At 74.5% G+C, this 57,422-nt stretch carries 52 protein-coding genes and 1 riboswitch (1 of these 53 running past the window's edge); of the genes, 32 read left to right on the top strand and 20 right to left on the bottom strand.

The annotated features are described in order from the left end of the window. The 3 genes in view from ACI79Y_RS13425 to ACI79Y_RS13415 are tightly spaced (at most 9 nt apart) and all read right to left on the bottom strand, a layout consistent with a single transcriptional unit that may run on beyond the window. Positions 1 to 506, bottom strand: the 5' portion of a protein-coding gene (locus tag ACI79Y_RS13425) for a DUF488 domain-containing protein (protein ID WP_457158955.1). Its footprint begins 25 nt before the window's first position; only the first 506 of its 531 coding nucleotides appear in the window; it begins with the start codon at positions 504 to 506; its stop codon lies off the left edge, out of view. A gap of 5 nt (positions 507 to 511) precedes the next feature. After that, complete coding sequence (locus ACI79Y_RS13420) at positions 512 to 970, bottom strand: cupin domain-containing protein (RefSeq protein WP_457158954.1); 459 nt, start codon at positions 968 to 970, stop codon at positions 512 to 514. Positions 971 to 979: 9 nt separating this feature from the next. Continuing rightward, positions 980 to 1,570, bottom strand: a complete 591-nt coding sequence (locus tag ACI79Y_RS13415) for a class I SAM-dependent methyltransferase (RefSeq protein ID WP_457158953.1) — start codon at positions 1,568 to 1,570, stop codon at positions 980 to 982. A gap of 107 nt (positions 1,571 to 1,677) precedes the next feature. On the opposite strand from ACI79Y_RS13415, the gene ACI79Y_RS13410 reads away from it, so the two are divergent. Beyond that, positions 1,678 to 3,009 (top strand): DNA polymerase IV, encoded by a 1,332-nt coding sequence (locus ACI79Y_RS13410; protein ID WP_457158952.1) that lies wholly within the window; start codon positions 1,678 to 1,680, stop codon positions 3,007 to 3,009. Between the two features lie 141 nt (positions 3,010 to 3,150). Continuing rightward, a complete protein-coding gene (locus tag ACI79Y_RS13405) occupies positions 3,151 to 4,092 on the top strand; it encodes a tetratricopeptide repeat protein (protein WP_457158951.1) in 942 nt (313 codons plus the stop codon). Between the two features lie 21 nt (positions 4,093 to 4,113). Here the strand turns inward: ACI79Y_RS13405 and thiD are convergent, their stop codons facing one another. The 3 genes from thiD to thiM all read right to left on the bottom strand — a co-directional run bounded on the left by thiD (position 4,114) and on the right by thiM (position 6,403). Then, the gene (gene thiD / locus ACI79Y_RS13400) at positions 4,114 to 4,947 is read right to left on the bottom strand and encodes a bifunctional hydroxymethylpyrimidine kinase/phosphomethylpyrimidine kinase (RefSeq protein WP_457158950.1); all 834 of its coding nucleotides are present in this window, start codon (positions 4,945 to 4,947) and stop codon (positions 4,114 to 4,116) included. Next, positions 4,944 to 5,609, bottom strand: a complete 666-nt coding sequence (gene thiE, locus ACI79Y_RS13395; RefSeq protein WP_457158949.1) for a thiamine phosphate synthase — start codon at positions 5,607 to 5,609, stop codon at positions 4,944 to 4,946. Before thiE ends, thiD begins: the two co-directional genes overlap by 4 nt. Further along, positions 5,609 to 6,403: a hydroxyethylthiazole kinase gene (thiM, locus tag ACI79Y_RS13390; protein ID WP_457158948.1), complete on the bottom strand. Its 795-nt coding sequence runs from the start codon at positions 6,401 to 6,403 to the stop codon at positions 5,609 to 5,611. The genes thiE and thiM overlap by 1 nt, the downstream gene beginning before the upstream one ends. After that, positions 6,396 to 6,489: riboswitch (TPP riboswitch) on the bottom strand. (Overlaps the previous gene by 8 nt.) Positions 6,490 to 6,634: 145 nt before the next feature. Between thiM and ACI79Y_RS13385 the strand changes: the two genes are divergently transcribed. Genes ACI79Y_RS13385 through ACI79Y_RS13375 form a run of 3 tightly spaced genes read left to right on the top strand, consistent with a single transcriptional unit; the run spans position 6,635 to position 9,124 of the window. Further along, a complete protein-coding gene (locus ACI79Y_RS13385) occupies positions 6,635 to 7,243 on the top strand; it encodes a hypothetical protein (RefSeq protein WP_457158947.1) in 609 nt (202 codons plus the stop codon). Next, positions 7,240 to 8,625, top strand: coding sequence for a LamG-like jellyroll fold domain-containing protein (locus tag ACI79Y_RS13380; protein WP_457158946.1), 1,386 nt, complete (start codon positions 7,240 to 7,242; stop codon positions 8,623 to 8,625). The genes ACI79Y_RS13385 and ACI79Y_RS13380 overlap by 4 nt, the downstream gene beginning before the upstream one ends. Before the next feature lie 46 nt (positions 8,626 to 8,671). Continuing rightward, complete coding sequence (locus ACI79Y_RS13375) at positions 8,672 to 9,124, top strand: GNAT family N-acetyltransferase (protein WP_457158945.1); 453 nt, start codon at positions 8,672 to 8,674, stop codon at positions 9,122 to 9,124. 1 nt (position 9,125) lies between these two features. Here the strand turns inward: ACI79Y_RS13375 and ACI79Y_RS13370 are convergent, their stop codons facing one another. After that, a complete protein-coding gene (locus ACI79Y_RS13370) occupies positions 9,126 to 10,943 on the bottom strand; it encodes a DEAD/DEAH box helicase family protein (RefSeq protein WP_457158944.1) in 1,818 nt (605 codons plus the stop codon). A 120-nt stretch (positions 10,944 to 11,063) separates the two neighbouring features. Between ACI79Y_RS13370 and ACI79Y_RS13365 the strand changes: the two genes are divergently transcribed. Together ACI79Y_RS13365 and bluB are read left to right on the top strand one after the other, a co-directional pair. Beyond that, on the top strand, positions 11,064 to 11,897 hold the full coding sequence (locus tag ACI79Y_RS13365) for an alpha/beta fold hydrolase (protein WP_457158943.1): 834 nt from the start codon (positions 11,064 to 11,066) through the stop codon (positions 11,895 to 11,897). Beyond that, positions 11,894 to 13,630 (top strand): 5,6-dimethylbenzimidazole synthase, encoded by a 1,737-nt coding sequence (bluB, locus tag ACI79Y_RS13360; RefSeq protein WP_457158942.1) that lies wholly within the window; start codon positions 11,894 to 11,896, stop codon positions 13,628 to 13,630. The genes ACI79Y_RS13365 and bluB overlap by 4 nt, the downstream gene beginning before the upstream one ends. Positions 13,631 to 13,652: 22 nt before the next feature. Here bluB and ACI79Y_RS13355 read toward each other — a convergent pair whose 3' ends face one another. Continuing rightward, complete coding sequence (locus tag ACI79Y_RS13355) at positions 13,653 to 15,005, bottom strand: endonuclease/exonuclease/phosphatase family protein (protein WP_457158941.1); 1,353 nt, start codon at positions 15,003 to 15,005, stop codon at positions 13,653 to 13,655. Positions 15,006 to 15,235: 230 nt separating this feature from the next. Between ACI79Y_RS13355 and ACI79Y_RS13350 the strand changes: the two genes are divergently transcribed. Further along, the gene (locus ACI79Y_RS13350; RefSeq protein ID WP_457158940.1) at positions 15,236 to 16,081 is read left to right on the top strand and encodes a helix-turn-helix domain-containing protein; all 846 of its coding nucleotides are present in this window, start codon (positions 15,236 to 15,238) and stop codon (positions 16,079 to 16,081) included. A 4-nt stretch (positions 16,082 to 16,085) separates the two neighbouring features. Continuing rightward, on the top strand, positions 16,086 to 16,496 hold the full coding sequence (locus tag ACI79Y_RS13345; RefSeq protein WP_457158939.1) for a VOC family protein: 411 nt from the start codon (positions 16,086 to 16,088) through the stop codon (positions 16,494 to 16,496). A gap of 89 nt (positions 16,497 to 16,585) precedes the next feature. Here the strand turns inward: ACI79Y_RS13345 and ACI79Y_RS13340 are convergent, their stop codons facing one another. Beyond that, entirely contained in the window at positions 16,586 to 19,873 is a 3,288-nt protein-coding gene (locus ACI79Y_RS13340; protein ID WP_457158938.1) for a DEAD/DEAH box helicase, read from the bottom strand. Between the two features lie 76 nt (positions 19,874 to 19,949). On the opposite strand from ACI79Y_RS13340, the gene pgm reads away from it, so the two are divergent. After that, on the top strand, positions 19,950 to 21,584 hold the full coding sequence (gene pgm, locus ACI79Y_RS13335; protein ID WP_457158937.1) for a phosphoglucomutase (alpha-D-glucose-1,6-bisphosphate-dependent): 1,635 nt from the start codon (positions 19,950 to 19,952) through the stop codon (positions 21,582 to 21,584). A gap of 2 nt (positions 21,585 to 21,586) precedes the next feature. Here the strand turns inward: pgm and ACI79Y_RS13330 are convergent, their stop codons facing one another. Continuing rightward, positions 21,587 to 22,579 (bottom strand): methyl-accepting chemotaxis protein, encoded by a 993-nt coding sequence (locus ACI79Y_RS13330; protein ID WP_457158936.1) that lies wholly within the window; start codon positions 22,577 to 22,579, stop codon positions 21,587 to 21,589. A 138-nt stretch (positions 22,580 to 22,717) separates the two neighbouring features. Between ACI79Y_RS13330 and ACI79Y_RS13325 the strand changes: the two genes are divergently transcribed. After that, positions 22,718 to 22,900 carry a hypothetical protein gene (locus ACI79Y_RS13325; protein WP_457158935.1) on the top strand — a complete coding sequence of 61 codons (183 nt, stop codon included), beginning with the start codon at positions 22,718 to 22,720 and terminating at the stop codon, positions 22,898 to 22,900. 11 nt (positions 22,901 to 22,911) lie between these two features. On the opposite strand, the gene ACI79Y_RS13320 is transcribed toward ACI79Y_RS13325, so the two are convergent. From ACI79Y_RS13320 to ACI79Y_RS13295, 6 genes are all read right to left on the bottom strand, one after another. Continuing rightward, positions 22,912 to 23,481: a hypothetical protein gene (locus ACI79Y_RS13320; RefSeq protein ID WP_457158934.1), complete on the bottom strand. Its 570-nt coding sequence runs from the start codon at positions 23,479 to 23,481 to the stop codon at positions 22,912 to 22,914. A 10-nt stretch (positions 23,482 to 23,491) separates the two neighbouring features. Further along, positions 23,492 to 23,836: a PadR family transcriptional regulator gene (locus ACI79Y_RS13315; RefSeq protein WP_457158933.1), complete on the bottom strand. Its 345-nt coding sequence runs from the start codon at positions 23,834 to 23,836 to the stop codon at positions 23,492 to 23,494. Positions 23,837 to 23,944: 108 nt separating this feature from the next. Further along, a complete protein-coding gene (glpK, locus tag ACI79Y_RS13310; protein ID WP_457158932.1) occupies positions 23,945 to 25,462 on the bottom strand; it encodes a glycerol kinase GlpK in 1,518 nt (505 codons plus the stop codon). Between the two features lie 49 nt (positions 25,463 to 25,511). After that, positions 25,512 to 26,249 (bottom strand): MIP/aquaporin family protein, encoded by a 738-nt coding sequence (locus ACI79Y_RS13305; RefSeq protein ID WP_457158931.1) that lies wholly within the window; start codon positions 26,247 to 26,249, stop codon positions 25,512 to 25,514. 160 nt (positions 26,250 to 26,409) lie between these two features. After that, positions 26,410 to 27,912 carry a glycerol kinase GlpK gene (glpK, locus tag ACI79Y_RS13300; RefSeq protein WP_457158930.1) on the bottom strand — a complete coding sequence of 501 codons (1,503 nt, stop codon included), beginning with the start codon at positions 27,910 to 27,912 and terminating at the stop codon, positions 26,410 to 26,412. Next, a complete protein-coding gene (locus ACI79Y_RS13295) occupies positions 27,905 to 28,633 on the bottom strand; it encodes an IclR family transcriptional regulator (protein ID WP_457158929.1) in 729 nt (242 codons plus the stop codon). The genes glpK (ACI79Y_RS13300) and ACI79Y_RS13295 overlap by 8 nt, the downstream gene beginning before the upstream one ends. 158 nt (positions 28,634 to 28,791) lie before the next feature. Between ACI79Y_RS13295 and ACI79Y_RS13290 the strand changes: the two genes are divergently transcribed. From ACI79Y_RS13290 to ACI79Y_RS13255, 8 genes are all read left to right on the top strand, one after another. Further along, complete coding sequence (locus ACI79Y_RS13290) at positions 28,792 to 30,522, top strand: glycerol-3-phosphate dehydrogenase/oxidase (RefSeq protein ID WP_457158928.1); 1,731 nt, start codon at positions 28,792 to 28,794, stop codon at positions 30,520 to 30,522. Positions 30,523 to 30,680: 158 nt separating this feature from the next. Further along, complete coding sequence (locus ACI79Y_RS13285; RefSeq protein WP_457158963.1) at positions 30,681 to 31,256, top strand: RNA polymerase sigma factor; 576 nt, start codon at positions 30,681 to 30,683, stop codon at positions 31,254 to 31,256. Then, positions 31,246 to 32,394 (top strand): hypothetical protein, encoded by a 1,149-nt coding sequence (locus ACI79Y_RS13280; RefSeq protein WP_457158927.1) that lies wholly within the window; start codon positions 31,246 to 31,248, stop codon positions 32,392 to 32,394. Before ACI79Y_RS13285 ends, ACI79Y_RS13280 begins: the two co-directional genes overlap by 11 nt. A gap of 108 nt (positions 32,395 to 32,502) precedes the next feature. Beyond that, a complete protein-coding gene (locus ACI79Y_RS13275) occupies positions 32,503 to 33,129 on the top strand; it encodes a TetR/AcrR family transcriptional regulator (RefSeq protein WP_457158926.1) in 627 nt (208 codons plus the stop codon). A gap of 35 nt (positions 33,130 to 33,164) precedes the next feature. Then, the gene (locus ACI79Y_RS13270) at positions 33,165 to 35,405 is read left to right on the top strand and encodes an MMPL family transporter (protein ID WP_457158925.1); all 2,241 of its coding nucleotides are present in this window, start codon (positions 33,165 to 33,167) and stop codon (positions 35,403 to 35,405) included. Positions 35,406 to 35,426: 21 nt separating this feature from the next. Beyond that, a complete protein-coding gene (locus ACI79Y_RS13265; protein WP_457158924.1) occupies positions 35,427 to 35,657 on the top strand; it encodes a hypothetical protein in 231 nt (76 codons plus the stop codon). Between the two features lie 39 nt (positions 35,658 to 35,696). After that, a complete protein-coding gene (locus tag ACI79Y_RS13260; protein ID WP_457158923.1) occupies positions 35,697 to 36,647 on the top strand; it encodes a hydroxymethylglutaryl-CoA lyase in 951 nt (316 codons plus the stop codon). Between the two features lie 34 nt (positions 36,648 to 36,681). Beyond that, positions 36,682 to 37,200, top strand: coding sequence for a flavin reductase family protein (locus tag ACI79Y_RS13255; RefSeq protein ID WP_457158922.1), 519 nt, complete (start codon positions 36,682 to 36,684; stop codon positions 37,198 to 37,200). 6 nt (positions 37,201 to 37,206) lie between these two features. Here the strand turns inward: ACI79Y_RS13255 and ACI79Y_RS13250 are convergent, their stop codons facing one another. The 4 genes from ACI79Y_RS13250 to ACI79Y_RS13235 all read right to left on the bottom strand — a co-directional run bounded on the left by ACI79Y_RS13250 (position 37,207) and on the right by ACI79Y_RS13235 (position 41,438). Beyond that, positions 37,207 to 39,510 carry a SpoIIE family protein phosphatase gene (locus tag ACI79Y_RS13250; protein WP_457158921.1) on the bottom strand — a complete coding sequence of 768 codons (2,304 nt, stop codon included), beginning with the start codon at positions 39,508 to 39,510 and terminating at the stop codon, positions 37,207 to 37,209. Between the two features lie 76 nt (positions 39,511 to 39,586). Continuing rightward, complete coding sequence (locus tag ACI79Y_RS13245; protein ID WP_457158920.1) at positions 39,587 to 40,033, bottom strand: hypothetical protein; 447 nt, start codon at positions 40,031 to 40,033, stop codon at positions 39,587 to 39,589. Beyond that, the gene (locus ACI79Y_RS13240; RefSeq protein WP_457158919.1) at positions 40,026 to 40,391 is read right to left on the bottom strand and encodes a hypothetical protein; all 366 of its coding nucleotides are present in this window, start codon (positions 40,389 to 40,391) and stop codon (positions 40,026 to 40,028) included. Before ACI79Y_RS13240 ends, ACI79Y_RS13245 begins: the two co-directional genes overlap by 8 nt. A gap of 54 nt (positions 40,392 to 40,445) precedes the next feature. Continuing rightward, positions 40,446 to 41,438, bottom strand: coding sequence for an aldo/keto reductase (locus tag ACI79Y_RS13235; protein ID WP_457158918.1), 993 nt, complete (start codon positions 41,436 to 41,438; stop codon positions 40,446 to 40,448). A gap of 191 nt (positions 41,439 to 41,629) precedes the next feature. Between ACI79Y_RS13235 and ACI79Y_RS13230 the strand changes: the two genes are divergently transcribed. From ACI79Y_RS13230 to ACI79Y_RS13170, 13 genes are all read left to right on the top strand, one after another. Next, the gene (locus ACI79Y_RS13230; protein WP_457158917.1) at positions 41,630 to 42,643 is read left to right on the top strand and encodes a siderophore ABC transporter substrate-binding protein; all 1,014 of its coding nucleotides are present in this window, start codon (positions 41,630 to 41,632) and stop codon (positions 42,641 to 42,643) included. 106 nt (positions 42,644 to 42,749) lie between these two features. Next, complete coding sequence (locus tag ACI79Y_RS13225) at positions 42,750 to 43,700, top strand: ABC transporter permease (protein WP_457158916.1); 951 nt, start codon at positions 42,750 to 42,752, stop codon at positions 43,698 to 43,700. Next, a complete protein-coding gene (locus ACI79Y_RS13220) occupies positions 43,690 to 44,715 on the top strand; it encodes an iron chelate uptake ABC transporter family permease subunit (protein WP_457158915.1) in 1,026 nt (341 codons plus the stop codon). The genes ACI79Y_RS13225 and ACI79Y_RS13220 overlap by 11 nt, the downstream gene beginning before the upstream one ends. Then, complete coding sequence (locus ACI79Y_RS13215) at positions 44,712 to 45,470, top strand: iron ABC transporter ATP-binding protein (protein ID WP_457158914.1); 759 nt, start codon at positions 44,712 to 44,714, stop codon at positions 45,468 to 45,470. The genes ACI79Y_RS13220 and ACI79Y_RS13215 overlap by 4 nt, the downstream gene beginning before the upstream one ends. Positions 45,471 to 45,566: 96 nt before the next feature. Continuing rightward, positions 45,567 to 47,339 (top strand): N-acetylglutaminylglutamine synthetase, encoded by a 1,773-nt coding sequence (gene ngg, locus ACI79Y_RS13210; protein ID WP_457158913.1) that lies wholly within the window; start codon positions 45,567 to 45,569, stop codon positions 47,337 to 47,339. Next, positions 47,336 to 47,713: a fluoride efflux transporter FluC gene (locus ACI79Y_RS13205; RefSeq protein WP_457158912.1), complete on the top strand. Its 378-nt coding sequence runs from the start codon at positions 47,336 to 47,338 to the stop codon at positions 47,711 to 47,713. Before ngg ends, ACI79Y_RS13205 begins: the two co-directional genes overlap by 4 nt. Further along, positions 47,710 to 48,063 carry a fluoride efflux transporter FluC gene (locus ACI79Y_RS13200; protein ID WP_457158911.1) on the top strand — a complete coding sequence of 118 codons (354 nt, stop codon included), beginning with the start codon at positions 47,710 to 47,712 and terminating at the stop codon, positions 48,061 to 48,063. Before ACI79Y_RS13205 ends, ACI79Y_RS13200 begins: the two co-directional genes overlap by 4 nt. 77 nt (positions 48,064 to 48,140) lie before the next feature. Further along, positions 48,141 to 49,532, top strand: a complete 1,392-nt coding sequence (locus ACI79Y_RS13195; protein ID WP_457158910.1) for an alpha,alpha-trehalose-phosphate synthase (UDP-forming) — start codon at positions 48,141 to 48,143, stop codon at positions 49,530 to 49,532. Then, positions 49,529 to 50,275, top strand: a complete 747-nt coding sequence (gene otsB / locus ACI79Y_RS13190; protein WP_457158909.1) for a trehalose-phosphatase — start codon at positions 49,529 to 49,531, stop codon at positions 50,273 to 50,275. Before ACI79Y_RS13195 ends, otsB begins: the two co-directional genes overlap by 4 nt. A gap of 252 nt (positions 50,276 to 50,527) precedes the next feature. Beyond that, entirely contained in the window at positions 50,528 to 53,086 is a 2,559-nt protein-coding gene (locus tag ACI79Y_RS13185; protein WP_457158908.1) for a chemotaxis protein CheA, read from the top strand. A gap of 1 nt (position 53,087) precedes the next feature. Next, positions 53,088 to 53,534, top strand: a complete 447-nt coding sequence (locus tag ACI79Y_RS13180) for a chemotaxis protein CheW (RefSeq protein ID WP_457074691.1) — start codon at positions 53,088 to 53,090, stop codon at positions 53,532 to 53,534. 653 nt (positions 53,535 to 54,187) lie between these two features. After that, complete coding sequence (locus tag ACI79Y_RS13175) at positions 54,188 to 55,798, top strand: methyl-accepting chemotaxis protein (protein WP_457158907.1); 1,611 nt, start codon at positions 54,188 to 54,190, stop codon at positions 55,796 to 55,798. A gap of 336 nt (positions 55,799 to 56,134) precedes the next feature. Further along, the coding region (locus tag ACI79Y_RS13170) for a methyl-accepting chemotaxis protein (RefSeq protein ID WP_457158906.1) at positions 56,135 to 57,422 on the top strand (1,288 nt) is incomplete at its 3' end.

Below are 57,422 nucleotides of genomic sequence, written 5' to 3'. Positions count from 1 at the left end.
GCGCCGTCGTCCCCGAGCACCGCGCCCTCGGCCGGCCGGTGCGGTGCCAGCCGGCCGTCGGGCATCAGGTGGTGCACCGGTGCCCCGTGCGCCAGGACGGCGACGTCGGCGACGAGTCGCCGGTGGCAGCGCCACCACACGCTCTCGCTGCACATCACCGCGACGACCCGGTCCCCGGCGGCGGTGAGCACCTCGTCCAGCGCCGTCGCGAACTCCGCCGTCCGGGTGTGCGCGGCATAGGCGGCGAACTGCGCCACGGTCCACCAGTCGTCGACGACCGGCCCGTCCGGGGGCAGCCGCCGTCGGCCGCCCAGCCGCGGCTCCCAGCGGTAGGCCACGTCCAGCTCCGGCAGCCAGGCCTCCAGCGCTTCCCGCCGGACGTCGGGGTTCACCCGGCTGCCGGGGAAGCGGCGCACGTCGACCAGCTCGGCGATCCCGGCGGTCCGCAGCCGGTCGCCCAGGCGTGCGCGGTCGTCGGGCCCGTGGCCCACGGTGAGCAGCGGCACGCCGGTCAGTCGCGCAGGTTGAGCTGGTCGTGCCGGAGGGCGAAGGCGTCGATCTCCGCCGTCGTCGGCGTGCGGCCGCCGGCGTGCAGCTCCAGCAGCCCGGTGAAGTAGTCCTCCCGCGGGATGCCCGGGGTGAACAGGATGAGGAACCGGGCGCCGACGTCCGGCCCGACCGACCGGAAGGCGTGCACCCCCGACCGCGGCACGTAGAGCAGGTCCCCGGCGTGCGCGGTCGTCCACTGCCCGTTCGCCAGCACAGCCAGCGAGCCCTCCAGCACGTGGAACGCCTCGCTGAACGTGCGGTGCAGGTGCGGCCCCGGCCCGCTGCCGCCCGGCGGCATGGTCACCTCGAACAGCCCGAAGTCCCCGCGCGTCTGCGCTCCGGTGGCGACGAACCGGGTGCGCCCCGCGGTGGGCTGGTCGTCCCGGCGGGAGAGCGTGGCGGGGTCGGGCAGGTGGGTCATGCCGCCGTCCTACCCCGTCCGCAGCACCGCGACCAGGAAGTCCGACTCCGGCGTGAACGGCCGCAGGTCCCAGGTGGACAGCAGCAGGTCCGGCACGAGCCCGGCGGCCCGGACGTCGTCGAGGAAGTCGTCGAAGGCGTACCCCCGGCCGGCGCCGAAACCGATCGCCGCGCGGCCGCCCTCGGCCAGGTGGGCGGCGAACCGCGCGAGCACCGTGCCGCGGGTGCTGGGGGCCAGGAAGGCCATCACGTTGCCCGCACAGACGATGCCGTCGAAGCGGTCGGGCAGCTCCAGCTCCGCCAGGTCGCCGACCAGCCACCGCGGGCCCGGGTGGTCGGCCTCGGCGGCCGCGATCAGCACCGGGTCGACGTCCACCCCGACCACCTCGTGCCCGGCACCGGCCAGGAACGCCCCCACCCGGCCCGGGCCGCAGCCGGCGTCGAGCACCCGCGCGCCGCGCGGCAGGAACGCGTCGACCAGCCGCGCCTCGCCGGCCAGGTCGGCGCCCTGGGCGGCCATCACCCGGAACCGCTCGGCGTACCGCTCCGAGTGCTCCGGGTCGGCCTGCGTGATCTGCACCCACTGGCTCTGCTCGGTCATGCCCTCGTCGCTCCTCGTGCTCGGTCGGTCGGGGAGATGATGGATCCCCGGGGGAGCAGCCCCGCGGCGGGCCGGCGTGTTCCCGGGCGGAGGGAGGTGGGGACGGCGTGCGGCGCGAAGCGAGCATCCTGCACCTGGACCTCGACGCCTTCTTCGCCGCCGTCGAGCAGCGCGACAAGCCCTCGTTGCGCGGGCGGCCGGTGGTCGTCGGCGGCACCGGCGGCCGCGGCGTCGTCGCCACCGCCTCCTACGAGGCCCGGGCGTTCGGCGCCCGCAGCGCCATGTCCACCGCCGAGGCCCGCCGGCTCTGCCCACCCGGCACCGCTTTCCTCGGCGGCCGGTTCGCCGCCTACCGGCGCACGTCGGAGGTGGTCATGGGCCTGCTCCGCGAGCTCTCCCCGCTGGTGGAGCCGGTCTCCATCGACGAGGCCTACGTCGACCTGGCCGCCGGCGGGCACGACCTGTCCGTCGCCGGCGTCACCACGCTGGCCCGCGACCTGAAGGCCCGCATCGCCGCGGCCACCGGCGGGGTCACCGGCTCGGTCGGCGTGGCCACCTCCAAGTCGCTGGCGAAGATCGGCTCCGAGCTGGACAAGCCCGACGGGCTCACCGTCGTCCCGCCCGGCTCCGAGCTCGAGGTGCTGCACCCGCTGCCGGTGCGCAGCCTGGGCGGGGTGGGCCCGGCCACCGCCGAGCGGCTGGCCAGCATCAAGGTGACCACCGTCGGCGAGCTGCACCGGCTGTCGCTGGTCGACCTGACCAGCCTGGTCGGCCAGGCGCACGGCACCGGCCTCCACCGGCTGGCCCGCGCCGACGACGACCGCCCGGTGGTGGCCGACCGGGAGGCGAAGTCGGTCAGCGCGGAGGAGACCTTCGCCCGCGACCTCACCGACCCCGCGCGGCTGGCGGCGGAGATCGAGGCGCTCGCGGTGCGGGTGGGCACCCGGCTGCAGCGCTCGGGCACCTCCGGGCGCACGGTCACCCTCAAGGTGCGCCGGTTCGACTACTCGACGCTGACCCGTTCCCAGACGCTGGCGCATGCGCTGGACGAGCCGCGGCAGATCGCCGAGGTCGCCCACCGGCTGCTGGCGGGGGTGGACCGCAGTGGTGGGGTGCGGCTGCTCGGCGTCGGTGTCTCGGGGCTGTCGCCCTACGCCCAGGGCGACCTGTTCGCCGAGCGTGACCCGGAACCGGCGGCGCCGGTCGTCGAGCAGGCGCCCGAGCCCGAACCGGTCGAGCACCGGCCCGCGGCCGTGACCTGGTACCCCGGTCAGGACGTCGTCCACGCCGGGCTCGGTGCCGGCTGGGTCTGGGGCAGCGGGCTGAACCGGGTGACCGTCCGCTTCGAGGGACCGCGGACGGCGCCCGGGCCGGTCCGCACCCTGGCCGCCGACGACCCGGACCTCGCCCCCGGCGACCCGCCGGACTGGACCGGCTGAGGCCCGGCTGCAGCACGTGCAGCAGGCGCACAGTGCCGAGGAAGGCCCGGCGGACGGGTGGAACTGGCGGATCCCCCGGACTGGTCAGTCCGGGTGCGCAGGCGGTCGACGGACGGCCGGGAGCCACCCCAGACTGCCCGCATGACCCGGGACGGCGCGGCGGAGGCCGAGATCGACGACCTCATCAACCGTGGCTGCGACCTGGCCGAGGCCGGGGACCACGCAGCCGCGGTGGTCGCGTTCGGCCGGGCCGCCGTGCGCGGCTCGGCGCTGGCCTGGTTCAACCTGGGCAACAGCCTGGCCGAGCTGCGGCGCTGGGACGAGGCGGTGCACGCCTACCAGCGGGCCGCGGCCGACGGTGAGGACGACGCCTGGCTCAACCTGGCGATCGCGTTGTTGCACGTGGAACGGTGGGCCGACGCCGAGGAGGCCGCCCGGGAGGCGCTGGCCGCCGGCGACCGCGCCGCCTGGGCCACCCTCGGCACCGCCCAGCTGGAGCAGGGGCAGTGTGAGGCGGCCCGGGCCGCGTTCCGTCGCGGCGCGGAGCTCGGTGACCCCGACGCCGCCGCCCAGCTGGCCTGGTCGCTGCGCGAGGACGGCGACCTGGCCGACGCGCAGGCCTGGCTGCAGCGGGCCGTCGACGCCGGCGACGCCCACGCGCGGGCCGTGCTGGCCTGCTGGCGGTGGGACGAGACGCGCGACCCGGCGCTGGAGGGCGAGCTGCGGGCCGGCGCCGACCGGCACCCCTCCACCCGGGTCGACCTGGCCGACCTGCTGCGCACCGCCGGCCGGCTGGAGGAGGCGCGCAGCGTGCTCGAGGCCGGGGCGCTGCGCAGCGAGGAGGAGAGCTGGCGACCGCTGGGCAGCCTCCTGGCCGAGGAGTTCGACCACCCGGTCGCGGCCGCGGCCGCCTACCGGGCGGGCATCGACGCCGGCGACCTGCACTGCCACCACGACCTGGGCGTGCTGCTGCTGGACCAGGGCGACGTCGACGGCGCCATCGAGCAGCTGCTGCGCGGGGCCGAGGGCGGCGACCAGCTGGCCGCCCGGGTGCTGCGCCAGGTGCTCGACGCGGAGAGCTGAGCGCTCACCACCAGCCGGCCCTCACCACCAGCCGGCGAAGTGGTGCACCGGGCCGTGCCCGGAGCCGACGCCCAGTGTCTCTCCGGCGGCCAGGGCGGCCTGCAGGTAGTCCCGCGCCCGCTCGACCAGCGACGCCCAGTCCACCGGCCGCCCCGCCTGCTGCTCGCGGGCGGCCAGCGCGGCCAGCGCGGAGGAGAGCGTGCAGCCGGTGCCGTGCGTCGACGTCGTCGCCACCCGCGGGCGCCGGGTCTCGACCACCGCGTCGGCGGTGACCAGCACGTCCGTGCTGAACTCGCGGCCCTCGTCCCCCCCGCCCAGGTGCCCGCCCTTGAGCAGCACCGCGGCCGGCCCCAGCGCCAGCAGCGCCTGGGCCTGGCCGGGCAGCTCGTCGACCGTCGTGGCCGGGGCGACGTCCAGCAGGGCGGCGGCCTCGGGCACGTTCGGGGTGATCAGGTCACTGACCGGCAGCAGGTCGGCGCGCACGGCCGCGACCGCCTCCTCGGAGATCAGCCGGTCACCGCTGGTCGCCACCATCACCGGGTCGCACACCACCGGGCCGCCCGGCCGGTCGGCCAGCGCGGCGGCCACCTCGCGGACCACCTCGGCGGTGCCGAGCATGCCGAGCTTGGTGGCGTGCACCGTCACGTCGGCGAACAGAGTGCGCAGCTGCTCGCCGACGAACTCCGCCGGCACGCCGTGCACGCCGGTGACGCCGCGGGTGTTCTGCGCGGTGAGCGCGGTGAGCACGGTGGTGCCGTAGGCGCCCAGCGCGCTGAACGTCTTCAGGTCGGCCTGGATGCCGGCGCCGCCGCTGGGGTCGGAGCCGGCGACGGTGAGGGCGACGGCGGCGGTCATCGGTCGATCAGCTCCTGGGTCAGGGTGGCCCGCAGCGCGCGGGCGGCGGCCGCGGGGTCGGGGGCGGCGCAGATGCCGGAGACGACGCAGACGCCGTCGACGCCGGTCGCCCGCACCTCGGCGGCGTTCGCGGCGGAGATGCCGCCGATCGCGACGGCGGCGATCCCGCCGGCGTGCGCCCGGGCGGTCAGCGACCGGGTGCCGGCCAACCCGAGCCCCGGGCCGGCATCGGGCTTGGTCGGGGTGGCCCACACCGGGCTGAGCCCCACCACGTCGACCGTGCCCGGCGGCAGGGCCAGCACCCCGTCGAGGTCGGCGTCGCTGCCCACCGAGACCCCGACCAGGGCATCGGTGCCGAGCAGGGTGCGCACCTCGCCGGGCGGGAGGTCGTCCTGGCCGACGTGCACCCCGTCGGCGCCGGCGAGCAGCGCGACGTCGACGGCGTCGTTCACGAACAACCGCACCCGTGGGGTGGGGGCGAGCACCGCCTGGACAGCGCGGGTGAGCGCCAGCAGGTCCCGCCGGCTGGCGGTCTTGTCCCGCACCTGGACGGCGGTCACCCCGCCGGCCACCGCGGCGGCCACCACCTCCGGCACCGACCGGGGTGCGCAGAGCAGGGTGTCGGTGACCAGGTACAGCGTGGGGTCGAAGGCGCGTCGCATCAGGCGGCGCGGACGTCGGCGCGGGTGAGCGCCTCGCCGTCGAGGGCGTCGAGCGCGTCGAGCCACTGCGGGGCGAAGGTGCCCGGCCCGTCGGCGAGGTCGGCGGCGACCTCGGCGGCCAGCGCCACGTGCGCGTGGGCGGCGACGGTGCCCAGCAGCGGGTCGCCGGTGGCGGCGACGTAGGCGGCGGTCAGCGCGCCCAGCGCGCACCCGGCGCCGGTGGTGCGGGTGAGCAGGACCGAGCCGCCGCCGACGCGCAGCGTGCGCTCACCGTCGGTGACGACGTCGACCGGACCGCTGACCGCCACCACCCCGCCGGTGCGCCGGGCCAGGGAGGCGGCGACCTCCACGGCGTCGTCGGGGGCGGCGGTGCTGTCGACACCGCGTCCGCCGGCCCCGGCACCGGCCAGGGCGAGCACCTCGGAGGCGTTGCCGCGGACGACCGTGGGCCGCAGCTCGACCAGGTCGGCGGCGAGGGCGGTGCGGAACCCGAGCCCCCCGACGGCGACCGGGTCGAGCACCCACGGGGTCCCCGCCTCGCCGGCGGCACGAGCGGCCAGGCGCATCGCGTCGGCGGTCCGCTGGGAGACGGTGCCCACGTTGACCAGCACCGCGGAGGCGACGGCGGCGAACTCGCCGGCCTCGGCCGGGTCGTCGACCATCGCCGGGGCCGCGCCCACGGCGAGCAGCGCGTTGGCGGTGATCGTCTGCACCACGGTGTTGGTGAGGCAGTGCACCAGGGGTGCGGTGTCGCGCAGCGCCTCGCGGGCGGTGCGCAGGGAGATGGCGTCCACGCGGTGACATCCCTTCGCCAGTGCGAACTGGAGCAGGTTCGACGGGTGTGATCTCAGTCCCGGGCGGGACACCCCGTGTCAGGACTCCGACGCTAACACCGGTCCTCGACCCCGTTCACCCGGCGGAGTGAGGAGGTGGCCGCACGCCTGTCTCTCCAGCGTCGACGTCCTTACTGTCCGGGTTCAGACGACCGCGCACCGTGCGGCGTCCCGAACCCGCGGAGACCCCGGATGCGCAGCCTTCTCCTCCGGCACGGCCGGGCCAGGCACGGCGTGGTCGGCTGCGCGGTGGCGGCGCTGGCGCTGGCCACCGCCCTGGTCTGGCAGTCCTCGTACGCCGGGTTCACCGCGACCACTCCGGCCCACGCCCTGCCCACGATCAGCACCGGGACGGTCACGCTGACCGACGACGACGCCGAGGGCACGCTGTTCACCGTCGACGGGCTGAAGCCGGGGGCGAGCGACCGGCGGTGCATCGTGGTGACCTCCCAGGGCACTCTCCCGGCGACCGTCCGCCTCTACGTCACCGGTGTGTCCAGCCGCAAGGGCCTCGCCGACCACCTGCGGCTGACCGTGCGCTCGGGCACCGGCGGGACCTTCGCCGGCCCGGGGGGTTCGGGCTGCTCGTCCTTCCGCTCCCAGAACACCGTGTACGACGGGACGCTCAGCGCCTTCCCCGCCGACGACTGGGCGAGGGGTCGGGGCGGCTGGGACACCACGGGCACCTCCGCCGAGCAGCGGACCTACGAGGTCAAGTACACGCTGCCTGCGGGCACGCCGCTGACCGTCCAGGGTGGGTCGGCCACCGCGACTCTCGTCTGGGAGGCGCACAGCCGATGACGCAGCACACCCGTCGGCCGTCGCTGGCCGCCCGTGCCCTCACCCTGCTGGCCCGCACGACGCTCGGGGTCCTGGTCCTCCTGCTGCTGGCCTCCGTGCTGCCGGTCGTTGCCGGGTGGCAGTCGACCGTGGTGATGTCGGGGTCGATGTCGCCGGCCGTCGAGGCCGGTGACGTCGCCGTCGTCCGCCCCGTCGACATCCCCGAGCTCACTCCCGGTCAGGTCCTGCTGGTCGACGACCCCGACTCCCCGGGGCAGCTCCGGCTGCACCGCCTCGTGGCGGTGGAGTCCGGCGGGTTGCGCCTGCGGGGCGACGCCAACCCGCAGCCGGACGGGACGCTGGTCGACCCGGCTGCCGTGCACGGTGTCGGGACGCTCCGGCTGCCCTCCTTGGGCCTGCCGGTCCTGTGGGCCGCCGAGGGCCGCTGGCTGCCGCTCGGCGCGACAGCACTCGGCCTGGCCGGGCTGCTTGCGGTGGCCCGCCTCCACCGCTCAGCCGGGGCGCAGCCCCGCCCGCCCGGTGCCGGCGGCGCCGGCCGCGGGGGCCGGCGCCCGCTGCGGTCCCGGCGGGGGCGGGCTGCCGCGGCAGCTGCCGGCGCCGCACTGCTGGTCGCGGCCTGGCCGGGTACCGCGGGCGCGGTGTTCACTGCGAGCACCGCGAACCACGCCAACGCCTTCACCGCCGCCCGGTACTTCTCCTGCGCGGGAGCCGGGGCAGCCGCCCCGGGGTACTTCCCGCTGCAGGAGACCAGCGGATCGGTGGCCTACAACAGCGGCACCGCCGGCTCGGTGGCCAACGGCCGGTACGCCGGGACCGTCTACAGCTCCTCGAGCGGCCCGGCGGGCTGCGGCGCCAACGGCACCCGGGCGATCCAGCTCGACGGCCGCGGGCAGATGTACACCTCGTACCCGATCACCAACCCGCAGACCTTCACGGTCCAGCTCTGGTTCCGCACCACCACCGGCCAGGGCGGCAAGCTGGTCGGCTTCGGCAACGGGACGAACGGGGACCAGTCCAGCGCCTACGACCGGCACGTCTACATGACGAACACCGGTCGGCTCGTCTTCGGCGTCTACAACGGGACGATCGCCACGGTCACCTCGCCGCGCCCCTACAACGACGGCGCGTGGCACCTGATGACCGCGACGCTGTCACCGGGCAACGGGATGCGCCTGTACGTGGACGGCGAACTGGTGGGCGCGCGGACCGGGGTCTCCGCGGAGAACTTCACCGGCTACTGGCGCATCGGCTTCGACAACATCAACACCTGGCCGGACGCCCCCACCAGCTACTGGTTCACGGGCTCGCTCGCGCACGCCAGCTTCCACCTGTCGGAGATGTCGGCGAACGAGGTCGCCGCGCAGTACGCCGCCGGCAGCTGACCAGGCCGCCCGAGCTGCGCCCGCGGGGGACCGGCACCATGCCCTGGTGACCGACGCCCCCGTGATGCGCACCGCCCGCTTCGCCGAGCTGACCCCGGCCGAGCTCTACGGGATCCTCCGGCTACGGGTCGACGTCTTCGTCGTCGAGCAGGCCTGCCCCTATCCGGAGCTGGACGGCCGGGACACCGAGCCCACCACGCAGCACCTCTGGTTCGAGGACGTCGACGGCGCGGTGCTGTCGACGATCCGGGTGCTGCACAACGGCGGGGACCGGGCGATCGGCCGGGTCGCCACCGCGATCGGCGCCCGGGGTCGCGGGCTGTCCGCCCGGTTGATCGAGCGGGGCATCGAACTGTGCGAGGGCCGCACCATCGACATCGGCGCGCAGGCGTACCTGGAGGGCTGGTACGAGCGGTTCGGCTTCCGCCGGTCCGGCCCGGACTACGACGAGGACGGCATCCGGCACCTGCCGATGCGGCTGCCCGGCCCGTCGAACTGAGTCAGTCGTTCCCGGTCAGCGAGGCGGCGGGCAGCCAGTCGGCGTCCAGCAGCTCGGCGATCTGCTGCAGCCCGGCGGTGTCCCCGCCCGCGGTGGACCCGGTGACCGCCAGGCGCTCGACCATCACCCGGGCGACGTCCTCCTCGACGGTGTCGGCGGCGAACGCGACCCGCCACGGCGACACCTGGTGGTCGCGGTGGGTGCGGCCGGTGACCTGCCGGGCGGCGATGCCGGAGAACCGGGGCTGGTGGAACAGCCCCACCCGCGGGGTGGTCGAGGCGACGAGGCCGCCGGGCAGCTGCTCGCCGGCGTGCAGGCTGATCGACGCCGTCACGGTGAACACGCACACCGGCGCCTCGCCGGTCTGGAACCGCAACCGCTCGGCCTCGACGTCGAAGCGGTCCCGGCCGTAGATCCCGGCGACGGCGATCCCGCCGTCCAGCAGCGCCTCGCGGATCGGGTCGGCGGCGGTCTCCACGAACTCCACCGACACGGCGACCTGCCGCCCGGCCTCCACCTGCGCCGTCACCCAGTCGACGGTGGCCGCGGCCCGGATCAGCCCGGCCTTCTGCCGGAAGCGCAGCAGCGCCGCCCGGCCGCGGGCGGTCTCCCGCTTCCGGCGGGCCAGCTGCATCTCGGCGCGGAACTCCGACCACTCCGCCTCGTACTGCGCGCGCTCGGCCGGGGTCAGCTGGACCGGGGTGCCGGTGACCGACACCGGCCCCCACGGCGCGGGCCGGTGCAGGGTGGCCGGCGGGTCGGTGTCGGCCAGCCAGCTGCGCAGCCGGGCGAGGTCGGCGCGGCGCTCGTCGGCGTCCTCGGTCCACGCCCAGCCGTAGCGGCCACGTTCCACGTGGAACCCGTGCGCGGCGAGCCGGGCAGGCAGGTCGGCCCACTCCCGCAGCGGCTCGCCGTGCAGCGTGGCGAAGTGCGGCGCCAGGTACGGCAGCTCGAGCGGGGTGTGCGCCGGCGTCGCCGTCGCGAGCAGCACGAACGGGGCGTCCTTGACCCGGCCGCTGCCGGAGACCGCCTTCCAGTGCTTCCACCGCTGGGTCGTCGTGTGCCGGACCATGTGCGCCTCGTCGGCGACGACGACGTCGAAGCCGTGCCCGGTGGCCTTCGTCGCGGCGGCCACCTTGCCCAGCCGGTCCCAGGTGGTCACGCACCAGCGCAGGCCCTGCCCATCCGGTGCAGCGCCCCCGAACGCGCCGATGGAGCGCGCCCAGTGCGGCACGGTGATCGCCGCCGGGCGGTCGGCGACGACCAGCACCCGCCGCACCGGGCGCTGGGTGGCCGCGCGCTGCTCGGCGATCTGCCGGACGGCGAGGACGGCGGTGCCGGTCTTCCCCACCCCGGGGTCGTCGCCGAGCAGGAACATCCGCCCACCGGCCGCCGCGTGTGCCGCGATCACGCCCGCACCGGTGACCTGCTGCTCCCGCGGGGTCATCGGCCGGCCGGCCGGCAGCGGGCGGGGGACGGCGTTGAGCTCGTCCTCCAGGTACCGCTCCAGGCTGTGCGGCGGCGGGTCGTAGGGCTGCAGCGCCGCGGGCAGCGCGGCACCGACGTACACGTGCGCCGAGAGCCCGGCGTGCCAGCTCGCCCCGGGCGCGGGAGCCCGGAAGGGGACGGCGAGCACCCACACCCGCTCCCCCGGCCCGGCCACCGGCAGCTCCGGCGCTGCCTTCTTCGGGGCTGCCTTCCGGGCGGCCGCCGTGCGGGCCGGGGCCGCCTTCCGTGTGGGGGCGGCCTTCCGGGTGGTCGTCGTCCGGGCGGTGGTGCTGGTGGACGAGCGGGTGGCACGCCGGCGGCGTCCGGGCACGGGGATCTCCTCGCAGCGGTGGTGCAGTGAGCCCGTCGACGGTAGGTGCGGGCACCGACGATCCGGTGCAGTGACATGGGCTGGGCGCACGATCACCGGCTCATCTGATGGGATCGGGGCATGACCGACCCGAACCGGCTGGCGGCCCGCACGCTCGGCGACACCGGGCCCCGGGTGGTCTTCGTGCACGGCCTCTTCGGCCAGGGGCGCAACTGGACGACGATCGCCAAGGCCCTGGCCGACGACGGCCACCGGGTCACCCTGCTCGACCTGCCCAACCACGGGCACTCGCCGTGGACCGACCGGGTCGACTACGGCGACATGGCCGAGTTCGTCGCCGCCGAGCTCGCCCTGCTCGGCGAGCCGGTCACCCTGGTCGGGCACTCCATGGGCGGCAAGGTGGCGATGCAGCTGGCGCTGCGCTGGCCGGAGCTGCTGCGCGCCCTCGTCGTCGTCGACATCGCCCCGGTCGACTACCCGGAGACCGGCGGGCGCACCGAGGACCCGGACGAGGAGGCCTCGCCCTTCGCGGCGTTCATCGCCGCCATGCAGGCGGTGGACGTCGACGCGCTGGAGACCCGCGAAGACGCCGACCGGGCGCTCCGTGAGGCGGTGCCGAGCACGATGGTCCGGTCCTTCCTGCTGCAGAGCCTGGTCCGCGACGGGCAGGAAGGCTGGAGGTGGCGGCTGAACCTGGAGACCCTCGCCCGCGACCTGGGTGAGCTGCGGCGCTTCCCCGAGCCCGAGCCGAGAGCGACCTACGACGGCCCGGTGCTGTGGATCGCCGGGGCGAACTCGCACTACGTGCTGGACTCCGACCGGCCGCGGATGGACGAGCTCTTCCCCGCCACCCGGCTGGTGCGGGTGAAGAACGCCGGGCACTGGGTGCACTCCGAGCAGCCCGAGGTCTTCCTGGAGACCGTGCGGCGGTTCCTGCAGCAGGTCGAGCGATGACGACCTGGCCCCGCCCGGTTCCGCTGATCGGCGACGGCACCGCCGCGTCCGAGCGGGCCGCCGACCCGACCGGCTGGGCGCTCCCCGAGGCCGACCGCGCCGGGCTGTACCGCGCCATCGGCGCCCGGCGCGACGTCCGCCGCTACCGGCCCGACCCGGTGCCCGACGACGTGCTCACCCGGGTGCTCACCGCCGCGCACCAGGCGCCGTCGGTGGGGCACAGCCAGCCGTGGCGGTTCGTGGTGGTCCGCGACCCGGCGGTCCGCGACCGGGCCGCCGTGCTCACCGACCGGGAGCGGCTCCGCCAGGCCGCCCAGCTGGAGCCCGAGGCCGGCGCCCGGCTGCTGGACCTGCAGCTGGAGGGCGTGCGCGAGGCGCCGCTGGGCGTCGTCGTCTGCTGCGACCGCCGGACGCCGGCGGCCGGGGTGCTCGGCCGCGCCACCTTCCCCGACGCCGACCTGTGGAGCTGCGCCGCCGCGATCCAGAACCTGTGGCTGGCCGCCCGCGCCGAGGGGCTCGGCCTGGGCTGGGTGACGCTGTTCCGCCCCGAGGAGCTCGGTGAGCTGCTCGCGCTGCCCGACGGTGTGGTCACCCTCGGCTGGCTGTGCCTGGGCTGGCCGGACGAGCGGCCGCCCGCACCGGGCCTGGAGCGGGCCGGCTGGTCGCGCCGGCAGCCGCTGGCCGACGTCGTCCTCACCGACCGCTGGCCGGCCGCCGACGCGGCGCCCCCACCGAACCGGCTGCGCAGCCCGGCGCCGGCCGCCGTCGTCGGCGCCCGTGACCAGGCCGACCGGCTGCTCACCCCGCCCGGGTCGCTGGGCGTGCTCGACCGGGCGGTCGACCGGGCCGTCGCGCTGGGCCGCACCGAGCTGACCGGCGGCACGCTGCTGCTCGCCGCCGCCGACCACCCGGTCACCGCGCACGGCGTATCGGCGTTCCCGGTCGCGACCACCCGGGACATCACCGCCGCCGCGGTGGCCGGGCAGGCGCTGGGCGCGACCGCCGCGCGGTCGGCCGGGCTGGACGTCGTGGTCGTGGACGCCGGGGTGCAGGGCGCCGCGGTGCCCGGGGCGCTGGACGTCCGGACCGCCGGGCCGCGCGGGGACCTGGTGGCCGGGCCGGCGATGACCGCCGACGACGCCGCGGAACTGCTCGCCGCCGGCCGCCGGCTGGGCGCCGCGCACGGGCCGGCGACCGGGCTGGTCGCGCTCGGTGAGGTCGGCGTGGGCAACACGACGGTCGCCGCGGCGCTGGCCGCCGGCCTGCTCGGGCTGGCCCCGGACGAGGTCGTGGGGCTGGGGGCGGGCGCGGACTCGGCGATGGTCGAGCGCAAGCGGGCCGTGGTCGCCGCGGCGCTGGACCGGGCCGGCGCCCGGCTCGACCCGCTGACCGCGCTGACCGCGCTGACCGAGCTCGGCGGCCCGGAGCTCGCCGTCCTCGCCGGCGCGGTGCTCGGGGCGGCCGAGGCCGGGGCGGTCGTCGTGGTCGACGGGTTCGCCACCTCGGTGGCCGCGCTGGTCGCCGTCGGCCTGGAGCCGGCCGCGCAGTCGGCGCTGGTGGCCGGGCAGCGCAGCCGGGAGCGCGGGCACGAGCTGGTGCTGCACGCGCTCGGCGTCGAGCCGCTGCTGGACCTGCGGCTGCGGGCCGGGGAGGGCGTCGGCGCGGTGCTCGCCGCCGGGCTGCTGCGGCAGGGGCTCACCCTCCGCCGGGAGACCGCCCGCGTCGATCGCTGAGCAGCCTCCCGGACGGCGCGGGTCAGCGGTGGTGCCCGCCGCCCCGCAGGGCGAGGTCCACCCAGACCATCCGGTGGTCGGAGCTGGGGAACCCGTTGGTGAACTGCGGGTCGTAGACCCCGGTGAGCCGGGACAGCGGGTCCGCCGACGACGGCCAGAAGACCCCGGCGTCGCAGACCTGGAGCCGCCTTGACGGCAGCACGTGGTCGACGCGGAGGTTGCCCGGGCCGTCGACCCCGTCGGCGAAGTCGGCGGTGTCGAGGGCCGGGTCGCCGTCGTGTTCGAGGTTGGCCCCACCCTGCAGGGCCGCCGCCTCGGCCGCCCCCTCGCTGGTGGGCTGCGGATCCTGGACCTGCCGGAGCCCGATCACCTGGTCGGCCGCGCCGGGCAGGCCGTTGCCGTCGTCGGCCGGGTCGGCGTTGAGGTCACCCATGACCACGAACCGGTCGCGCGGGTGCAGGCCGCCGGTTCCCCCCTGGTCGTCGTAGATGTAGGAACCCTTGCCGGGGGTGACGTAGTCGGCCCAGAACCGGATCTCGTCCGCGTTGCGCAGCCCGTTGCGGTCCTCCGGCCCGTCGAAGGTCGGCGGGGTGGGGTGGCTGGCCAGCACGTGCACGGTGCGCCGGCCGATCCGCACCGGGACGTCGACGTGGTTCTTGCTGGACAGCCGGAAGACGTCCAGCTCCTCGGCGGAGTAGAAGTCCGCCGGCTCGGGGGTGGCCGGGTCGTCGGGCAGCCGGGCACCGGGCATGTCCGCCCACTGGAACTCCTGGAAGGTGCGCACCTCGTCGGTGTCGATCGGGTGCTTCGACAGCACCGCGAAGGCGTACTGGCCGGGGAAGGTGCCGAAGCCGAACGAGTCTTCCCCGTAGGCCTGCCCCTCCGTGCCCACCGTGCCGTCGTCGTTCAGGTCGAAGCCGCTGGCGACGCCGGTGTTCGACGCGAACACCATCGCGTACGGGTACTCGATCGGCTCGGCCTCCTCCCCCGCCGGGCCCTGGCCGACGGCGAGGAAGTTCTCCTGGAACCGCTCCAGGGCCAGCCCCTCGGCGTCGTGGTCGAACTCGTTCAGCAGCAGCACGTCGGGCCGCTGCCGCTGGACGACCTCGGCGACGTTGCGCACCTCGACGTCCTGCGCCTCGTCGTCGGCGTCGGCCAGGTCGTCGGCCAGCTCGCCCTCGGTGGTGCGGAACATCGAGACGTTGTAGGTGGCGAAGCGCACCGGCTCGGCGTCGCGGCCGTGGCCGTGGCCGTGGCCGTGGCCGCCCGAGCCCGCGGCCGCTGGACCGGCGGTGACCAGCGGGACGGCGAGGGCCGCCGCGAGAGCCAGGGCGCCGGCGGAGGCGCGCGGTGCGCTGAGGCGGGACGGGTGCACGAGGACCTCCGAGGGGTGGTGGGACGCCGCGGGAGGGGCCGGCGCTGACCGACACGGTGCGAGGAGAGGATGGCGGCCCGGCGCCTGCCACGGCGACCGCAGGCGACGGGACCGCGAACCCCGGGTTGCCGGCGGCGTGGCGGTGACGGAGCGCAGGTCGGCGTACCCGCGCGCCTCCGCGGGCGTCCTGGCGGCTGGAGGAACCGGGGTGTCGCTGCGATCCTCGGACCGTGACCAGCGAGTTCCTCGCCCACCGGCCGCACCCGGCGCTGCGCGGGCTGGTCGCCGAGGCCACCGGGTACCGGCAGGAGGGGCTGGCGCCCGGGCTGCACCGCGGGCTGCCGTCCCCCACCCTCACGTTCGTCGTCACCCTCGACGACCCGCTGGAGCTGGCGGCCCACCCGGACCCGCGCCAGGCGCCCGGCAGCTACGCGGCGCTGGTCGGCGGGCTGCACACCGCGCCCGCGCTGATCCGCCACCCGGGGCGGCAGGCCGGCGTCCAGTTCGCGCTGACCCCGCTGGGCGCCCGTCGGCTGCTCGGGGTGCCCGCCGGTGCGCTGGCGTCCCTGGACTGCCCGGCCGAGGACGTCCTCGGCCCGGATGGAGTCGAGCTGGTCGAGCGGTTCCGGGCGGCGCCCGACTGGCCGGCCCGGTTCGTGGCCCTGGAGCGGGTGCTGCTGCGCCGGGTGCGCCCGGACAGCGCGCCGGCACCGGAGGTCACCGAGGCCTGGCGGCTGACCGTCGCCTCCGGTGGGCGGCTGCGGGTCGCCGACGTCGCCGGGCGGGTCGGCTGGTCCGAGCGCCACCTGCTCACCCGGTTCCGCGCCGAGACCGGGCTGACCCCCAAGGAGGCTGCCCGCGTGGTCCGGTTCTCCCGTGCTCGCCGGGCGCTGCAGGCCCGGGCGGGGGCGGACCGGCCGCTGGACCTCGCCGGCCTGGCCGCGGCCGGCGGCTTCGCCGACCAGGCGCACCTGACCCGGGAGTGGCGGGCGTTCTCCGGGCTGCCGCCGTCGCGCTGGCTGGCCGAGGAGTTCGGATACGTCCAAGACGGCCGCCCGCCCGAGTCGACAATCTGAGTGCATGACCGACACGACTCCCCCGCCCACCGTCTGGCCCGCCTTCCGGGCCCGCGACGCTCGCGCCGTCATCCGCTTCCTGGTCGATGCCCTCGGGTTCGAGGAGACCCTGGTCGTCGCCGACGGTGACCACGTGGTGCACGCCGAGCTGTCCTGGCCGCCCGGCGGCGGGGTGATGCTCGGCTCGGTGCGCGACGTGCCCGGCGACCCGTGGCTCGCGCAGCCCGGCACCGCCGCCGCCTACCTGGTCACCGACGACGCCGACGCGGTGCACGCCCGCGCGCTCGCCGCCGGGGCGGAGGTCGTGCAGCAGGTGCACGACACCGACCACGGCGGCCGCGAGTTCGCCGTCCGCGACCCGGAGGGCAACCTGTGGAGCGTCGGGACCTACCGCGGCCAACCGCGGCGGAGCTGATCCGTTGGGCGGGCCGGGTCGAGCCGGTGGACCTGATGGGGAGCCGTGCCGTGACGCGGCTCCCCATCAGGCGGAGCGGGTCACGCCGATCACCCGAACAGGCCCCGGACGTCGTCGGCGGTGAGTGCTCCGGAGGCGAGCGCGCCGTCGTCGACGACCTTCTCGAACAGCGCCGACTTCCGTGCCTTGAGCTCCATCACCTTCTCCTCGATCGTGCCGACCGCCACCAGCCGGTAGACGATCACCGTCTTGTCCTGGCCGATCCGGTGCGCCCGGTCGACGGCCTGCGCCTCGCTCGCCGGGTTCCACCAGGGGTCGAGCACGAACACGTAGTCGGCCTCGGTGAGGGTCAGCCCGAACCCGCCGGCCTTGAGGCTGATCAGGAACACCGGCGCGCCACCGGTGCGGAAGGCCTGGACGACGGCGTCGCGGTCGCGGGTGCGGCCGTCCAGGTACTCCCAGCCGATGCCCTCGGCGGTCAGCCGGTCGCGGATGCTGCGCAGGAAGCGGGTGAACTGGCTGAACACCAGCACCCGGTGGCCCTCGGCGACCACCGCGCGCACGTGCTCGAGGAAGGCGTCGGCCTTGCTGGCGGGGACGTCGGCGTAGGCCGGGTCGACCAGCGCCGGGTCCAGGCTCAGCTGCCGCAGCAGGGTCAGCGACCGGAAGATCGTCATCCGGTTCTTCGACATGTCCTCGACCAGGCCGAGGACCTTGATCCGCTCCCGCTGCAGGTGGGTCTGGTAGAGCTTCTCGTGCCGCGGGTTGAGCACCACCTCGAGCACCTGCTCCTGCTTGGGCGGCAGGTCGGCGGCGACCATCTCCTTGGTCCGCCGGCGCACCAGCGGGCGGATCCGGCGGCGCAGCACGGCCAGCTTCTCGGCGTCGCCGTCCCGCTCGATCGGGATCCGGTACTGCTCGGTGAACCGCTGCGGGTCGGGGAAGAGCCCGGGCGCGACGATCGACATCAGCGCCCACAGGTCCATCACGCTGTTCTCCAGCGGCGTGCCGGTCAGCGCCAGCTTCACCGGGGCCTGCAGCCGCCGGGCGCACTGGTAGGTGCGGGCCTGGTGGTTCTTCACGAACTGCGCCTCGTCGAGCACCAGCCCGCGCCACGGCAGCTCGGTCCAGGCGTCCTCGTCGATCCGGAACAGCGCGTACGAGGTGACGACGACGTGCGCGCCGGCCACCCGGTCGCGCAGGGCCCTGCCCCGCTTGCGCTCGGTCTCCTCGACGGTCACCACCCGCAGGCCCGGGGCGAACCGGGCCGCCTCCCGGGCCCAGGTGGGCACCACGCTGGTCGGCGCCACCACCAGCACCGGCGCGTCATCGAGGTCGCCGGTCTCGTGCGCGCGGACCAGCAGCGCCAGGGTTTGCAGGGTCTTGCCCAGCCCCATGTCGTCGGCGAGCACCCCGCCCAGCCGGTGCTCCCAGAGGAACGACAGCCAGCCGTACCCCTCGTGCTGGTACGGGCGGAGCTCGGCGGCCAGCCCGGCCGGGACGGGCGGTGGTTCGGCGTGCTCGAGGTCGAGCAGCCCGCGCACCTCGCGGGTCCACCGCTCGCTCTGCTCCTCGACCACCCCGAGCCCGAGCAGCTGCTCCCACAACCCGGCCTGGAAGCGGCTGACCTTCACGCCGTCGCCCGGCACGTCCTGCAGCGCGCGGGCCTCCTCGATGAGCAGCCGCAGCTGCTCGAACTCCGGCCGCTGCAGGGAGAAGTACGTGCCGCTGAGCAGCACCAGCCGGGTGCGCCCGGCGGCGAGGGCCTTGTAGAGCGTCTCGAACGGCACGCTCTGGCCGTCGACGCTCACCGAGACGCCCAGGTCGAACCAGTCGGACTCCCGGCTGTCGCGCGTGGTGAAGCTGATCTGCGGCGCCGCGGTGTTCGGCCGGTAGTCGGGCGGGCTGCCGACCAGCGTGACGTCGACGTCGGGCGCGGCCTGCAGCGCGGGCAGCACCTCGGTGGTGAACTCCAGCGCCTCCACCCCGGCCAGCTCCACCGCATCGGCCAGCCGGCGCCCCGGCGTCCACAGCTCGGGGAGCCCGGCGACCGGTTCGGGCAGTTCGTCCAGCAGCCGCTGCTCGGCCACCGGGTCGCGCCCGGAGCCCGGCACGGCGGCCTCCTCGCCGGTGGGCAGCGGGAAGGCGCGGTCGGCGCCGTAGCGGACCGTCCAGGCCACGCAGACCATGGCGTCCCCGGGGTAGCGGACCTCGACGGCCAGCCGCGGCCGGGGCACCTCCGGCAGGGCGACCGAGCCGTCGCCGGAGATCACCGGGACCGCCTGCCGCAGCCCGGGGTACCAGTCGCGCAGGAAGCGGTCGACGTCGCCGGGCGGGATGTCGATGCCACCGCCGCGGGCCACCAGCCCGGCCAGCACGGGCGGCACCGGCCGGTCCAGGCGGGCCAGCACCAGCCCGGGGACGTCGCCGTCGGTGCCGACGGGGCCCTCCACCGACACCCCGTGCGGGGGCATCCCGAGGAAGGACAGCCGGCCGGGGTCGGCCGTGCGGCCGTCGACCTGCAGCACGGCCGACAGCTCGGTGCGCTCGCCGTCCCGGCGCAGGTCGACGGCGACGTCCGCCGGCGTCTGCGCGAGCACCACCGGCCGGGCCGCCCGGTCGGCGGTGACCAGCGGGACGCCGTCGGCCACGGCCTCGGCCAGCAGCCGCCACAGCCCCGGGCCGAACTCGTGCAGGTACACGTCGGCCGGGGCGTAGGACCAGTACTGGTTGCGGGCCGCCTGGTGGGTGGCGTGCAGCGCGCGCATCGCGGCGAGGTGCGCCGGGTCCCAGCCGGCCTGGGTGCTGTCGTACTGCAGCTGCCGCCACGAGACGCCGCTGCGCACCCACTGCCCGCGCTTGCCGGGCACCACCGGCCGCAGCCGGATCAGCCGCTGCCGGGTGCCCGGTGCGGCGACCGACGCGCGCCCCCGGCCGGGTTCGGGCGCGACCAGCTCGAACTGCAGCCCGATCGGCACGGTGGCCGGTGCGGGCCGGCCAGCGGCGCTCACCAGCTCGGTGAGCTCCTGCTCCCAGGTGCGCGCGGCGGGGCGCCCCGGGCGCGGTCCGCCCGACGCGCGCTGGATGTCCGGCCGCAGGTGCAGCAGCACGGCCACCGCGTGCTTGCAGTCGTCGCCTACCGGGCAGGTGCAGGCCGCGGCCCAGCCGACCCGGCCGCCCTCGGTGCGCACCACCGTCGTGCGGTAGGGCTCCGGCGCTCCGCCCTGGACCAGTCCGGTGACCCGCCGGGCGTCGTCGGCCACCCGGACGTCGAGCACGGCGCGGGCCGCGTACGGCCGGGCCCGGTCGACCACGTGCTTGCCGACGGCGTCGGCCAGTGCCGCGTCGGTGACCATCTCCCGCCAGTCCCCGAGCACCCGACCAGGCTACGACCGACCCCCGACAGGGCGTCCCCGGTCGCGGGAGAGGAGGGATCCGGGTCAAGATCAGGCCATGTCCTCCGACCGCGCCGGTCAGCCGGCCCAGCCCAGCGACCTGGTCGACGTCCCCCACCTGGTCACCGCCTACTACACGGTCGAGCCCGACCCGGCCGACGTCGCCCAGCAGGTCACGTTCGGCACGTCGGGGCACCGCGGCTCGTCGCTGGACGGCGCGTTCAACGAGGCGCACATACTGGCCACCACCCAGGCCATCTGCGACTACCGGGCGCAGCAGGGCTTCGACGGCCCGCTGTTCATCGGCCGGGACACCCACGGGCTGAGCGAGCCGGCCTGGGTGAGCGCGCTGGAGGTGCTCGCCGCCAACGACGTCACCGTGCTGGTCGACTCCCGCGACGGCTACACCCCCACCCCGGCGGTCAGCCACGCGATCCTCACCGCCAACCGGGGGAAGACCAGCGGTCTCGCCGACGGCATCGTCGTCACCCCGTCGCACAACCCGCCGCGCGACGGCGGCTTCAAGTACAACCCGCCGTCCGGCGGGCCGGCCGACACCGACGCGACCGGCTGGATCGCGAAGCGGGCCAACGAGCTGCTGGCGAACGACCTGGACGGCGTCCAGCGGATCCCGTTCGCCCGGGCCCGTGCCGTCGCGCAGTCCTACGACTTCCTCGGCACCTACGTCGACGACCTGCCGAGCGTCCTGGACCTGGCCGCGGTGAAAGACGCCGGCGTCCGCATCGGCGCCGACCCGCTGGGCGGGGCCAGCGTCGCCTACTGGGGTGAGATCGCCGAGCGGCACGGCCTCGACCTCACCGTCGTCAACCCGCTGGTCGACGCCACCTGGCGGTTCATGACGCTGGACTGGGACGGCAAGATCCGGATGGACTGCTCCTCGCCGTCCGCGATGGCCTCGCTGATCGGCGCGAAGGACCAGTACCAGATCGCCACCGGCAACGACGCCGACGCCGACCGGCACGGCATCGTCACCCCCGACGGCGGGCTGATGAACCCCAACCACTTCCTCGCCGTGGCGATCTCCTACTTGTTCAGCCACCGGCCCGAGTGGGGGGCGCAGACCGCCGTCGGCAAGACGCTGGTGTCGTCGTCCCTCATCGACCGGGTCGTCGCCGACCTGGGCCGGCGGCTGGTCGAGGTGCCGGTCGGGTTCAAGTGGTTCGTGCCCGGGCTGCTCGACGGATCGGTCGGCTTCGGCGGTGAGGAGTCGGCGGGGGCGTCCTTCCTGCGCCGGGACGGCGGGGTGTGGACGACGGACAAGGACGGCATCCTGCTGGCCCTGCTGGCGTCGGAGATCCAGGCGGTCACCGGCAGCTCGCCGTCGCAGCTGCATGCGTCACTGACGGAACGCTTCGGTGCCTCGGCCTACGCCCGGGTCGACGCGGCGGCCACCCGGGAGGAGAAGGCCAAGCTCGGCAAGCTCTCCCCCGAGGCGGTCACCGCCACCGAGCTGGCCGGTGAGCCGATCACGGCGAAGCTCACGAAGGCCCCGGGCAACGGCGCCGCGATCGGCGGGCTGAAGGTCACCACGGAGAACGCCTGGTTCGCCGCCCGCCCCTCGGGCACGGAGGACGTCTACAAGGTCTACGCGGAGTCGTTCAAGGGCGCCGACCACCTCGCACAGGTGCAGGAGGAGGCCAAGGCCGTCGTTTCGGCCGCCCTGGCCGGCTGAGATCACCGCTCCTGGATCAGCAGGCCGTACCAGCCGAGGCCGGCGTAGGTCTCGTAGCCGGGAGTGCGGGCGAAGCCGATGGTGTGCTCGCCGTCGGTGTACGAGCCGCTGGCCGCACCCTGGGTCTGCAGCTCCACCCGCTCGGTGAGCACGCCCTGCTCGTCGGAGGCGGCGAGCACCCGGCCGTCGGCGTCCAGCAGGAGCGCGCGGGTGCGGGCGCGCTCGTCGTCGGCCAGGCGGAGCCCGTCGAGGATGGCCTGGGTCTGCGGGGCCCAGTCGAAGAAGACGCCCAGCGCCCCGATCACCTCGCCGTCGGTCTCGCCGTCGCGGCGCACCGCGGTCGCGTAGGTGGCGACCGCGGAGCCCAATGCCGCGGAGGCGGTGACGTCCTCGACGGCGTAGGCGTCACCGTCGGCGGTGGCGAGCGCGTCGCGGAACCACTGCTGGCCGCTGACGTCGCTGCCCACCACCCCCGGCCAGCGCTGCGGCGCGGCGTTGGCCAGCACCCGGCCGGAGGCGTCGGCGATCCAGAGGTCGAGGTAGACGGTGTAGTTGCGCAGGATGACACCCAGCCGCCGGGTGGCGGTCGCGGCGGCCACGTCGACGACGGCGGCGTCGGTGGCCCACCAGCGGACGTCGCAGGTGCGCTCGTAGAGGTTGCGGTCGACCAGCTCGATGGCGGTCAGCGCCAGGTCGGCCAGCCGCTGCCCGCGCACCTGGGTGACCAGCCGGGCGCCCAGCTCGTGCAGCTCGGCGACGGTGGGCCCGAGCTCGGCGGACAGGCCGGTGCTGATGCCCGCCGCCTGCTCGGCGATCTGCTTGACCTCCTCGGCCACCACGGCGAAGCCGCGGCCGGCGTCCCCGGCCCTGGCGGCCTCGACCAGTGCGTTGAGCGCGAGCATCCGGGTGGTGCGGGCGATGCCGTCCAGGTCCCGCAGCCGCGCCGACGACTGCTGCTGGACGCGCTCGGCCAGCGCGACGACTCTCTCCGGCACGGTCGGGTCATCGGCGTCATGGGAACGGTTGTGCAGCCGGTGGGCGTGACGATCAGGTCAACAAGACCGCACACCGCCTCAGCGGGTGTCCGGGGAGAGGCTCTTCCGGAACGAGGACGGCTCCCCTACCGTGCGGCCATGACCGACCCGTCCGCGTCGTCCCCGCCCGAGAAGCCCGGCTGGCAGGCCGGCACCGGCGTCGCGCTGGGGCTCTTGCTGGGCACCGCCCTGGGGCTGAGCCTGGACAACCTGGGTCTCGGGCTGGGTCTCGGGCTGGTGATCGGCGCGGCGATCGACGCAACCCGGGCCCGCCGGGACTGAGCGCCGGCCGCTCACCGGGTGAGCAGTCCGCCGACCGCCGTCGCCACGAGTGCGAGCACCGGGACGCCGAACAGGACGGCCACGGTCCACCTCGGGAGCGGCACCATGTTCGCGCCGGTCCGGGGATCGACGACCTCGTCGCCGCGCGCCTCCCGCCGGGCCGTGACGACGGTCCGGGCGACGGAGGCTGCCAGCACCGGTGCGGCGACGAGGCAGACCGCCCAGGCCGGCAGGCCGAGGGCCGCGGACTCCCCGGCAGTGAGTGCCCACAGCCCGTCGGCGAGCAGGTAGGCGGCCAGGCCGAGCACCACCGTCTCCACCAGGTCCCACCACGTGAGGCCGGCGAGCGCCGTCCGCCAGATCGTGGCGGGCGGCGCGGCGCCGAGGGCGTCGGCGACCCGGTCGGCGTACTCCTTGGCCGGGCCGAAGGCCTCCCGCGGGTGCTCGCCGGTCTCGGCGACGTGGCTCTGCACCTCGGCGAGCACCTCGCCGATCCGCGTGCCGGGGACCTCGCGCATCCGCAGGCGCCACAGCAGGGCGTCGGACCAGGCCTGCTCGGTGCGGTTCAGGACCTTCCCCATGGTGGGCTCCTCAGGCGGGGACGGAAGGGGACGACAGCAGGCCGGCGGCCCGCTCGGTGAAGACCTGCCACTGCTCGGACCGCTGCCGCAGCGCGGCGACGCCGGCTCCGGTCACGGTGAAGACCTTGCGGCCGGGGCCGCCGTCCCCGGCCTCCCAGGCCGCGGTCACCAGCCCCTCGGTCTCCAGCCGGGTCAGGATCGGGTAGAGCGTGCCGCCCTTGACCGTGCCCAGTCCGGCCGCGGCCAGCCGGCCGGCGATCGCGTAGCCGTGGGTGGGCCCGTCGGCGACGACGCGGAGCACGCACAGCGACAGCACGCCGCGCATCCACTCGCCGGGCCACCGCTCCTCGCTCACGGAGTGGACAGTACGGCTGACTAGTCAGCCGCACAAGCTACTCGACAGTGGCCCCGCTGCCGGGTCCCGCCGCGAACTCGCGAGCGGTGGGGGCAGCGGGGCCCGTCCTCAGTCGACGTCCTCGTCCACCCAGTCCAGCGACTTGGTGACGGCCTTCTGCCAGTTGCGGTAGTTCCGCTCCCGCTCGTCCTCGGGCATCTGCGGCTCCCAGCGCTTGTCCTCGGCCCACTTGGCGGTGAGCTCGTCGAGGTCGGACCAGAACCCCACCGCGAGGCCGGCCGCGTAGGCGGCCCCCAGCGCCGTCGTCTCGGCGATCTGCGGGCGGATCACCGGGACGCCGAGCAGGTCGGCCTGGAACTGCATGAGCAGCTCGTTGCCGACCATCCCGCCGTCCACCCGGAGCTCGGTGAGGTCGACCCCGGAGTCGGCGTTCATCGCGTCCAGCACCTCGCGGGTCTGGTAGGCGGTGGCCTCCAGGACGGCGCGGGCCAGATGGCCCTTGTTGACGAACCGGGTCAGCCCGACGACGGCGCCGCGGGCATCGGAGCGCCAGTGCGGAGCGAACAGCCCGGAGAACGCCGGCACGAAGTAGGCGCCGCCGTTGTCATCGACCGAGCGGGCCAGGTCCTCGATCTCCGGCGCGTTCTTGATCATGCCGAGGTTGTCCCGGAGCCACTGCACGAGCGAGCCGGTGACCGCGATCGAGCCCTCCAGGGCGTAGACCGGCTTGGCGTCGCCGAGCTGGTAGCACAGCGTGGTCAGCAGGCCGTTCTCCGAGGGGACGGCCTCCTCGCCGGTGTTGAGCAGCATGAAGTTGCCGGTGCCGTAGGTGTTCTTGGCCATGCCCTTGCTGAAGCACACCTGGCCGAACGTCGCCGCCTGCTGGTCACCGAGCGAGCCGGCGATCGGCACCCCGGCCAGGAACCCGGCCTTGCGGCCCCGGCCGTACTCCTCGGAGTTGGACCGGATCTCCGGGAGCATGGACATCGGGATGCCCATCTCCTGGGCGATGTCGGCGTCCCAGGCCAGCTTCCGGTAGTCCATCAGCATGGTGCGCGAGGCGTTCGAGACGTCGGTGAGGTGCAGGCCGCCGTCGGCCCCACCGGTCATGTTCCAGATCAGCCAGGAGTCGATGGTGCCCATCAGCAGGTCACCGCGCTGGGCGCGCTCCCGGGCCCCGTCGACGTTGTCCAGGATCCAGCGGACCTTGGGGCCGGCGAAGTAGGTCGCCAGCGGCAGGCCGACGGTGTCCTTGTAGCGGTCGGCGCCACCGCCCAGCGCGCCGAGCTCGTCGCAGATCTTCCCGGTGCGGGTGTCCTGCCAGACGATGGCGTTGTAGACCGGCCTGCCGGTGGTCCGGTCCCAGACCACCGCGGTCTCACGCTGGTTGGTGATGCCCACCGCGACGATGTCGGAGGCGCTGGCGTCGCTGCGGGCGATGGCCTGGGCCACCACCTCGCGGGTGTTGCCCCAGATCTCCATCGCGTCGTGCTCGACCCACCCGGCGCGCGGGAAGATCTGCTGGTGCTCCTTCTGGCCGACGGACACCACCGCGCCGTCGTGGTCGAACAGCATGCAGCGCGTGCTGGTGGTGCCCTGGTCGATGGCGGCCACGTACTGGGCCATGGGGTTCCTCCTGCGGACGGGGGCCGGCAGCCGGCCCGAGGGGTCGGGGTCAGAGGTTGGCGTGGGAGAGCGCGCCGGCGATGACGGCGCCGATGAGCGGGCCGACGATCGGCACCCAGGCGTAGCCCCAGTTGCTGTCGCCCTTGCCGCGGATGGGCAGGACGGCGTGCGCGAGGCGCGGCCCGAGGTCGCGGGCGGGGTTGATGGCGTACCCGGTCGGGCCACCGAGCGAGGCGCCGATGCCCACGACGAGCAGGGCGACGGCCAGCGGGCCGAGCTCGGTCGGGGTGTCCCCGAACCGCAGGATGATGTAGACGAGGACGAAGGTGCCGACGATCTCCGTCACCACGTTGTCCTTGACCGTGCCGATGGCCGGCCCGGTGGCGAAGGTGCCCAGCTGGGTGCCCGCGGCCTCCGGGTCGTTGTAGTGCCCGTAGTAGGCCAGGTACGCCACGACTGCACCGATGAAGGCGCCGACCAGCTGCCCCGCGAAGTACGTCAGCGTGCTCGCGACGCTCACCTCGACGCCGGGCGCGTACGTGTCGGTCCCGCTGACCAGCAGTCCGACGGTCACGGCCGGGTTGATGTGCGCCCCCGAGGTCGCCCCGGCGAAGACGCCGGCGAAGACGGCGAGCCCCCAGCCGAGGATGATGACGATCCAGCCGCTGCCGTTGCCGAGGGTCTTGGGGAGCACGACGTTGGCGACCACGCCGACGCCGAGCAGCAGCAGGACCCCGGTGCCGAGTACCTCACTGCCGAAGACGGTCCAGAGACCGACGGTGTCCACGAGTAGGCGCTCCTTCCGACGGGTCCGCGGCTCTGCGGACCGGGGTGGTACCGGTCGGACCTGTGGCGGTGATCACCCCGGGTCATCCCGTGCCAGGACCGTAGGGAGCGGGCTGTGAGCCGGACAACACGTCGGGTCCGACATCATCGGACAAGCTGGGTCAGGGAGCCCCCCAGGCAATGCTGAGCTCCACCGCTCGCTCCCAGCGGGGGTACTCCGCGGTGAGCGCGACCGCGCGCGCCGGTGACGGCGTCCACTGCGCCGACCGGTGCCAGTTCCGGCGCAGCGCCTCGACGTCCGACCACACCCCAACCGAGAGGCCGGCCGCGTAGGCCGCCCCCAGTGACACCGTCTCCCCCACCATCGGGCGCACCACCGGGGTGTCCAGGGCGTCGGCCACGAACTGCATGAGCAGGTTGTTGGTGGTCATCCCGCCGTCCACCCGCAGGGCCGGCAACGACAGGCCGGAGTCGGCGGCCATCGCCTGCACCACGTCGCGGGTCTGCCAGCCGGTGGCCTCCAGCACCGCCCGGGCCAGGTGCCCCTTGGTGACGTAGGAGGTCAGCCCGGCGACCAGGCCGCGGGCCTCACCCCGCCAGTGCGGGGCGAGGAGTCCGGAGAACGCCGGGACGACGTAGCAGCCGCCGTTGTCGCCCACCGTGCGGGCCAGCGTCTCCACCTCCGCGGCCGAGCCGATCAGGCCCAGCCCGTCGCGCAGCCACTGCACCAGCGCCCCGGCGACGGCGACCGACCCCTCCAGCGCGTAGTGCACCGGCTCGCCGGCCAGCTGGTAGGCGACCGTGCTGATCGAGCCCGACCGGGTGCGCACCAGCTCCGTGCCGGTGTTCTGCAGCAGGAAGCTGCCGGTGCCGTAGGTGCACTTGGCCTCGCCGGGGGCGAAGCAGGCCTGGCCGAACAGCGCCGCCTGCTGGTCGCCGAGCGCGCCGGCGATCGGCAGCGCCGGCGACAGCGCCGTGGCCTGCCCGAGGACGCCGACCGACGGCCGGATCTCCGGCAGCATCGCCGCCGGGATGTCGAAGAAGGCCAGCAGGTCGGGGTCCCAGCGGCAGCTGCGCACGTCCATCAGCAGCGTGCGGCTGGCGTTGGTCACGTCGGTGACGTGCACCCCGCCGTCCGGGCCCCCGGTGAGGTTCCAGATCAGCCAGGTCTCCATCGTGCCGAACAGCAGCTCACCCCGTTCGGCGCGCTCGCGGGCCCGCGGCACGTGGTCGAGGATCCAGCGCAGCCGTGGGCCGGAGAAGTAGCCGGCGATCGCGATCCCGCTGCGCTCGGCGACCAGGCCGGCGTCGGCACGGGCGGCGAGCTCGGCGACCAGGTCCGCCGTGCGGGTGTCCTGCCAGACCAGCGCCCGGGTGATCGGCCGACCGGTGGCCCGGTCCCAGACGACGGTGGTCTCGCGCTGGTTGGCGATGCCCAGCGCGACCACCTCGCCGCCGCCGGGGAGGTCGGCGAGCACCTGCGCGGCGGTGCGCCGGGTGTTCGCCCAGATCTCCATCGGGTCGTGCTCGACCCAGCCCGGGCGGGGGAAGTGCTGGCGGTGCTCCCGCTGGCGGACGGCGACCATCCGGCCACCCCGGTCGAAGACCAGGGAACGGGTGGACGTCGTCCCCTGGTCGACGGCGAGCACGTACCGCTCAGGCACCCCCGCCCCCCAGTTCCCGGGACACGCCCGCCGCGGCGTCGGTGACCATGCCGACGAGCGGGGCGCGCGGGGCACCACGGCCGTCGAACAGCGAGCCCACCGGCCCGTTGATGCCCAGTGCGGCGACGACCAGGCCGCCGGAGGCGCGCACCGGGGCGGCGATGCAGCCGCGCCCGGGCTGGTGTTCCCCGCGCTCGACGGCCCACCCCCGGGCCCGGACCTCGGCCAGGTCGGCGGCGACCGCCCCGGCGCCGGTCCGGCCGGGGCGGCGCCGCGGTGCGGAGGCGAGCAGCACCCGGCCCAGTGCCGTGGAGTGGGCCGGCAGCGTGCTGCCGACCTCGAGGACCTGTGCGGAGTCGTCGGGCCGGAACACGTGGTGGACGACGACGACCTCGTCGTCCCCGGCCAGCGTGACCAGCCGTACCGCCTGTCCGCTGCGGGCGGCCAGCGCGTCGGCCCAGTTCGAGGAGCGGGCGCGCAGCTCGTTGGCGTCCAGGTGGCTGCCCAGCCGCAGCAGACCGGCGCCGACGGCGTAGTGGCCGGTCGCCCGGTCCTGCTCGACGAAGCCGACGTGCAGGAGAGTGCGCAGCAGGCTGTGCGCGGTGGTCTTGGCCAGCCCGACCGCCTCGGCGATGTCGGTGACGCCCAGGGTGCCGCCGGAGGCCGCCACGACCTGCAGGATGGCGGCTGCCCGCTCGATCGACTGCACGGTGCCCGGCACGGCGCCCGACGCTAGGGCATCCGGGACCGGGATGGTGATCTCGCCCACGCGGGCTGTCCGACGATGTCAGACAGCGGCCGTCGACGGCCCTCCGGGCGCCGACCTACCGTGGGTGCATCGTGCGCCGTCGTCGCGACGGCCCGTACCGAGGAGTTCGCATGACGGCAGTACGCCCGCTCGGACCCCAGCAGCGCGCCCAGGCGTGGGAGGAGCTGGTGAAGGCCGAGTTCGAGGTCCTCGTCATCGGCGGCGGGGTCACCGGTGCGGGCGTCGCGCTCGACGCCGCCACCCGCGGGCTGCGGACGGCGCTGGTCGAGGCCCGCGACTTCGCCAGCGGCACCTCGTCCCGCTCGTCCAAGCTGTTCCACGGTGGGCTCCGCTACCTGGAGCAGTTCGACTTCGGGCTGGTGCGCGAGGCGCTGCACGAGCGCGACCTGTCGGTCAACCGGATCGCCCCGCACCTGGTCAAGCCCGTGCCCTTCCTCTACCCGCTGACCCACCGAGGCTGGGAGCGGCCCTACGTCACCGCCGGCCTGGCGCTCTACGACGGGCTGGCCCGGCTGGGCGCGCTGTCCGAGCCGATGCCCGGGCAGAAGCACCTGACCCGCACCGGTGCCCGCCGGCTGTTCCCGGCGCTGAAGCCGGACGCGCTGGTCGGCGCCGTCCGCTACTTCGACGCCCAGGCCGACGACGCCCGGCACACCCTGACCGTGGCGCTCACCGCCGCCGCCTACGGCGCGACCGTGCTGAACTCGGCCGAGGTCGTCTCCTTCCTGCACGCCGGTGGCCGGGTGGTCGGCGTCCGGGTCCGCGACGTGGAGAACGGCCAGGAGGTCGAGGTCCGCAGCGAGGTGGTCGTGAACGCCACCGGGGTGTGGACCGACGACGTCCAGACCCTGGTCGGCGGCCGGGGCCGGTTCCACGTGCGGGCCAGCAAGGGCGTGCACATCGTCGTCCCCCGGGACCGGATCAACGGCGAGACCGGGCTGATCCTGCGCACCGAGAAGTCGGTGCTGTTCGTCATCCCGTGGGGCAGCCACTGGATCGTGGGGACGACGGACACCGACTGGGCGCTGGACAAGGCGCACCCGGCTGCCAGCCGGGCCGACATCGACTACATCCTCGAGCACGTCAACGAGGTGCTGTCGGTGCCGCTGACCCACGACGACATCACCGGGGTGTACGCCGGGCTGCGCCCACTGCTGTCCGGGGAGAGCGAGTCGACCAGCCAGCTCTCCCGGGAGCACGCCGTCGCCCGCCCGATGCCCGGCGTGATCGCCGTGGCCGGCGGCAAGTACACGACCTACCGGCCGATGGCGGCCGACGCCGTGGACGCGGTCGCCGAGGACGTCACCCGGCGGGTGCCGCCGAGCGTCACCGAGAACATCCCGCTGGTCGGTGCCGAGGGCTACGTGGCGATGGTCAACTCCCTCGACGGCCTCTCCGACCGCTGGGGGATCCCGCGGTTCCGCGCCGAGCACCTGCTCGACCGGTTCGGGTCGCTCACCCCGCAGCTGCTGGCGCTCGCCGCCGACCGGCCCGAGCTGCTGGAGCCGGTGCCCGGTGCCGAGGAGTACCTGATGGTCGAGATGGTCTGGGCCGTCGAGCACGAGGCCGCGCTGCACCTGGACGACCTGCTGGCCCGCCGCACCCGGATCTCGATCGAGACCGCCCACCGCGGGGTGGAGTCCGCCGGGCCGGTGGCCCGCGCGGTCGCAGCGTCGCTGGGCTGGGACGAGCAGCGGATCACCGCCGAGGTGGAGGGTTACGCGGCCCGGGTGGAGGCCGAGCGCCGCTCGCAGGCCGCCCCCGACGACCAGGAGGCAGATGCCGCCCGGATCGCCGCCCCGGACACCCGCGCCGTCCTGGTCGGCCGCACTCCCGACTGAACGCCCGGGATCAGGGCAGCTGATCGTGGGTGCTCCTGGCTCACGGTGCGGCGTGAGCCAGGAGCACCGGGGCTGAGCCAGGACGGCGATCGGCCGCGCGGCAGCGGACGGGCCCTGTAACGAACTGCCGGTACCGGACATGTCACTGTGTGATCGCCATGCAGGGGCAGCCGCCGCCCAGGCCCGACCACCCGCCCGCGTCCGCCGACGAGCTCTTCGAGGACGCCTACCGCACCTCCGGGACCGCCGTCCTCGGGTACGCGCTGCGCCGCGCGGAGTCCCGCGAGGATGCCCTGGACGCGGTCGCGGAGACGTTCGCGACCGCCTGGCGACGTCGGGCCGACATGCCGGCGGATCCGCTGGAGGTGCGGCCGTGGCTCTTCGGCATCGCCCGGCGCTGCCTGGCCAACGCCACCCGGAGCAGCGTCCGCGCCGGTCGCCTGGGTGAGCGACTGGGCCAGGCCCTCGCCGGCGTGACGGTGCCCGACCCGTCGACGCTCTCCGAGGAGCGGGCCGAGGTCCGGCAGGTACATGAGGCGCTCGGGCGGCTCTCCGCCGAGGACCGCGAGCTGGTGACGCTGATCGCATGGGAGGGCCTGACCCCGGCGCAGGCTGCGGACGCCCTCGAGGTGACCCCGGGCGCCGCCCGCGTCCGGCTGCACCGGGCCCGAGCCCGGCTGCGCGCCGCCCTCTCCGACACCGCAGGCCGCCAGGAGGCCGACCGTGATCAGTGACCGTGAGCTCGACGCCCGCCTGGCCGATGCCGCCGGCATCGCCGACGACGACCTCCCGCCGTTGCCCGAGGAGTTCCTCACCCACCTGACCTCGGACGCCGACCCCGATCCGGCGACGGTGGTCGCGCTCCGTCAGCTCATCGCGGACGCCCACGAGGCGCGTACCGCGCCCCGGCACCGCCGGCGCCCGCGCCGGCGGACCGTGCTCCGGCTCGGCACGGCGGCGGTCGCCGTCGCCGCGGCGTGGACGACGGCCGTGCTGGTCACCCCGGCAGATCCCGCACCGCGGCCGGGTGGTGGGACGGCGGTACCGACCGACGGTGCGACGGTGGCGCCGACCGACGGCATCTCCCTCGTCGCGGCCGAGCAGATCGCCTTCCCGGTGTCCCTCGACCCGGTGCCCGAGGGGCTGACGCCGCTGTTCAGCCAGTGGGGCGGGGTGCCGCCGTTCGAGGACCAGCCGCTCACCTACACCGCCAGTTACCGTCCGCCGGGCTCGGACGGGTACGGGGACGGCTTCTCGCTGCGGCTCTACCCCGAGGACCCGCGGGAGACGGGGGCCATCAGTGACTGGCCCCTGCCGGGCACGAGCACGGAGCCGGTGACCGTGGACGGCACGCCGGCCCGGGTGGCCACCGACGCCGAGCACGCGGACCTGCTGTGGCAGCGGTCCGACGGCTGGTGGCTGCAGATCGTCGGGGACGGGGCGTACGCCGACGCGGAGACGGTGGTCGAGATCGCCGAGTCGGTCGTCGACCGCCCCCAGCCGCTCGATCTCCAGTTCGGCCTCGCCCCGGCCGGCTGGACGCTGAACAGCCTGGAGGAGAGCCGGAGCATCGACCTCTCCAGCGACGTCGACCCGCAGCAGCGGATCAAGCTGAGCCGGTACCTCCCCGGCTTCGGGCTCACCATCGACGACCTGCTCGAGGGGATGGCGCCGGCCCAGCCGGTGGAGACGGTGACGGCCCAGGGGCGGCCGGCCCGGCTCGTCCTCGCCCAGCCCGGCGGTGGAGCCCTTGTCGCCTGGTACGTCGCGGGTGAGTTCCCGGACGGGTCGCTGTTCCTGCTGGTCGCCCCGGACGCACTGACCCGGGACCAGGTGCTCCAGATCGCCGACCAGGTCACGTACACCCCGTGACACCGGTGCCCGGTGCTCCCAGGCGGGCGCACCGGGCATCCGGAGCAACGCACGTCACACCCGTCTCGAGTTCTCGATACAGCGCTGTATCCAATACAGTCCTGCATCGTGACGGCGACCGACCTGGAGCGGCCCAAGCGTCGCCGGGAGGCGACCGTCGAGCGGCTGCTGGACGCCGCCCTGGACACCTTCGCCGAGCGGGGCTTCTCCGCGGCCAGCGTGGAGGACGTCTGCAGCCGCGGTGGCTTCACCCGCGGCGCCTTCTACTCCAGCTTCAAGACCAAGGACGAGCTGTTCGAGGCGTTGATGACCCGCGAGGTCGAGCGGGACCTCGCCCGGGTCGCCGAGCTGCTCACCGGCCTCGCCGACGAACCCGACCCGCTGGCCGCCGCGGTCGACCGGGTGCTGGGCGCCTTCCGGTGCGACCGCACCTGGGCGCTGGTGGTCACCGAGTACACGCTGCACGCCGCCCGGCACCCCGAGGCCGCCGAGGTGCTGCGCCGGCACGACGAGCAGGTCGGCGGCCGGCTGGCCGCGCTGGTCGACCGGATGGCCGCCGAGGCGGGGCTGACCTTCACCCTGCCGGCCGCCGACCTCATCGGGGCGGCGACCGCGCTGCTCAGCGGGCTCACGGTCATGTCGCTCACCGCGGACGGCGACCTCGAGCCGCTGCGCCGCACCGCCCTGCTCACGCTCGTCCGCGGGGCGGTCGCACCGGCGCCGTCGTCCCGCTGATCCTCCCGCCGCAGATCCGCCGACCAGGAGAACCGATGTCCACCCTGCTCTACCGGCTGGGCCGTGCCGCCTACCGCCACCGCGCGCTGTTCACCGCGGCCTGGGTCGCCGTCCTGGGCGCGGTCGTCGCGCTCTTCCTCACCGTGGGGGGCGAGTTCGACGACGAGTTCACCATCCCCGGCTCGGAGTCCCAGACCGCGCTGAACCAGCTGCGGGAGGTCTCCCCCGCCGCCGCGGGCGCCGGCGCCGACCTGGTCTTCATCGCCCCCGACGGCGCCACCGTCGTCGACCCGCAGTACGCGCGGGCGATCGGCGAGGCCGTCGCGGCCGCCGGTCAGGTCGACGACGTCGCCGCAGTGCAGGACCCCTTCACCACCCAGGCGATCAGCCCCGACGGCCGGGCCGCGCTGGCGTCGGTCCAGTACTCCGTGGAGGCGATGGAGCTCGCGGACGACGCGCTCGAGGAGCTGCAGCAGGCCGCCGCGCCGGCGGTCGAGGCCGGTCTGGAGGTGGAGGTCGGCGGCGGCGCGTTCAACGCCGGCGCGGTCACCGTCGGCCCGCTGGAGCTGATCGGCGTCGCCGTGGCCGTGCTCGTGCTGGTCATCACCTTCGGCTCGCTGCTCGCCGCCGGGATGAACCTGCTCGTCGCCCTGGTGGGGGTGGGCATCGGGCTCACCGGGCTGCTGGCGCTCTCCGGCGTCATCACCCTGTCCTCCACCGCGCCCACCCTGGCGCTGATGATCGGCCTGGCCGTCGGCATCGACTACACGCTGTTCATCCTCAGCCGGCACCGCTCCCAGCTCGCCCAGGGGATGGCGCCCGAGGAGTCCGCCGGCCGGGCCACCGGCACCGCCGGCTCCGCGGTGGTCTTCGCCGGCCTCACCGTCGTCATCGCGCTGTCCGGACTGGCCGTCGTCAACATCCCGTTCCTCACCGTGATGGGGCTGGGCGCCGCCGGCACCGTGCTGGTCGCCGTCCTGGTCGCGCTCACCCTGGTGCCCGCGCTGCTCGGCTTCGCCGGGGCACGGCTGATCCCCACACCCGGCTCCCGGGCGCACCGCCGTGAGCTGGCGCTGGCCGCGCACGCCGACGCCCCCGCCAGCACCGGCGGCGCCCGCTGGGCCCGGCTGGTCACCCGCCGCCCGGCGCTGACCGTGCTCGGCGTCCTCGCCGCGCTGCTCGTCTGCGCCATCCCGGCCGCCCAGCTGCAGCTGGCCCTCCCCGACGCCAGCAGTGCCGGTGAGGAGACCCCGCAGCGCCAGGCCTACGACGCGATCGCCGAGTACTTCGGTCCCGGCGTGAACGGCCCGCTGCTGGTGTTCCTCGACGGCCTGGACCCGGCCACCGCCGAGCAGACCGCGGGCCAGGCCGCGGCGGCCATCGGCGGCACCCCGACCGGGACGCCGGGGCAGTTCGAGGGCGGGCTGGACGACGTCGCCTACGCGGCGCCCCAGGTGGTCGCCGACGGGACCGCGGCGATCGTGCAGGTCGTGCCGGAGAGCGGCCCGCAGAGCGAGGAGACCAGCGACCTGGTCGGCGAGCTGCGCGACCTGGGTGCCGATCTGGAGGCCCAGACCGGGGCGGACGTCGCGGTCACCGGGCAGACCGCCGTCGCCATCGACGTCTCCGACCGGCTGGCCGACGCGCTGCTGCCGTTCACCGTCGTCGTGGTCGGCCTGGCGCTGGTCCTCCTGCTGCTGGTCTTCCGCTCGATCCTGGTGCCGGTCAAGGCCGCGCTCGGTTTCCTGCTCTCGGTGGGCGTGTCCTTCGGCGCCGTCGTCGCGGTCTTCCAGTGGGGCTGGCTGATGGACCTCTTCGGGGTGCCGACCACCGGCCCGGTGATCAGCTTCATGCCGATCCTGCTGATGGCCGTGCTGTTCGGCCTGGCGATGGACTACGAGGTCTTCCTGGTCTCCCGGATGCGCGAGGAGTACGTGCACGGGGCGGAGCCGGGCGAGGCGGTCGTCGGGGGCATGCGCCACGCCTCGCGGGTGGTCGTCGCGGCCGCGCTGATCATGTTCTCCGTCTTCGGCAGCTTCGTGACCATCGAGGACGTCACGGTCAAGGCGATCGCCTTCGGGCTGGCCGTCGGTGTCCTGGTCGACGCCTTCGTCGTCCGGATGACGCTGGTGCCCGCGGTGCTCGCGCTGCTGGGCCGCTCGGCCTGGTGGCTGCCGCGCTGGCTGGACCGGCTGCTGCCCGACCTGGACGTCGAGGGCGCCAAGCTCACTGCCCGGGACGACCAGCAGCGGGTCCCGGAGCCGGTCGCCGGCTGAGCCGTGGGGCAGGCTGGGCGCATGCCGAACCTCGTCGGACGGGAAATGCGCCCGCCTGCCCCTCCCGCTCCCGGCCGGCCTGCCGGGGATGCGCTGACCGGGCCGCTGCACGCGGTCGCCGCCGGGCCCGGGGCGGTCGCCCGGGACGCGCACGAGCCGGTGCAGGCGCTCTGCGGGGCCTGGGTGCGGGTCGTGCCGGTCGAGGACGTCCCGGACGACACCGGCCTGTGCCGCGCCTGCCAGTACGGCTGACTCGTTCCACGTGGAACGGGGAGCGGGCACGATGACGGGATGAGCGCCTTCGACAGCGACTTCGACCTCGTGCTGCCGGCGGCGGTCGACGTCCGGGAGGTCGGCATGCGTGACGGCCTGCAGCTGGAGGACCCCCTGCCGCTGGCCGACAAGCTGGCGATGCTGGAGGCGATCGTGGCCACCGGTGTCCGCCGGGTGGAGGTCACCTCGTTCGTCTCCCCGAAGGCCGTGCCCGCGCTCGCCGACGCCGACCAGGTCGCCGCTGAGCTGCACCGCTTCCCGGGCGTGCACTTCTCCGCCCTGGTCGCCAACCCGCGCGGCGCCGTGCGGGCGGTCGACGCGGGGGTGCCGCACCTGGAGTACGTGGTCTCCGCCGCCGACTCGCACAGCCGGGCCAACGCCGGGCGGTCCACCGCCGAGGCGCTCGCCGCCGTCGGCGAGATCGCCGCGCTGGCGCACGGCGCCGGTGGCTCGCTGGAGGTGGTGGTCGCCACCGCCTGGGACTGCCCCTTCGACGGCCGCACCCCCATCGCCCGCACCGTCGACGTCGCCCGCGCCGCGGTCACCGGGGGCGCGGACGCCCTCTGCCTGGGCGACACGATCGGCACGACCACCCCCGCCCGGGTGGTCCGGCTGCTCCACGCTGTCCGCCGGGCCTGCCCGGGCACCCCCGTCGGCGTGCACTTCCACGACACCCGCGGCACCGGTCAGGCCAACGCGCTCGCCGCCGTGCAGGCCGGCGTCACCCAGCTCGACGCCTCGGTCGGCGGCCTCGGCGGCTGCCCGTTCGCGCCGGGCGCCAGCGGCAACATCGCCACCGAGGAGCTCGTCTACTGGCTCGGTGACGCCGAGGTCGCCCCCGGTGTCGCCCAGGCCGGCCGGGTGGGCGCCGGCGCCGTCACCGACCCCGCGGTCGGCCACCCCCTCCCCACGGGGGACCAACCGCGCGGGGGGCCGTCGGTTCCGCGGGGGCCGGTCCGGCCGACCTGAGCCGCGCCGGCCGGACCGTGGTGGGATGGGGTGCGTGAGTGCCGACGTCCCCGCTCCCGTGGTCGACCCCCAGCTGATGCGCAACGTGCTGGGCCACTTCGTCTCCGGGGTGACCGTGGTGACCGCGGCCGGTCCCGACGGCCCGGTCGGGTTCACCTGCCAGTCGTTCAGCTCGCTGTCGCTGGACCCGCCGCTGGTCGCCTTCGCGCCGGCCCGCACCTCGCGCACCTGGCCGCAGCTGCGCGAGGCCGGCCGGTTCTGCGTCAACGTGCTCAGCGAGGAGCAGAGCGACCTCTCCCGCCAGTTCGCCCGCTCCGGCACCGACAAGTTCGCCGGGGTGGCCTGGGCGCCCAGCCCGCACGGGTCGCCCATGCTCGAGGGCGTGGTGGCCTGGATCGACAGCGAGCTGTGGGCCGAGTACGACGGCGGCGACCACACGATCGTCGTCGCCCGGGTGCTCGACCTCGGCGCCGATGCCAGCCGCACGCCGCTGCTGTTCCACCGCGGCGCCTACGGCCTGCAGGCCGCCCTGCTCGAGGACGGCGGAGCCTGAGCCGCTTCAGTCGAAGCGGACGGCGATGACGGCGATGTCGTCCCGGCGGTCCGGGTCCGGGCCGACCGCGGCGACGCAGAGCTCCGCCGGTGGCGCGTCCACCGGTGCGGCCGCCAGCCGGTCGACCAGCAGGGCGATGCCGGTGTCCATGTCCGCACCGGGGCGCTCGATGAGCCCGTCGGTGTAGGCCACCAGGGTCGAGCCGGCCGGCACCTCGACGGTGTGCGACCGGCGCTGCGCGGTGTCGTCGACGCCGAGGAGCAGGCCGGTGACGCCGTCGAGCAGCTGGACCGAGCCGTCGGGACGGCGGAGCGCCAGCGGCGGGTGGCCCGCGTTGGCCAGGGTCAGCTGCCAGGGGTGCCCGACCTCGGCCGGGGGCACCGCCCGGGCGTAGGCCATGGTCGCCATCCGGGCCACGTGCAGCCCCTGGACCAGCGTGTCCACCCGGCCGAGCACCCGGCCGGCGTCGGTCTCGCCCGCATCCCAGGCGCAGGCGCGGAGCAGCCCGCGCAGGTGGCCCATCGCGGCGGCCGCGGCCAGGTCGTGCCCGACGACGTCGCCGATGGCGATCCCCACCGAGCCGTCGGGCAGGTCCAGCAGGTCGTAGAAGTCCCCGCCCACCTCGGCGGCGCTGGAGGCGCTGACGTACTGACCGGCGGCGCTGATCCGCGGGATCTCCGGCAGCTCGGGCAGCAGCGAGCGCTGCAGCGCCTCGGCGACCGAGTGCTCCTGCTGGTAGAGCCGCACGTTGTCCATCGCCATCGCCGCCCGGCGCGACAGGTCCCGGGCGAGGTCGACGTCGTCGGGGCCGAACCGGCGTTCCTGGGTCTCGGCGACCAGGGTGAGGGCCCCGAGCGTGCGACGGCGCGCCACGAGCGGCACGGTCAGCTGCGAGGAGGTGCCCAGCTCGGCCATCACCGCGCGGAGCGCCGGGTCCGGGGCGGCCGCGGTCAGGATCTCCGGGGTGATCTCCGGGACGAGCACCGGCTCCGCGGAGGTGAGGACCCGGTGGATGGGCGCCGCCTCGGGCAGGTCGGCGATCCGCAGTGCGGCGAAGCGGCGCAGCTCCTCGGTCAGGCCCCGGCGGTGGGCGGCCGAGGTGCCGGTGACCGTGCCGTGCTCGTCGACGAGGGTGACGAACACCCAGTCGGCCAGCAGCGGCACGCACAGCGAGGCGAGCCGGTCGAGCAGGTCGTCGAGGTCGAGGGTGGCGCTGAGCGTGCTGGTCGCCTCGGCCATCAGGGCCAGCCGGCTCTGCGCCCGCTCGGCGGCCTCGCGCGCGACCTCGGCCTCGTGCCGGGCGGCCTTCTCGGCGGCGAAGGCGGCGGTCCGGTCCTCCTCCACCCGGACCCGCGCGGTCACGTCGGTCTGCACCCCGACGAAGCTGACCAGCTCGCCCTCGCCGTCGAAGACCGGGGTGATGGACACCTGGTTCCAGAACGCCGTGCCGTCCTTGCGGTAGTTCAGCAACGTCGTCGTGATCGGCTGGTGGTCCTCCAGGGCCGTGCGCAGCTCGGCGGTCCGCCCGGTGTCGGTGGCCGGTCCCTGCAGGAAGCGGCAGTTCCGCCCGACGCTCTCCGCGTAGCTGTAGCCGCTGATCCGGCTGAAGGACGGGTTGACCCAGACCAGCGGGTTGTCGGACTGGCGCGGGTCGGTGATGGTGAAGGCGATGTCGGTGGCGATGACGGCCCGGTCGCGGAGGGCCTTCAGCTGCGACTCGGGGTCGGCGGTGGCGTGGCCCTCGTCCAGGTGCAGGAAGACGACGAGCGCCAGCCGCTGGTCGCTGTCGTCGCGAGAGAGCGGGAAGCCGGTGACCCACAGCAGCTGCTCGTCCGCGGCATCGGCGGCGCCGGCCCGCAGCTCGTCGGAGCTGCGCCGCGCGGAGAGCCGGACCGCCTCCCCGGTGACCGGGCGCCCCAGGGCCAGGCGGGAGAGCGGGTTGCTCGTGCTCGCCAGCGCGGCGCCGGAGAGGTCGGTCAACCCGGCCGAGGCCCCCCAGGTGTCGATGGGCAGCGGCAGGTGGGGGTTGCCGGCCAGCTCGATCGCCGCGGTGTTGGCGTAGACCACGGTGCCCTCGCCCTGGTCGATGACGAGGACGGCGACCGGCACCTCGGCCAGCACACCGGGCAGCACGGCCTGCCGACCGGCGCCGTGGGTGGCCGTGACCGCGGCCTCGGCGGCGCCGACCAGCGACTGCTGCTGGTCGCGCTCGTCGTCACCGACCGGCGCGCCCATCGCGGCCACGGCGGCCGCCGCCTCCAGCGGGACGTCGGTGCCGGGGTCCACCGGCACCCCGGCCTGGTCCACCACGGCGTCGACCCTAGCGATCCACTCGGTTGGGCACCACCGACAGGTCCGGACCACCCGGGCGGGGTCAGCCCGCGGATCAGCCCTGCTCGGCGGCGACGTCGGACCGATGGCGCAGCCAGAGCAGGCCGAGCACCGGCAGCGCCAGCGGGACGAAGCCGTAGCCCTGCCCGTAGTTCGACCACACGGTGGCGTCGGGGAAGGCGACCGGGTCGGCCAGCGAGAGCGTGCCGACGACGAGCACACCGGCCAGCTCCACGGAACACGCGACCAGCGCCGTCCGGCGGCCGCCCCGTCCGCCGCGCACCAGGCCGACGGTGGCGACCAGGTACACCACCGCGGCGAACGCGGAGAGCAGGTACGCCAGCGGTGCCTCGCCGAACCGGGTGGCCAGCTGCACACCCGCCCGGGCGCCGGCGGCCAGGGCGAAGACGCCGTACAGGGCGACCAGCACCCGGCCGGGCCCGCGCGTGGTGTCCGCCGTCGCCGAGGTCGACTCGGCCGGTGCATCGGCATGCTCAGCCACCGGTCACCTCCCACACCTGGTCCAGCCGCCAGACCATGACCGCGACCGCGGCGGCGGCCACCGCGATGACCGTGCCGGCCCACCGGGTGGGGTCGGTGCGCGCCCAGAGCACCCCGGCCAGGGGCAGCAGGACGACGCTGGCCAGGTACCCGAGGAAGGTGGCCAGGTCCGTGGGCCGGTGCCCGCCGACCAGCCCGGCGACCGCCACCCCGGCCAGCGCGAGGACGAGCAGCTGCAGCAGCCCGGCGCCGGCGAGGTGGGCGGTGCCGATGCGCCGCCGCAGCGCGGTGCTCAGCACGCCGAGCAGGGCCAGGGCGACGGCGACGACGGTCACCGCGACGAGCAGCGGGGTGTTCACCGGCGGGGGCCGGACGGGCGGGGACGCACCCGCCCATCCTGCCCCTCGCCCGGCTCAGCGGTGCACGGTGGACATGTCCGGGTAGCGGTCGCCGACGGTGGTCCCGGCGGGCGCCGCCGCGTCGATGCGGCGCAGGTCCTCCTCGCCGAGCTCCAGCTGCGCGGCGGCGGCGTTCTCCTCCAGGTACTGCACCCGCTTGGTGCCGGGGATCGGCACGACCGCCGGGTTGCCGTCGCGTCCGGACTGCGCCATCACCCAGGCCAGCGCCAGCTGGGTGGCGGTGACGCCCTTCTCCTCAGCGATCTCGCGGACCCGGTCGACCAGTCGGAGGTTCTGCTCGAACGCCTCCCCCTGGAAGCGCGGGTTGTGCCGGCGGAAGTCGTCGGGCGCCAGGTCGTCGAGGCTGCGGATCTGGCCGGAGAGGAACCCGCGGCCGATCGGGGAGTAGGCGACGAAGCCGATGCCGAGCTCGGCGCAGGTGGCCAGCACGCCGTCGTCCTCGGGGTCGCGGGTCCACAGCGAGTACTCGGTCTGCAGCGCGGTGACCGGCTGGACGGCGTGCGCCCGGCGGATGGTGTCCGGCGCGGCCTCGGAGATGCCCGCGTGCCGGACCTTGCCGGCCTGGACGAGCTCGGCGATCGCCCCCCAGGTGTCCTCGATCGGCACGGTCGGGTCGACCCGGTGCTGGTAGTAGAGGTCGATCTCGTCGACCCCGAGGCGCTGCAGCGAGGCGTCGCAGGCGGCGTGGACGTACTCCGGCCGGCCGTTGATGCCGCGGAAGGACCCGTCCTCGCCCCGCTCGTTGCCGAACTTGGTGGCCAGCACCACCTCCGCCCGCCGGCCGGCGATCGCCTGGCCGACCAGCCGCTCGTTGGTGAACGGCCCGTACATGTCCGCGGTGTCCAGGAAGGTGACGCCCAGGTCGAGCGCCCGCTGGATGGTCCGCTCGGCCTCCGCCTGATCACCGGAGCCGTAGAACTCGCTCATCCCCATGCAGCCCAGACCCTGGGCGGAGACGGTCAGGTCGCGGAGCGTGCGTGTCTGCATGGCCTCCTCCTGCCCCGCCCCCGAGGGGCGCAATCCGGCGCGCGGGTGTCTGGTTCCCACTGGGCGGGACATGTGACCGTCTTGGTCACGAAATGGTCACGACACGGTGACAAGCGGCGGCCGTGCTGATTGGTTAGGCACGCCTAAGTGAGGCGAGCCTTTCCTCAACGTGTTCGACACTGGAGCCCCGCATGCCCCGTATGTCCCGGCCGTTCGCCGCGACTGCCCTGTCCCTCTCGGCGCTCCTCGCGCTGACCGCCTGCGGGGAGGACGCCGCGACCGACACCGCGGCCGCGGAGGAGTCCGGCACCGTCAGCTTCACCTGGGACCGCAACACCGCCGCGGAGGACGAGGACCCGCAGTACGAGGAGACGACGGTCGAGGTCCCGAAGGACCCCGAGAACATCGTCGTCTTCGACATGGCCAGCCTGGACACCATCGGCGCGCTGGGCGGCGAGGTCGCGGGCGCCCCGCTCGACTCGGTGCCCGCCTACCTCAGCGACAGCCTCGCCGAGGACGCCTACAACGTGGGCACGCTCTTCGAGGCCGACCTCGTGGCGATCGAGGCGCAGCAGCCCGACCTCATCGTCATCGGCGGCCGCTCCTCGGCGCTGTACGAGGACCTGAGCGAGATCGCGCCGACCGTCGACCTGAGCATGCGCGGTTCGTTCACCGAGACCCTGGAGCGCAACGCCACCTTCCTGGGCGAGGTCCTCGGCGCCGAGGACGAGGCAGCCGCCGCAGTCGAGGAGATCGAGGCAGGCATCGAGGACGCCCGGCAGGTCACCGCCGACGCGGGCACGGGCCTGGGCCTGATGGTGTCGGGTGGCCGGCTCAGCGCGATGGCCCCTGCGGGTGACGACGCGAGCGGCCGCGGCGCGCGCGGCGGCCTGATCTACGACACGTTCGGCGTGCAGCCGGTGGTCGAGGACATCGAGGCGGCCACGCACGGCGAGCCGGTCTCGTTCGAGTTCCTGCTCGAGACCGACCCCGACCACCTCTGGGTCGTCGACCGGGACGCCGCCACCAACGCCGAGGGTGCCCAGGCAGCCACCGAGGTGCTCGACAACGAGATCGTCGCCCAGACGACCGCGGCCCAGGAGGACCAGATCCACTACCTGGACCCGACCGCCTGGTACGTCGTGTTCGGCGGCATCGAGACCGCGCAGATCATGATCGACGACGTCCTGCAGATCGCCGACTGACCGTGCCGGCCCTCACCGAGCGCGCCGCCGACCACCGTTGACGGCGCTCGCCACCACCCCGTCGAGCACCCCCACCCGGGCGCGGCCGCGCCGCACCTGGGTGGGGGTGCTCATCGGTGTCCTCCTCGTCGCGCTGGCGATCACCGGCCTGTTCGTCGGCGTCTCCGACGTGTCCCCGAGCTCGGTGGTCAGCGGTGGAACGGACGGGAACGCCGCCTTCCTGCTGGTCGCCAGCCGGATCCCGCGCACGCTCGCCGCGATCCTCGTCGGTGCCTCGCTGGGCATCGCCGGCCTGATCATGCAGATGCTCGTCCGCAACAAGTTCGTGGAGCCCGGCACCACCGGGGTCAGCGAGTTCGCGACCCTCGGCATGCTCGTCACGATCGTCTTCCTCCCCGGCCTGGCCGTCGTCGGGAAGATGGGCGTGGCCGCGGTCTTCGGCCTCTTCGGCACCTGGGTGTTCCTGCGGGTGGTGCGGTTCGTGCCCGTACGCCAGCTGGTGCTCGTCCCGCTGGTCGGCATCATGCTCGGCGGCGTCGTGGGGGCCGTGACGACCTTCTTCGCCTACCGGCTCGACCTCCTGCAGTCCCTCGGGCAGTGGTCGCAGGGCAGCTTCGCCAGCGTCATGCAGGGCCGCTACGAGTTCCTCTGGGTCGCCGGGCTCATGGTGGGGATCGCCTGGTTCGCGGCCGACCGGTTCAGCGTGATCGGTCTCGGGGAGGAGTTCGCGACCAACCTGGGGCTGGACTACCGGCGGGTCGTCGCCGTCGGCATGGTGATCATCGCGGTGATCACCGCCGCAGTCGTCGTCACGGTGGGCATGATCCCGTTCCTGGGACTCGTCGTCCCCAACATCGTCAGCCTCATCATCGGGGACAACGTGCGCCGGGCGATCCCGTGGGTCGCGGGCCTCGGAGCCGTCTTCGTCCTCGCCTGCGACCTGATCGCCCGCGTCGTGCGCTTCCCCTACGAGATCCCGCTGTCGGTCATCGTCGGCATCATCGGTGCGGCGCTGTTCCTCTGGCTGCTGCTGCGGAGGCGGAGCCGTGCTCACTGACCCCACGACCGCGATGTCCGGCGCCCAGCCGACCGGCCTGCGCCGGACCCGGCTCGCCGCCTCCTGGGCGAGCCCGCCGGTCCGTCTCGCCGTGCTGGGCGCGGTCGTCCTGGCCCTGACCGCCGCCTACCTCTTCACCGACGTCCCCGGGTCGCTCGCCTTCGCGCTGCGCATCCGGAGCCTCACGGTGGTCGCGATGCTCGTCGTCGCGACGGCGGTCGGCGTCTCCACGGTGGTGTTCCACACGATCACGCAGAACCGCATCCTCACCCCGTCGATCATGGGGTTCGACGCGTTCTACATGCTGATCTCCACCCTCATCGTGTTCTTCTCCGGGTCGGCGGCCTTCCTGGCGTTCGACCAGTTCACGCTGTGGCTCGTCCAGGTCGTGGTGATGGTCGCGTTCAGCGTGCTGCTGTTCACCTGGCTGTTCGGCGGCAAGCGGCGGTCGATCCACCTCATGCTGCTGGTCGGCATCGTGCTGGGCACGTTCTTCCGCAGCTTCACCGAGTGGATGCAGCGCATGCTCGACCCGCTGGACTTCCAGGTCCTGTCGGATGCGATGTTCGCCTCCCTCACCCGGCCCGACGAGACGCTGCTGGCGCTCACCGCCGGCCTCGTCGCCCTCGGCTGCGCCGCCGTCGTTCCGCTGCTGCGCACCCTCGACGTCCTCACGCTGGGCGAGCCGACCGCCGTCGGCCTGGGGGTGGACCACAAGCGCGTGGTGATGGTCCTCTTCGTGGGCGTCTCGGTGATGATCGCCGCCTCGACGGCGCTGGTGGGGCCCATCCTGTTCTTCGGCCTCATCGTCGCCAACCTCGCCTACTCGTACGCGGGGTCCTTCCGCCACGTGTGGACGCTGCCCGCCGCCGTGCTCATCGGCATGATCTGCCTGCTGGGGGGCCAGTTGGTCCTCGAGCGGCTGTTCGGCTTCGGCGGCACCCTGTCCACGGTCATCGACTTCGCCGGTGGCCTGTTCTTCCTGTACCTCGTGCTGCGGAAGGGGGCGCGGTGATCGCGCTCGAGAAGGTCACCAAGCGCTACGGCCGCCAGCCGGTGGTCGACGACGTCTCGATCGCGTTCGGCGGGGAGGGCGTGACGGCGCTGATCGGACCCAACGGAGCCGGGAAGTCGACGCTCTTCGGCCTCGTCGGCCGGCTGATCCAGCCCGATGCGGGCCGGATCACCGTGGACGGGATGGACGTCGCGTCGACGCCGTCCAGCGCACTGGCCACCACCCTCGCGGTGCTCCGCCAGGACAACCACGTCGCAGCGCGCCTGACCGTGCACGACCTCGTGGAGTTCGGCCGCTTCCCGCACTCGCGGGGACGGCTGACGGTGCACGACCGCGAGCACATCGAGAACGCGATCGGGTACCTCGAACTCGGCCCCTACCGGGACCGGTTCCTCGACGAGCTCTCCGGCGGTCAGCGCCAGCGGGCCTTCGTCGCGATGGTGCTCGCGCAGGACACCGAGTACGTCCTGCTGGACGAGCCGCTGAACAACCTCGACCTGCGGCACATGACCGAGATCATGCGGCTGATCCGGAGGATGGCCGACGAGCTCGGCAAGCGGGTGGTCGTCGTGTTGCACGACATCAACTTCGCGGCCACCTACGCCGACCGCATCGTGGCGATGCGGGACGGCGTCGTCGTGGCCGACGCCGCCGCGCGCGACGTCATGCGCTCCGACGTGCTCGCCGCCGTCTACGACACCCCCGTCGACGTCCGGGAGATCGACGGCAAGCCGGTCGCCCTCTACTACGGCTGAGGTGGTCGAGCCGTCCAGCCGCGTCGGACCCGAGGGAACCGGCAGGCGGGTTCCACGTGGAACGCCGGCGAAACCCGGGTCGCCTACGGTGGGCGGGTGACCAGTGCACCGCGTCGACTGGCCGGCCACCGCGCGCGACGGGAGCCCCGCGCGCCGCTCACCAGCCGCTCCTGGCAGCAGCCCGATGCCCACGACCTCGCCGGCATGGCGACCGACGTCGTCCTGGACATGGGCTGGGGGCGGCTGGTCTTCGGTCAGACGTTCGCCGACCTCTCCGGCGTGCTGACCGCGCTGCGCGCGGAGGAGACCGGCCGCCGGGACATCTGCATCTACCCCCGCGACCCGCAGGTGCTCGTCGGCCTGGCCCCCGACGAGCTGTTCATCGACCCCTCCTACGTCTACCGGCTCCCGCTGCACCGGTACCGGCCCCGGGAGGAGGTCATCCGGGGCGTGTTCGTGCGCACGGTGACCTCTGCGGCGGAGATGGACCGGATCAACGACCTCTACGCCCGGGCCGGGATGGTGGTGGGCGACGCCGCCACGATGTGGCGCAACCACCGCACCCGCACGTTCACCTACCTGGTCGCCGAGGACCGCCGCACCGGCGCGGTGATCGGCACCGTCACCGGCGTCGACCACGTGCTCGGGTTCGACGACCCCGACGGCGGCACCAGCCTGTGGTGCCTGGCGGTCGACCCGCAGGACGCCCCGCCCGGCACCGGTGAGGCGCTGGTCCGGGTGCTGGCCGAGCGGTACATCGGCCGCGGCCGCGCCTACCTGGACCTGTCGGTCATGCACGACAACACCGGGGCGATCGCGCTCTACCGCAAGCTCGGCTTCGACCGGGTCTCGGCGGTCTGCGTCAAGCGGAAGAACCCGATCAACACCCCGTTGTTCTCCGCTCCCCCGGCCGGCCTGGAGGAGCTGAACCCCTACGCCCGGATCATCGCCGACGAGGCGCTGCGCCGCGGCATCCGCGTGCAGGTCACCGACCCGGAGTGGGGCGAGATCCGGCTGTCCCTCGGTGGCCGCTCCGTGCTCGCCCGGGAGTCGCTGTCGGAGTTCACCAGCGCGGTGGCGATGAGCCGGTGCGACGACAAGCGGGTCACCCGGCGGATCGTCGAGCGGGCCGGGGTGCGGGTGCCGCGTGCCGTCGTCGTCGACGGCCAGGGCGACGGCGCGGACCTGACCTCCGCCCGCGGGCTGCTCGCCGAGTGCGGCGAGCTGGTGGTCAAGCCGGCCCGCGGCGAGCAGGGCAAGGGCATCACCGTCGGCGTGCGGGACGACGACGGGCTGGCCCGCGCCGTCGAGCTCGCCGGCCAGTTCTGCCCCGACGTGCTCGTCGAGGAACTGGTGGCCGGCGACGACCTGCGCGTCGTCGTCATCGACCACGAGGTGGTGGCCGCGGCGCTGCGCCGCCCCGCCGAGGTGGTCGGCGACGGCCGCCAGGACGTCACCGCGCTGGTGCAGGAGACCAGCCGGCGCCGCGAGCGGGCCACCGGCGGGGAGTCCCGCATCCCGCTGGACGACGCCACGGCCGAGGTGGTCGCCGACGCCGGGCACCGGATGGACGACGTGCTGCCGTCCGGGCAGCGGCTCCGCGTGCGACGGACGGCGAACCTGCACACCGGCGGCACCATCGAGGACGTCACCGACCGGCTGCACCCGGAGATCGGCGCCGCCGCCGTGCGGGCGAGCCGGGCGATCGGCATCCCGGTGACCGGCATCGACTTCCTGGTGCCCGACGTGACCGGGCCCGACGCGGTGTTCATCGAGGCCAACGAGCGTCCGGGCCTGGCCAACCACGAGCCGCAGCCCACCGCGGCCCGCTTCGTCGACCTGCTGTTCCCCGAGACCCGCCGGCGGTGACCGGGTACGTCGCCGCCGCGCTGGGCGGTGCGCTCGGTGCCCTGGCGCGCTGGGGCGTCGCGGAGGGGCTCCCCTCCCCCGCCGGCGGGTGGCCGTGGGCCACCCTGCTGGTCAACCTGGCCGGCTGCCTGCTGCTGGGCGCCCTGCTCGGCGCGGTGTTCCCCCGGCACCCCGACCACCCCTGGCTGCGGCCCTTCCTCGGCACCGGCGTGCTCGGCGGCTTCACCACGTTCTCCACCTTCGCCGTCGAGACGGTGCGGCTGGCCGACGGCGGCGCGTGGGCGACGGCGGCCGGCTACGTGGCCGCCTCGGTGCTCGGTGGGGTGCTGGCGGCGGTCGCCGGGGTCCGGGTGGTCGGGGGACGACGCCGGTGACGGCGCTGTGGGTGGTGCTGGGCGCGCTGGCCGGGGCGCCGCTGCGGCTGCTCGCCGAGCGGGTGGCCGTCGCCCGCCGTGGCCGGGGCAGCGTCGTCGGCACGCTCACGGTGAACGTCGTCGGCAGCGCGCTGCTCGGGGTGCTCCTCGGGCTGCGCGGTGTCTCCCCCGCCGTCCTGGCGCTGGTCGGCACCGGCTTCTGCGGCACGCTGACCACCTTCTCCACGTACGCCAACGACGTCGTCCGGCTGGTCGAGGAGCGGGCGGTCGGCCGGGCCCTCGCCTACCTCGCCGGGACGCTGGTGCTCGGCCTCGCGGCGGCCGCCGGCGGTTGGTCGCTGGCCCGCTGAGCAGCTGAGGGCGCGCGGGATCCCACCGGTTGCGTAGGGTCAGGGCCGACAAGGACCCCGACGGTGGAGGTGCACAGGTGGTCGCGGACAGCCCGGTGGTGGTGGTCGCCAACCGGCTCCCGGTCGACCAGGTCACCGACCCCGACGGCACGACCCGCTACCAGCGCAGCCCCGGAGGGCTGGTCACCGCCCTGGAGCCGTTCGTGGCCGGCCGGGGCGGCGCCTGGGTCGGCTGGTCCGGAGCGGCCGGTGCGGCGCCCGAGCCCTTCGAGTCCGGCGGCATGCAGCTGGTGCCCGTGGCGCTGTCGGAGGAGGAGGTCGACCGGTACTACGAGGGCTTCTCCAACGCCTCGCTGTGGCCGCTCTACCACGACGTCGTCGAGAAGCCGGAGTACCACCGGCACTGGTGGGACTCCTACGTCCAGGTCAACAAGCGGTTCGCCGACCGCGCCGCCGAGGTGGCCGGTGAGGGCGCGATCGTCTGGGTGCACGACTACCAGCTCCAGCTGGTGCCGGCGATGCTCCGCCAGCGCCGTCCCGACCTGACCATCGGCTTCTTCCTGCACATCCCCTTCCCGCCGTACGAGCTGTTCACCCAGCTCCCCTGGCGCTCGGCGATCATCGAGGGCCTGCTCGGCGCCGACCTCATCGGCTTCCAGCAGCCGGCCGCGGCGACCAACTTCGTCAACCTCGCCCGGCGGCTGCACGACCTGCCGACCAAGGGCAACACGGTCAGCTACGAGGGCCGCACCGTGGTGGCCAAGTCGTTCCCGATCTCCATCGACGTCGCCGCCTTCGACGAGCTCGCCCGCAGACCGGAGGTGCTGGCCCGGGCCGCGGAGATCCGCGAGGAGCTGGGGCAGCCGGAGAAGATCGTGCTCGGCGTCGACCGGCTCGACTACACCAAGGGCATCGGCGTGCGCCTGGAGGCGTTCGAGGAGCTCCTGGAGGACGGCGCCATCGAGGCGCCCTCCACGGTGTTCGTGCAGGTGGCCACGCCCAGCCGCGAACGGGTCGAGCACTACGTGACCATGCGCGAGACGATCGAGCAGCAGGTCGGTCACATCAACGGCCTGTACGGCTCGATCGCCGGGCCGGCGGTGCAGTACTTCAACCAGTCGATGCCGCGCGAGGAGCTCGCCGCGATGTACCGGGCGGCCGACGTCATGCTGGTCACCCCGTACCGCGACGGCATGAACCTGGTGGCCAAGGAGTACGTCGCCGCCCGGGGCGACCTGCGCGGGGTGCTGGTGCTCAGCGAGTTCGCCGGCGCCGCCGCCGAGCTCAAGCAGGCGCTGCTGGTGAACCCGCACGACATCGCCGGGGTGAAGAACCAGCTGCTCCGGGCGCTGCGCATGGACCCGTCGGAGGCGACCAAGCGGATGCGGTCGATGCGCCGGCACCTCGCCAAGCACGACCTGGACCACTGGGCGAACTCGTTCTTCGCCTCCCTGCAGGCGCAGGCGTGACCGAGCTGGACCCGGCGCTCACCGCGGCGCTCGACGGGCTGGCCGCCCGGCGTCCGCTGCTGGTGGCCAGCGACTACGACGGCGTGCTCGCCGGGCTGCGCGACGACCCCGCCGCCGCCGTCCCCGAGCCCGGCGTCGCCGAGCTGCTGGCCCGGCTGGCCGCCGTCGACGGCGTCACCGTGGCGCTGGTCAGCGGCCGCGGGGTCGAGGACCTGCAGCGGACGAGCGGGCTCACCGGGCCGTTCCGCTGGATCGGCAGCCACGGGGCGGAGTTCGACGGTCCGCTCGCCGGTGAGCTGCGGGCCGCCCGGGACGAGCTGGTGGCTTCGCTGTCGCCACTGGTGGACGCCGTCCCCGGTGCCCGGCTGGAGGTGAAGCCGGCCGCCGTCGCGGTGCACGTGCGCACCGTGCCCGAGCCGGCCGCGCGTCCGGCCCTGCTGGAACGGGCCGCGGCCGCCGCGGGCCCGCACCACACCCCCAAGCCCGGCAAGGACGTGCTGGAGATCGCCGTCACCGACGCCGACAAGGGCACCGCGCTGCTGCGGCTGCGCGACGAGCTCGGCGCCGACGGGGCGCTCTACCTCGGGGACGACGTCACCGACGAGGACGGCTTCCGCGCCCTGGGCGGCGACGGGGTGACCGTCAAGGTCGGCGACGGGGAGACCGCGGCCGCCCACCGGGTCGCCGACCTGGCCGGGGCCCGGGCCGTGCTGGCCCGGCTCGCCGACGCGCTCGGCGGCTGACCCACCCTTCCTCCGCCACCCTCCCTTCGGGGGTGTCCCCGCCCCGCCGGCGGTCAGGGTGGCCCGCTCCCCTGCCGATGGTTGAGAGCACGCCGGGTTACGCCGGCGCCCGGCCTCACCCGTTCGGTGGCGTCCGGAGCAGAAAATCGTGCACGACGCCTGGGTTCCCCTCAAGGAGATCGGCGGTGTGCCGATGAAACCGACGCTGCGCGGGGAAGGCCCGCCGCGGCACCACAGGGAAGAGGCGGGCGCGTGGACGGTCTGGACGACATCGTCGAGGAGTTCCTCGTGGAGAGCCACGAGAACCTCGACCAGCTGGACCAGGACCTGGTGGCCCTGGAGCAGGACCCCCGTTCCCGTGAGCGCCTGTCGAGCATCTTCCGCACGATCCACACCATCAAGGGCACCAGCGGCTTCCTCGCCTTCAACCGGCTGGAGGAGGTCGCGCACGTCGGGGAGAACATGCTCTCCCGGCTGCGGGACGGCGCGCTGGACCTGACCCCCGCGCGCACCGACGCGCTGCTGACGATGGTCGACTCCATCCGCGCGCTGCTGGCGGCCATCGAGGCCTCCGGCGGCGAGGGCACGGTCGACGTCGCCGACACGGTGGCCCTGATCAGCGCGGCCCTCGAGGACGCCCCCGCCCCCGTCGTCGAGGACGCCCCCGCCCCGGTCGAGGACACCCCCGCCCCGGTCGAGCCGGCCCCCGTCGCGGCCGCTCCGGCACCGGCGAAGAAGGCCCCGGCGCGCAAGGCCCCGGCGAAGGCCGCCGCGAAGCCGCCGGCGAAGGCCGCCGCGAAGACCCCGGCGAAGAAGGCCCCGGCCCGCAAGGCGCCCGCCAGGGCCGCCGCACAGCCTGTCGTCCCGGCGCCCGCTCCGGCGCCGGAGGTCGAGTCCATCCGCACCGCGGCTCCGGAGGTCATCGACCTCCCGGCCGTGGCCGAGGTCCCCCTGGAGGTCCCCGTGGACGTTCCCCCCGTGCCGGCGGCTCCGGCCGTGCCAGCCGGCGAGCTGGCTCCCGAGCCGGGCACCCCCGAGGCGCAGAGCGGCCGGCGCGCCGTCGCCGACAGCACCATCCGCGTCGACGTCGACCTGCTGGACAACCTGATGCTGCTCGTCGGTGAGCTGGTGCTCACCCGCAACCAGATCGTCCAGTACGTGGGCCGGCAGAACGACCAGGACCTGGTCCGTGCCTCCCAGCGGCTGAACCTGATCGCCAGCGAGCTGCAGGAGAGCGCGATGAAGACGCGCATGCAGCCGATCGACCACATCTGGAGCAAGCTGCCCCGGGTCGTGCGCGACCTGGGCCTGCAGTGCGGCAAGTCGGTCCGCCTGGAGATGGAGGGCCGCGACACCGAGCTGGACAAGACCCTGCTCGAGGCGGTCAAGGACCCGCTGACCCACCTGGTGCGCAACTCCGTCGACCACGGCATCGAGCCCGCCGCCGGGCGGTCCGCCGCCGGCAAGCCGACCGAGGGCGTGCTCACCCTGCGCTCCCGGCACGAGAGCGGCCAGGTCGTGGTCGAGGTCGCCGACGACGGCGCGGGCATCGACCCGGCCAGGATCGGCGCCAAGGCCGTGGAGAAGGGCCTGCTCACCTCGGACGCGCTGTCCCGGATGAGCCCGCAGGACGTGCTGCAGCTGATCTTCCTGCCCGGCTTCTCCACCGCCGCGGCGGTCACCAACGTCTCCGGCCGCGGCGTCGGCATGGACGTCGTCAAGACGAACATCGAGGCCATCGGTGGCACCATCGAGGTCGAGTCGGTGCCCGGCCACGGCACCTGCACGCGGCTGCGCATCCCGCTGACCCTGGCGATCGTCCCCGCGCTGACCATCGAGTGCGCCGGCGACCGCTACGCCATCCCGCAGATCAGCCTGCAGGAGCTCGTGGCGCTGGACGCGGAGAAGGCCGCCGCCGCGGTCGAGGACGTCGGCGGCGCCTCGGTCTACCGCCTCCGCGGCGAGCTGCTCCCCCTCGTCCACCTCGCCGACGTGCTCGGCCTGCCCTCGGACCGGCACGACGGCCACGTCGTCATCGCGGTGCTCAGCTCCGAGGGGCGCCGGTTCGGCCTGGTGGTCGACCGGGTCATCAACACCGAGGAGATCGTGGTCAAGGCCGTCAGCGGCCAGCTCAAGCAGATCGGCCTGTACTCCGGGGCCACGGTCCTGGGTGACGGCGCCGTCGCGCTGATCCTCGACGTGCAGGCGCTGGCCCGCCGCGCCCTGCGCACCGAGACCACCGAGCGCCAGGAGCACCGCAACGCGCTGGCCGCCGCGGCCGCCTCGTCCGCCGAGCGGACCCGGATGCTGCTCGCGGCGATCGGTGGGGGCCGCCGGGTGGCCATCCCACTGGACACCGTCACCCGCCTCGAGCAGGTGCGCAGCGAGACGGTCGAGCGCGTCGGGTCCCGCGAGGTCGTGCAGTACCGCGGTGCGATCCTGCCGATCGTCCGGCTGGACCGGCACCTGGGTGCCTACGGCGACGCCGACCGCGAGGTGCTCGAGGTCATCGTCTACGCCGACCACGGCCGCAGCGTGGCGATCGTCGTGGAGGAGATCCTCGACATCGTCGACGGCGAGGCCGCGGTGCAGAGCGACATCGACGACCTCGGCCTGCTGGGGTCCGCGGTCATCGGCGACCGGGTCACCGAGCTGCTCGACGTCCGGGCCGCGATCCTCGCCGCCGACCCGGCCTTCTACACCAGCACCGCCCCGATCACCGAGCTGCCGGGGACCGGCTTCGACTCCCCCGCCTTCGGCTTCGACAGCGACTCCCCGGCCCACTCCCCCAACCACCTGACGGAGGTCTGACATGAGCAGCGCGACCGCGACGATGCCGGCCAGTGCGCAGCTGGCCACCTTCTGGCTCGACGGCGACCTCTTCGGCGTGGAGGTGGAGCACGTGCAGGAGGTGCTCCGCAGCCAGGGGATCACCCGGGTCCCGCTGGCGCCGCCGGCCGTCGCCGGCCTGATCAACCTCCGCGGCCAGGTGGTCACCGCCATCGAGCTGCGCGAGCGCCTCGGCCGCAAGGCCCGCCCGGAGGGGCAGGAGGCGGTCGTCATCGTCGTCCGGCTGCGCGGTGAGGCGGTCAGCCTGCTGGTCGACAGCATCGCCGACGTCGTGGACGTCAACGTCCGTGACTTCGAGGCCCCGCCGGACACGCTCGACGGCGCCGCCCGCGACCTGATCCGGGGCGCCTACAAGCTCGACGGCCAGCTGCTGCTGGCCCTCGACGTCAACCGCGCGGTCGGGGCCTGAGAACGGACCCACTCCCCCACCGCACCCACCACGACGGCCGTCGTGCCTCCTCCGGGAGGCCGGCGGCCGTCGTCGTGTCGGTGACCGGTGGGACCGGGTCGACTCGTCGACTCCCCAGAATGGTCACCCGACCATTTCCTGCAGGTGCGCGACAACTGCCTCCGTGTTCGGGAGAATGGTCTCGTGGGGGGGGGGGGGGGGGGGGCCGGGCGGGGGGGGGCCCGCCCCCGCCCCCGCCAGCCCCGCCCCCCCCACAGACCCGCCCCCCCCCACGCCCCCCCCCCCCCCCCCCCCCCCCCCCCCCCCCCCCCCCCCCCCCCCCCCCCCCCCCCCCCCCCCCCCCCCCCCCCCCCCCCCCCCCCCCCCCCCACCTCCGGGAAACGCCGAAGGACCCGTTCCGGTCGACGGTCACTCGACCGGGACACCGCACCACCTCCGCGGCCACTGCCCCGCCCCCTTCCCCGGGCGAGGTGGTGGCCGCGGTGGCGTTTCGGGGGTGTGGTGCGAGAAAGTCGACATGGGCATTCCCAGGAATGGTCACCAGTATTTCGGTCATCCGGTTGTGCGACACGCTTCGAGAACGGGTACAGCGCGTTTCCGTATCCCGCAGCATGGTCTCCGCTAGCTCTTCCCCCGCTGTCCTGGAGAACGCCATGCCCGCACCTGCCACCCCGGCCCGCACCCGCTCCTGGTGGGGTGACCGCAGCGTCAAGACCAAGGTGCTGGCCACCGCCGGCATCGCCGGCGTCGTGGCCGCCGGCATCGGCATCACGGGGCTGCAGGCGCTCGGCACCTCCGCCGATGCCGCCGACGCCCTCTACCAGGACAACCTGCGCGGGGTCGCGGCGGTCTCGGAGATGGAAGCCCGGATCGGGGACGTGCGGGTCAACCTGCGGGACACCATCCTCGGCACCGACCCGCAGGCAGCAGTCGCGCGCATCGACGAGCTGGCCGAGCAGTTCGCCGCGGTCGCCGAGGAGTACCAGGCCGGGACCGAGAACCCGCAGAAGCTGGAGCTGCTGGATGAGGTCAAGACCGACTTCATCCAGTACGTCGACTACCAGAAGATCGCGCTCGTGCCGCTCTCCCAGGCCGGTGACTTCACGACCTGGATCGCGCAGAACGCCGCCAACGGGACACCCCTCGTCACCTCTGCGGTCGAGGCCATCGGTGAACTCGTGGCCATCGAGTCCGCCGAGGCCGAGCAGGCGGCGGCCGACAACCGGGAGTCCTACGAGCAGCAGCGCACCGTCGCTCTCCTGCTCATCGTGGTCGGTGTGGCGGTCGCGCTGGGGCTGGGCTGGTTCGTCGCCGGTTCGATCGCCCGGTCGGCCAACCGGGTCAAGGACGTCGCCGAGGCGCTGGCCGCAGGGGACCTGACCGGCAGCACCGGGCTCACCAGCCACGACGAGCTCGGCCGGATGGGGGCCGCGCTGGACGGCGCGGTGGTCGAGCTGCGCTCGGTGATGGCTTCGGTGGTGTCCTCGGCCGACGCGGTCGCTGCCTCCTCGGAGGAGCTGTCGGCCTCGTCGGCGCAGATCTCGGCGTCGGCGGAGGAGACCTCGGCGCAGTCCAACGTCGTCTCCTCGGCGGCGGAGGAGGTGTCCCGGAACGTGGGCACGGTGGCGGCGGGTGCGGAGCAGATGGGTGCCTCGATCCGGGAGATCAGCCAGAACGCCAACGAGGCGGCCCGGGTGGCCGCCCAGGCGGTCACGGAGGCCGAGGCCACCACGGCCACGGTGACCAAGCTGGGCGAGAGCTCGAAGGAGATCGGCGAGGTGGTGAAGGCGATCACCTCGATCGCGGAGCAGACGAACCTGCTGGCGCTGAACGCCACGATCGAGGCGGCGCGGGCCGGTGACGCGGGCAAGGGCTTCGCGGTGGTGGCCAACGAGGTGAAGGAGCTGGCGCAGGAGACGGCGCGGGCGACGGAGGACATCGCCCGCCGGGTGGAGGCGATCCAGGGCGACACCTCCGGTGCTGTCGCCGCCATCGGCCGCATCTCCGAGGTCATCGGCTCGATCAACGACTTCCAGCTGACCATCGCCTCGGCCGTGGAGGAGCAGACCGCGACCACCAACGAGATGTCCCGGTCGGTGCAGGAGGCCGCCGGCGGTTCCACCGAGATCGCCGCGAACATCACCGGGGTCTCCAGCGCGGCGTCCTCGACCACGCAGGCCCTGACCCAGACCCGGCAGGCGGTCGACGAGCTGTCCCGGATGGCCAGCGACCTGCGGGGGAGCGTCGCCCGCTTCACCTTCTGACCGGTTCTGCTGCAACTCGTCCGCGGCTGGCACCTTCCCCGGTGAAGGTGCCAGCCGTTGTCGTCCACAGGCATCGCAATCGCACGTTCGACCATTCCCGGGTGTCGACAAAGGGGCGCCGGTGACGACCAGGTGGGATTTCATGGGATCCGTTCCACGAAACACCCGCCGGGTGCCCGAGACGAGCTCACCGATTCTCCATCCTGTGTGCGACGCCGCCGCCCGATCCCTCAGGTCAGTGCGCTGCTCGTCGCCCCCGGTGAACGAACCCCCAGGAGAAGCCTCATGTCCGGAAACCCGCTGGCCCACACCGCATCGTGGTGGGGGGACCGAGGAGTGAAGACCAAGATCCTCGTCGCCGTGGCCGTTCCCGTGGTCGGCGCGGGGGTGATCGGCGTGCTGGGGATGCAGGCCATGAGCGAGGCCACTGACAAGGCGGAGGTGCTCTACGAGAACAACCTCAAGAGCGTCGCGGCCGCCGGTGACATGAACCGCCGGATCAGTGACATGCGTGTCCTCGCCCGGGACGCGATCCTCTCGACCGGGCCGGCCGAGGCCCAGGTCACCTTGGACCAGATGGGGCCGCTGCGGGCGGAGTTCGACGACTTCGCCGAGGCCTACGCGACCGGCGGGCTGGGTGACGGTCGCCAGAAGGCCTACGACCACCTCTTGACGACCGTCGACGAGTACGTGGCCTTTCAGCAGACCGTGTTGGCGCCGCTTGCGCTCGCCGGTGACGTCCAGGGCTGGATCGCTGCCAACGACGCGGCCGGCGCACCGCTGGTCGAAGCCATGCAGGCGGACATCCGGGACCTGCAGGACCGCGAGGACGCCGCGGCGCAGGAGAGATTCCAGGAGATCAGCTCGTCGGCCACCACCCAGGCGACGAGCGCGATGACCATCCTCGCAGTCGCCCTCCTGATCGCCATCGGGGTCGGGCTGGCTGTGGCGGTCGGCATCGCCCGGGCCACCCGCAAGGTCCAGGCAGTGACCACCGCACTGGCTGACGGCGACTTCACCGTCAGCAGTGGGCTCACCAGCCACGACGAGCTCGGCCGGATGGGCGCTGCGCTGGACGGCGCGGTGGTCGAGCTGCGCTCGGTGATGGCTTCGGTGGTGTCCTCGGCCGACGCGGTCGCTGCCTCCTCGGAGGAGCTGTCGGCCTCGTCGGCGCAGATCTCGGCGTCGGCGGAGGAGACCTCGGCGCAGTCCAACGTCGTCTCCTCGGCGGCGGAGGAGGTGTCCCGGAACGTGGGCACGGTGGCGGCGGGTGCGGAGCAGATGGGTGCGTCGATCCGGGAGATCAGCCAGAACGCCAACGAGGCGGCCCGGGTGGCCGCCCAGGCGGTCACGGAGGCCGAGGCCACCACGGCCACGGTGACCAAGCTGGGCGAGAGCTCGAAGGAGATCGGCGAGGTGGTGAAGGCGATCACCTCGATCGCGGAGCAGACGAACCTGCTGGCGCTGAACGCCACGATCGAGGCGGCGCGGGCCGGTGACGCGGGCAAGGGGTTCGCGGTGGTGGCCAACGAGGTGAAGGAGCTGGCGCAGGAGACGGCGCGGGCGACGGAGGACATCGCGCGGCGGGTGGAGGCGATCCAGGGCGACACCTCGGGTGCGGTGG

The organism is Modestobacter sp. SYSU DS0875, assembly GCF_054050915.1.
The sequence above is the reverse complement of the archived record's forward strand: the minus strand, read 5'-3'. Positions and strand labels throughout refer to the sequence as shown.

Coding starts and splice junctions, on each gene's coding strand:
- ACI79Y_RS13385 (WP_457158947.1), top strand. CDS start 6,635: ATGCGCAGCCTTCTCCTCCGGCACGGCCGGGCCAGGCACGGCGTGGTC.
- ACI79Y_RS13235 (WP_457158918.1), bottom strand. CDS start 41,438: ATGCAGACACGCACGCTCCGCGACCTGACCGTCTCCGCCCAGGGTCTG.
- ACI79Y_RS13365 (WP_457158943.1), top strand. CDS start 11,064: ATGACCGACCCGAACCGGCTGGCGGCCCGCACGCTCGGCGACACCGGG.
- thiD (WP_457158950.1), bottom strand. CDS start 4,947: ATGACCGCCGCCGTCGCCCTCACCGTCGCCGGCTCCGACCCCAGCGGC.
- pgm (WP_457158937.1), top strand. CDS start 19,950: ATGTCCTCCGACCGCGCCGGTCAGCCGGCCCAGCCCAGCGACCTGGTC.
- ACI79Y_RS13325 (WP_457158935.1), top strand. CDS start 22,718: ATGACCGACCCGTCCGCGTCGTCCCCGCCCGAGAAGCCCGGCTGGCAG.
- ACI79Y_RS13265 (WP_457158924.1), top strand. CDS start 35,427: ATGCCGAACCTCGTCGGACGGGAAATGCGCCCGCCTGCCCCTCCCGCT.
- glpK (WP_457158932.1), bottom strand. CDS start 25,462: ATGGCCCAGTACGTGGCCGCCATCGACCAGGGCACCACCAGCACGCGC.
- ACI79Y_RS13345 (WP_457158939.1), top strand. CDS start 16,086: ATGACCGACACGACTCCCCCGCCCACCGTCTGGCCCGCCTTCCGGGCC.
- ACI79Y_RS13420 (WP_457158954.1), bottom strand. CDS start 970: ATGACCCACCTGCCCGACCCCGCCACGCTCTCCCGCCGGGACGACCAG.
- ACI79Y_RS13230 (WP_457158917.1), top strand. CDS start 41,630: ATGCCCCGTATGTCCCGGCCGTTCGCCGCGACTGCCCTGTCCCTCTCG.
- ACI79Y_RS13405 (WP_457158951.1), top strand. CDS start 3,151: ATGACCCGGGACGGCGCGGCGGAGGCCGAGATCGACGACCTCATCAAC.
- ACI79Y_RS13260 (WP_457158923.1), top strand. CDS start 35,697: ATGAGCGCCTTCGACAGCGACTTCGACCTCGTGCTGCCGGCGGCGGTC.
- ACI79Y_RS13175 (WP_457158907.1), top strand. CDS start 54,188: ATGCCCGCACCTGCCACCCCGGCCCGCACCCGCTCCTGGTGGGGTGAC.
- ACI79Y_RS13180 (WP_457074691.1), top strand. CDS start 53,088: ATGAGCAGCGCGACCGCGACGATGCCGGCCAGTGCGCAGCTGGCCACC.
- ACI79Y_RS13380 (WP_457158946.1), top strand. CDS start 7,240: ATGACGCAGCACACCCGTCGGCCGTCGCTGGCCGCCCGTGCCCTCACC.
- ACI79Y_RS13285 (WP_457158963.1), top strand. CDS start 30,681: ATGCAGGGGCAGCCGCCGCCCAGGCCCGACCACCCGCCCGCGTCCGCC.
- ACI79Y_RS13415 (WP_457158953.1), bottom strand. CDS start 1,570: ATGACCGAGCAGAGCCAGTGGGTGCAGATCACGCAGGCCGACCCGGAG.
- ACI79Y_RS13290 (WP_457158928.1), top strand. CDS start 28,792: ATGACGGCAGTACGCCCGCTCGGACCCCAGCAGCGCGCCCAGGCGTGG.
- ACI79Y_RS13270 (WP_457158925.1), top strand. CDS start 33,165: ATGTCCACCCTGCTCTACCGGCTGGGCCGTGCCGCCTACCGCCACCGC.
- ACI79Y_RS13320 (WP_457158934.1), bottom strand. CDS start 23,481: ATGGGGAAGGTCCTGAACCGCACCGAGCAGGCCTGGTCCGACGCCCTG.
- bluB (WP_457158942.1), top strand. CDS start 11,894: ATGACGACCTGGCCCCGCCCGGTTCCGCTGATCGGCGACGGCACCGCC.
- thiE (WP_457158949.1), bottom strand. CDS start 5,609: ATGCGACGCGCCTTCGACCCCACGCTGTACCTGGTCACCGACACCCTG.